The 46,629-nt window shown below is 51.0% G+C and carries 35 protein-coding genes, 1 other RNA gene and 2 pseudogenes (1 of these 38 cut by a window edge); 23 read left to right on the forward strand and 15 right to left on the reverse strand.

Annotation, left to right across the window (positions count from 1 at the left end; genetic code table 11):
* Positions 1 to 3,431, reverse strand: partial view of a hypothetical protein gene (locus ACO6UY_RS07555; RefSeq protein WP_422489511.1) — the 5' portion only. 2,014 nt of this gene lie to the left of the window's left edge; only the first 3,431 of its 5,445 coding nucleotides appear in the window; the start codon lies at positions 3,429 to 3,431; the stop codon falls past the left edge of the window.
* Positions 3,432 to 3,599: 168 nt separating this feature from the next.
* Between ACO6UY_RS07555 and ACO6UY_RS07560 the strand changes: the two genes are divergently transcribed.
* The 3 genes from ACO6UY_RS07560 to ACO6UY_RS07570 all read left to right on the forward strand — a co-directional run bounded on the left by ACO6UY_RS07560 (position 3,600) and on the right by ACO6UY_RS07570 (position 7,302).
* A complete protein-coding gene (locus ACO6UY_RS07560) occupies positions 3,600 to 4,202 on the forward strand; it encodes an NADPH-dependent FMN reductase (RefSeq protein WP_422450900.1) in 603 nt (200 codons plus the stop codon).
* A 259-nt stretch (positions 4,203 to 4,461) separates the two neighbouring features.
* A complete protein-coding gene (locus tag ACO6UY_RS07565; protein WP_422450902.1) occupies positions 4,462 to 5,856 on the forward strand; it encodes a hypothetical protein in 1,395 nt (464 codons plus the stop codon).
* A gap of 384 nt (positions 5,857 to 6,240) precedes the next feature.
* Complete coding sequence (locus ACO6UY_RS07570) at positions 6,241 to 7,302, forward strand: ankyrin repeat domain-containing protein (protein WP_422467103.1); 1,062 nt, start codon at positions 6,241 to 6,243, stop codon at positions 7,300 to 7,302.
* 247 nt (positions 7,303 to 7,549) lie between these two features.
* Here the strand turns inward: ACO6UY_RS07570 and ACO6UY_RS07575 are convergent, their stop codons facing one another.
* From ACO6UY_RS07575 to ACO6UY_RS07595, 5 genes and pseudogenes are all read right to left on the reverse strand, one after another.
* Positions 7,550 to 8,134 carry a BON domain-containing protein gene (locus ACO6UY_RS07575; RefSeq protein ID WP_422450905.1) on the reverse strand — a complete coding sequence of 195 codons (585 nt, stop codon included), beginning with the start codon at positions 8,132 to 8,134 and terminating at the stop codon, positions 7,550 to 7,552.
* A 40-nt stretch (positions 8,135 to 8,174) separates the two neighbouring features.
* Positions 8,175 to 8,759 (reverse strand): phosphoheptose isomerase, encoded by a 585-nt coding sequence (locus tag ACO6UY_RS07580; protein ID WP_422450907.1) that lies wholly within the window; start codon positions 8,757 to 8,759, stop codon positions 8,175 to 8,177.
* A gap of 98 nt (positions 8,760 to 8,857) precedes the next feature.
* Positions 8,858 to 9,232 carry a YraN family protein gene (locus ACO6UY_RS07585; RefSeq protein WP_209201170.1) on the reverse strand — a complete coding sequence of 125 codons (375 nt, stop codon included), beginning with the start codon at positions 9,230 to 9,232 and terminating at the stop codon, positions 8,858 to 8,860.
* Positions 9,210 to 11,189: a penicillin-binding protein activator gene (locus ACO6UY_RS07590; protein ID WP_422450909.1), complete on the reverse strand. Its 1,980-nt coding sequence runs from the start codon at positions 11,187 to 11,189 to the stop codon at positions 9,210 to 9,212. The genes ACO6UY_RS07585 and ACO6UY_RS07590 overlap by 23 nt, the downstream gene beginning before the upstream one ends.
* Before the next feature lie 166 nt (positions 11,190 to 11,355).
* Positions 11,356 to 11,544 (reverse strand): annotated as a pseudogene (locus tag ACO6UY_RS07595) (transposase); the annotation flags it as partial.
* A 278-nt stretch (positions 11,545 to 11,822) separates the two neighbouring features.
* On the opposite strand from ACO6UY_RS07595, the gene ACO6UY_RS07600 reads away from it, so the two are divergent.
* The 3 genes from ACO6UY_RS07600 (at position 11,823) to ACO6UY_RS07610 (ending at position 14,960) form a co-directional block, all read left to right on the forward strand.
* Positions 11,823 to 12,473 carry a hypothetical protein gene (locus ACO6UY_RS07600; RefSeq protein WP_422450911.1) on the forward strand — a complete coding sequence of 217 codons (651 nt, stop codon included), beginning with the start codon at positions 11,823 to 11,825 and terminating at the stop codon, positions 12,471 to 12,473.
* 38 nt (positions 12,474 to 12,511) lie between these two features.
* Positions 12,512 to 13,468 (forward strand): hypothetical protein, encoded by a 957-nt coding sequence (locus ACO6UY_RS07605; protein WP_422450912.1) that lies wholly within the window; start codon positions 12,512 to 12,514, stop codon positions 13,466 to 13,468.
* 553 nt (positions 13,469 to 14,021) lie between these two features.
* The gene (locus ACO6UY_RS07610; protein ID WP_422489513.1) at positions 14,022 to 14,960 is read left to right on the forward strand and encodes a hypothetical protein; all 939 of its coding nucleotides are present in this window, start codon (positions 14,022 to 14,024) and stop codon (positions 14,958 to 14,960) included.
* Between the two features lie 12 nt (positions 14,961 to 14,972).
* Here the strand turns inward: ACO6UY_RS07610 and ACO6UY_RS07615 are convergent, their stop codons facing one another.
* The 8 genes from ACO6UY_RS07615 to ACO6UY_RS07650 all read right to left on the reverse strand — a co-directional run bounded on the left by ACO6UY_RS07615 (position 14,973) and on the right by ACO6UY_RS07650 (position 26,400).
* Positions 14,973 to 15,998 (reverse strand): hypothetical protein, encoded by a 1,026-nt coding sequence (locus tag ACO6UY_RS07615; protein ID WP_422450915.1) that lies wholly within the window; start codon positions 15,996 to 15,998, stop codon positions 14,973 to 14,975.
* Between the two features lie 184 nt (positions 15,999 to 16,182).
* Entirely contained in the window at positions 16,183 to 18,549 is a 2,367-nt protein-coding gene (locus ACO6UY_RS07620) for a hypothetical protein (protein WP_422461195.1), read from the reverse strand.
* Between the two features lie 65 nt (positions 18,550 to 18,614).
* Complete coding sequence (locus ACO6UY_RS07625) at positions 18,615 to 18,749, reverse strand: hypothetical protein (protein WP_422489515.1); 135 nt, start codon at positions 18,747 to 18,749, stop codon at positions 18,615 to 18,617.
* 88 nt (positions 18,750 to 18,837) lie between these two features.
* Positions 18,838 to 20,103 carry a histidine kinase dimerization/phospho-acceptor domain-containing protein gene (locus ACO6UY_RS07630; RefSeq protein ID WP_422489517.1) on the reverse strand — a complete coding sequence of 422 codons (1,266 nt, stop codon included), beginning with the start codon at positions 20,101 to 20,103 and terminating at the stop codon, positions 18,838 to 18,840.
* Positions 20,103 to 20,780: a response regulator transcription factor gene (locus tag ACO6UY_RS07635; protein ID WP_422489519.1), complete on the reverse strand. Its 678-nt coding sequence runs from the start codon at positions 20,778 to 20,780 to the stop codon at positions 20,103 to 20,105. The genes ACO6UY_RS07630 and ACO6UY_RS07635 overlap by 1 nt, the downstream gene beginning before the upstream one ends.
* Before the next feature lie 72 nt (positions 20,781 to 20,852).
* Positions 20,853 to 23,873, reverse strand: a complete 3,021-nt coding sequence (locus ACO6UY_RS07640) for an efflux RND transporter permease subunit (RefSeq protein ID WP_422463957.1) — start codon at positions 23,871 to 23,873, stop codon at positions 20,853 to 20,855.
* On the reverse strand, positions 23,870 to 24,625 hold the full coding sequence (locus tag ACO6UY_RS07645; protein ID WP_422463955.1) for an efflux RND transporter periplasmic adaptor subunit: 756 nt from the start codon (positions 24,623 to 24,625) through the stop codon (positions 23,870 to 23,872). The genes ACO6UY_RS07640 and ACO6UY_RS07645 overlap by 4 nt, the downstream gene beginning before the upstream one ends.
* 563 nt (positions 24,626 to 25,188) lie before the next feature.
* Complete coding sequence (locus ACO6UY_RS07650) at positions 25,189 to 26,400, reverse strand: hypothetical protein (RefSeq protein ID WP_422489521.1); 1,212 nt, start codon at positions 26,398 to 26,400, stop codon at positions 25,189 to 25,191.
* Positions 26,401 to 26,679: 279 nt separating this feature from the next.
* On the opposite strand from ACO6UY_RS07650, the gene rsmI reads away from it, so the two are divergent.
* Complete coding sequence (gene rsmI, locus ACO6UY_RS07655) at positions 26,680 to 27,525, forward strand: 16S rRNA (cytidine(1402)-2'-O)-methyltransferase (protein ID WP_422489522.1); 846 nt, start codon at positions 26,680 to 26,682, stop codon at positions 27,523 to 27,525.
* A 150-nt stretch (positions 27,526 to 27,675) separates the two neighbouring features.
* Here rsmI and ACO6UY_RS07660 read toward each other — a convergent pair whose 3' ends face one another.
* Entirely contained in the window at positions 27,676 to 28,965 is a 1,290-nt protein-coding gene (locus ACO6UY_RS07660) for an ankyrin repeat domain-containing protein (protein ID WP_422489524.1), read from the reverse strand.
* A gap of 344 nt (positions 28,966 to 29,309) precedes the next feature.
* On the opposite strand from ACO6UY_RS07660, the gene rnpB reads away from it, so the two are divergent.
* The 16 genes and pseudogenes from rnpB to ACO6UY_RS07740 all read left to right on the forward strand — a co-directional run.
* An RNA gene (rnpB, locus tag ACO6UY_RS07665) (RNase P RNA component class A) lies at positions 29,310 to 29,718 on the forward strand.
* A 485-nt stretch (positions 29,719 to 30,203) separates the two neighbouring features.
* Positions 30,204 to 30,659 carry a division/cell wall cluster transcriptional repressor MraZ gene (gene mraZ / locus ACO6UY_RS07670; protein WP_101746672.1) on the forward strand — a complete coding sequence of 152 codons (456 nt, stop codon included), beginning with the start codon at positions 30,204 to 30,206 and terminating at the stop codon, positions 30,657 to 30,659.
* A gap of 105 nt (positions 30,660 to 30,764) precedes the next feature.
* A complete protein-coding gene (gene rsmH / locus ACO6UY_RS07675; RefSeq protein WP_422451123.1) occupies positions 30,765 to 31,706 on the forward strand; it encodes a 16S rRNA (cytosine(1402)-N(4))-methyltransferase RsmH in 942 nt (313 codons plus the stop codon).
* Positions 31,707 to 31,708: 2 nt separating this feature from the next.
* A complete protein-coding gene (gene ftsL, locus ACO6UY_RS07680) occupies positions 31,709 to 32,020 on the forward strand; it encodes a cell division protein FtsL (protein WP_101746671.1) in 312 nt (103 codons plus the stop codon).
* Positions 32,017 to 33,852 (forward strand): peptidoglycan D,D-transpeptidase FtsI family protein, encoded by a 1,836-nt coding sequence (locus ACO6UY_RS07685; RefSeq protein ID WP_422450935.1) that lies wholly within the window; start codon positions 32,017 to 32,019, stop codon positions 33,850 to 33,852. Before ftsL ends, ACO6UY_RS07685 begins: the two co-directional genes overlap by 4 nt.
* Positions 33,853 to 33,863: 11 nt before the next feature.
* Positions 33,864 to 35,447, forward strand: a complete 1,584-nt coding sequence (locus tag ACO6UY_RS07690; RefSeq protein ID WP_422489526.1) for a UDP-N-acetylmuramoyl-L-alanyl-D-glutamate--2,6-diaminopimelate ligase — start codon at positions 33,864 to 33,866, stop codon at positions 35,445 to 35,447.
* Positions 35,444 to 36,859: a UDP-N-acetylmuramoyl-tripeptide--D-alanyl-D-alanine ligase gene (locus tag ACO6UY_RS07695; protein WP_422489528.1), complete on the forward strand. Its 1,416-nt coding sequence runs from the start codon at positions 35,444 to 35,446 to the stop codon at positions 36,857 to 36,859. The genes ACO6UY_RS07690 and ACO6UY_RS07695 overlap by 4 nt, the downstream gene beginning before the upstream one ends.
* The gene (gene mraY / locus ACO6UY_RS07700; RefSeq protein WP_422450940.1) at positions 36,859 to 37,941 is read left to right on the forward strand and encodes a phospho-N-acetylmuramoyl-pentapeptide-transferase; all 1,083 of its coding nucleotides are present in this window, start codon (positions 36,859 to 36,861) and stop codon (positions 37,939 to 37,941) included. Before ACO6UY_RS07695 ends, mraY begins: the two co-directional genes overlap by 1 nt.
* Before the next feature lie 22 nt (positions 37,942 to 37,963).
* Complete coding sequence (gene murD, locus ACO6UY_RS07705; protein WP_422450941.1) at positions 37,964 to 39,394, forward strand: UDP-N-acetylmuramoyl-L-alanine--D-glutamate ligase; 1,431 nt, start codon at positions 37,964 to 37,966, stop codon at positions 39,392 to 39,394.
* Positions 39,388 to 40,632, forward strand: a complete 1,245-nt coding sequence (ftsW, locus tag ACO6UY_RS07710; protein WP_422461843.1) for a putative lipid II flippase FtsW — start codon at positions 39,388 to 39,390, stop codon at positions 40,630 to 40,632. The genes murD and ftsW overlap by 7 nt, the downstream gene beginning before the upstream one ends.
* Positions 40,625 to 41,746, forward strand: a complete 1,122-nt coding sequence (gene murG, locus ACO6UY_RS07715) for an undecaprenyldiphospho-muramoylpentapeptide beta-N-acetylglucosaminyltransferase (RefSeq protein WP_422489530.1) — start codon at positions 40,625 to 40,627, stop codon at positions 41,744 to 41,746. The genes ftsW and murG overlap by 8 nt, the downstream gene beginning before the upstream one ends.
* Positions 41,739 to 43,196 carry a UDP-N-acetylmuramate--L-alanine ligase gene (gene murC / locus ACO6UY_RS07720; RefSeq protein ID WP_422468635.1) on the forward strand — a complete coding sequence of 486 codons (1,458 nt, stop codon included), beginning with the start codon at positions 41,739 to 41,741 and terminating at the stop codon, positions 43,194 to 43,196. Before murG ends, murC begins: the two co-directional genes overlap by 8 nt.
* Positions 43,197 to 43,229: 33 nt before the next feature.
* The gene (locus ACO6UY_RS07725; protein WP_422489532.1) at positions 43,230 to 44,165 is read left to right on the forward strand and encodes a D-alanine--D-alanine ligase; all 936 of its coding nucleotides are present in this window, start codon (positions 43,230 to 43,232) and stop codon (positions 44,163 to 44,165) included.
* Positions 44,158 to 44,973: a cell division protein FtsQ/DivIB gene (locus tag ACO6UY_RS07730; protein ID WP_422489534.1), complete on the forward strand. Its 816-nt coding sequence runs from the start codon at positions 44,158 to 44,160 to the stop codon at positions 44,971 to 44,973. The genes ACO6UY_RS07725 and ACO6UY_RS07730 overlap by 8 nt, the downstream gene beginning before the upstream one ends.
* Before the next feature lie 53 nt (positions 44,974 to 45,026).
* A complete protein-coding gene (gene ftsA, locus ACO6UY_RS07735) occupies positions 45,027 to 46,262 on the forward strand; it encodes a cell division protein FtsA (protein WP_101746660.1) in 1,236 nt (411 codons plus the stop codon).
* Between the two features lie 77 nt (positions 46,263 to 46,339).
* Positions 46,340 to 46,629 (forward strand): annotated as a pseudogene (locus ACO6UY_RS07740) (cell division protein FtsZ); the annotation flags it as partial.

Genomic DNA, 46,629 nt, shown 5'->3' on the forward strand with positions numbered 1-46,629 from the left:
TTTGCTTCCAGTTTCTCGCTGATTTTGTACTTTGCCTGCAATACCGGGTCTGCACACTGGGTTTTATTACCACTGGCGCTGGCCAGTCTGTATTCCTTACTGTTTCTGGCGACGAGAGAGGTTGTGTCTGTCGTATCGGGTTTTTGCCTGGCATTGTGGGTCGGGAGTTCCTGAATGGGCCTGCCATGATCAAACAGGCATTTTGTCTGGTGATCCATTAACGACTTAAACGTCTCAAAAGACTCAGGCAGTGTCTGCCCCATCAGTGTGGCTGTTTTGCTGTAGGCGTAGGTAAACCAGCTGTGAGTCCATAGTGATTCGGTAGCTCGTTGAGCCTTGATGGCATAGAGCAATGTTTTCAGGCTGGCAGTCTCAAGGCGGTATCGGATAAGATCAAAATGAGGCATCCAGCTATGGAGAAAAGGCGCTTCTGTCTGCAGGTTGCACTGCGGATCAATACGGGAAATCAGGCGAATGGTCATATAAATAGCCGATAGTCCCGCCGCCTCTTCATAATGACTGATATCAGCCCCGTTATCAGTGGCCATTATGTAGGCAATGGCTGATTTTAAAAAGAACGTCAGGGACCGTGGAGTGTCACCTCGGTGGAGGGATATATGGCCCTTGAATGCACAGTTCAGCATTGCCGAGCGTATTGTGGTGATGTCGGTTTTAGCTGATTCAGGGGAATCACTGATTAACTGTGTCGGGGTTAATAAGCTATTGATCTCTTCATTTACCGGAAAATGCAGATCAATCTCTTGCCAGTCAGCGGCAGAAAAATTCTTTTTTTCTATATAATGCCCAGCATTGTGAATATGTTGGGGAATAATGGTCCTGTAATCAGGGTAGATCTCGTCGAACTCGGCAGGAAGAGTGAAGCGCAGCTTATGATATGTCTGGTTGCAGAAAGTCGGGTAGAGTGGCTGCATGGCAAGATTGAATGCTTCAGGAGATCCGGTCCGGGCCGCCAGAATCGCCAGTACAACGGGGGCTTGTATGTGCCATGCACGGTTGACGGTATGCAGGTCCCTGAGTATTTCAGTCATGAATATCGGGTTGTTCGCGTCACAGTGATGAATGATCTTATGCAGTGCCAGAAACAGTATGGATTCTATGTGATTTAACCGCTTTCCTGTTTCCAGTGCTAACAGTGTCGTATCCGAAAAGGCTCTCATGTCAACGGTTATCGGATTCGTCTGGTCGGGTTCCTGAATAACCTTTAACACCTCATCAAATAAACTGTCGCCCAGGTTGTCCAGTTTTTTCTTACTCAGGCTATTACTGGTTTTCGGGTTGGATATTATGGTTAACACGATCTGAATTTTTTTCTTGATGCGTTCCTCCCGGTCTGACGCTGTGGTCTCTGCCGGATTCGCTGGTCCGGCTGCTGTTTCTTTTGATGGCGTTTCTATTTCTGCAACACTGCTTACTGGTCTTTCCGGGGGTAGGCTTTCGGTTTCCTGTTCGACAACATCTAAGCTTGGGTGTATGAAGCCCAATGTCTCTTCAGTGATAGCTTGCTGATGAGCCGGTGGTTGACTGGCGTGATGTGGTGGCTGTTTACACTCAGTTTCTTCAACCCGGAACGGCATAATAAGATAATGTTCAGCCAGCATATAGGGTCTGAAAACGTTAATCAGCCCTGGCGATGGTGAGGCTGAATAATAATGGTCTCCTCCGGAGTGAGCAATAAATAATAAACTGGTTATTCGTGCATCATTCGCGTCGCTATTAAACAGTGCTGGCTGTTTAGCCCTTAGTGTTTTAATCAGATTTGGCGTTAATTGACTGGCTTCATGAATACTGTGCTTATGTTTCTCAATATTTTGTTTTTTGGGATTGACTTTCAGCAAGATAATGGTTGTCCCGGTGACAATAGCCATTATGTGCAATAGAGAACTCCATCCGTAGTGGGCGGTATCATTGGGATTAGCTGCCGGATCGGCAATGAGTCGGCTCTTCAGCAGGTCATGGATGGATTTGCCCGGCTCCGGAAGGATCAGAGTATTCAGTTCCTCGTACTCAGGGGCGCTCAATCCGGCGTTGAGTGCACAGCCTATCCAGCAGTGGATTATATGCCTTACCATGTCAGGACGGATAACAACCTGCTCATGCGCAGTATTGTGGAGCGAGGTGCCCAGCAGAACATTATAGGTTTTCAGGAAGTTGGTTGCTGCTGCTCTGTTTTTATTCAGTCCACTGGCCAGGGACGCGTAAAAACAATTGCCATCTTTTGCCGTATTTTCCAGATCAAAATCATTTCTCAGTAAAATCATCAGTTCATTGAATGAGTAGGCCGTTTCATGCCTGCATTTATCGGAAGAAAGAATATTGATCAACGCCCTTTTTTCCTGGGATCTGGAATGTTTTAGCTGATAGGGTGAATCAAAAAAGCTGTGATATAGCTGATCAGCAGAGTAGATGTTCCTGATTAAAGTAATTGCTTCAACAAACCCACTATTCAGTGCCTTAAAGGGTTCTGACTTATGTAAACCCGGATTTTTTGGGTGATAGTAAAGGGTGAAAACGTGCTTCTCTATTTTTGAAAGAGTTATTGCGCTATTGAGTATGACTCTCAGTCTTTGATTGTCTTCTGTCGTTGTGATTAAATTGTCATGAAGTTTTGTCAACGACAAAAGGTCGAGAGCCAGATAACCCATTGTCGACAAAACAGGAATAGTACCTTTGTACTCTGTGCTTATATGGGTGGGGATTTTGATGACATAATCATCCCGGGTGAGGTCCAGTTGTTTCATCCATGTGGTTTTAACCGAGCATTCAATTTTGATCCAGGGTTTTCCGGTATGAAACAGGGTTAACTGCCCTGATAAAGGTGATAGCTCAGCATTATACGGTTGGTTACCAACAAGACGGAGGTTCGGGCTACAGTCTTTCCAGGGGAAATCTTCGCTAAACACAATTTGTTGCAGTCTTCGATTGAGTTGAATAAGCAGATTGTTGGTGGTTTTTTCATCATTCAACAGTATATCAATATCATTCACATTTTCATTGATACAAGTGTGTAGCAGGTCAATACCACAGGAACCAAAAATAACCAGTTGCTCCGGATGATCACAGTGAAAGTACATGATTTCCGTCAGCACTTCAAAGAAGATAGTCCGCTTGGTTGCTGCCAGAGAGGGTTGTGTTATTTTTGCCGCACTGGCTAACGGCAGGTCTTTTTGCGCGATTTCCGGGGGAGGGCTCGATGCTGCTCCATGCTCAGAAGTTGCTTGAACGGGTGAAGCAGGGTTTATTTCTTCGATTTTATAGCCGGTTAGCGGTTTTTCCAGCGAAGTATTTAACGGTGGCGTCTGATGATTTAATTGTGTCTCAACAGTATCGGTGCGAGCAGTACCGCTGGTGTTGACCCCGGTTAATAACGTTGCTGTTGACGCTGCATTATTTGACCCATTTGATACCTGCATTGTGAGACCTTGCCAACTTTACTTATTTAAAATACCTGAAAGGTCTAATCATAGCAGTGCAGGAAGGGGTAGTGACGAACTGGCAAGATTGGTAAAAAATAAACCCGGATGTTGAAACTCTCTGTTAAAGTTCTCAGTGCAATTGTCCAAAGCAGAATAGGAAGAAAAATGAAGCTTGCAATTATCAGTGGCAGTCATCGATTGGAATCCCAGAGTGAGCGGATCAGTCAGGTTTTGGCGAACCGTGTGCTTGAGCTTTCTCTGTTTGACTCGGTTGAGATTTTATCGCTGGCGGGCAACCCGCTTCCCCATTGGGATGAGTCTATCTGGCGTGGTGATGAGCAGTGGCAGGCCAGACTGGCACCCTGGAAACAAAAATTGCAAGAGGCGGATGCGCTGATTGTCGTGGCACCGGAGTGGAGCGGCATGGTACCGGCCGGGTTGAAGAACTTTTTTCTTCTCTTTGGTACCGCTGAGCTGGGCCATAAACCCGCATTGATTACTGCGGTTTCTGCCGGGCAGGGTGGGGCCTATCCTGTGGTGGAACTTCGTACCAGTAGTTACAAAAATTGCCGTATCTGTTATCTGCCTGATCATGTGATTGTCCGTCATGTCGGGCAGGTGTTCACTGGAGAGGATCCTGAAGGGGACAAACATTTGCAGGATCGGGTGGATTACTGCCTTAAACTGTTGAAGGCGTATTCAGCAGGGTTACAGCACGTCAGAGACAGTGGGGTTGTTGATCACAAGACATTCCGCAATGGCATGTAGCTGTGATGATATGCGGGAGACTGTTTTCGACAGCCTCCCGGTTCCCGCATTGCCTCACCATAGAATTCAATGGTTATCTCCCGCCTTGTTCAATTTCCTTTTGTTATAGAACTATTTAAGTCAACTTGTAGTCCATCATCGGGTCTGGGGTTGATCGGTGGTTGCTGTTTTTCATTTTTCTACAAAGGCATCTAAAGCCGATTATCAGGCCCTTTACCAGTCCGCCACATATCAATTCATCAGTTGAAGAGGTGCTCAAATGTCTGTTGGCAATGCTTCCCTGGCTCCCTTGCCCAATGTCTCATTTCCTGTCAGTGCTGAGGTACCGGGATCACCGGACGTTGGAACATTTCAATCCAAGTCTGTCGATTCAATCGACTCGAACTTGCCTCTGACCGAAGGGGATGTGGGTAAGGCAAGGATTTTATCTGAGATAGAAAAAGACGGCGGTAAATCAATACACGACAGATTACTGAAAAAGCTCCACCTGGATGCCACAGGCCCTGACAGTGACACCGTGGGTGAGCATGTTCGGGAGCGGCGCAGTGCTGATACCGGGCAACAGGATGTCTCACGCAGGTTGACTTCGGTTCCTGTCATTATTGATCCGCAAAGACCGCTGGGGCCTGAAGATCTTACGGCGGATGATTCGTACATGCGGGTAGGTGGCAGCAGGAAGCCGGATAGCTTAGAGGTCAAGATTGATCGGGATAACGAGGTTGTATTTCGAATGAAGCATCATGACTCTCACGGTAATGCCACGGTATCAGCAGATAACGATATTGGTGTCAGTCCCTGCTTTGTGCCCCGGGGGGAGGACGTCACTAATCCTGATCTGGGCAGGGCCATGGGGGTATTCCATGATCAGTATCAGTGCAGTAATCATTTGTCCTCATACGGTGAGCTGTCCCTTAAACTGCAAACCGGTGACGAACCCGTTGAGGGAACGCTGTTTTCGCTGGAGGAGACCGTTGATTCCAGGCTTTATAAGAGCGCTGATGGCTATCTGTCACACCTGACACCGGATGCGTCGGTGGCAACCTATGAAGCATTGAAAACAGAAGGGGTGACATGGGAAACAGGCAGTGTATCTCCCATTGCCCTGAGGGTCATGAGTCATGACGGTAAAAACTACCTGACGCTGCAGGCCAGCGCCTACTATGAGCAGTTTAATACCGGGAATCAGGAGTGCATGCCCTCATTTGCAGGGGCGGCCACCTCGCTCAATCAGGCGAAATGTTGTGATGGCGTTCAGGATGGTAAGTATCTTGCCGTGATGCCTCTGCCTGAAGGCTGGTTTGAAATTAAGTATCAGGTTCAAAAGAGTGTGTTTTCAACCACCGGGGGGGCATCTGGCGGGGAGGTGAAACTGTGGGTGGACGGTGAGTTAAAAGCAAGCGCCTTTTGTCGTAACGGTAATAATAACCAGTTGGTTTTTGGGGGGGGGGATCTGCGCCCCAAATTTGGCTTGTTTGATGTGTCGGCCAAAGAGCTGACGGCCAAATTCAAAAAAACCTCGTTTTCTGACTCCTTCCAGAGTAAGAGTGCTTATGAAGATAAATGGGCAAATTATGCAGGTCATCCACATGTCAAAGGCCAGTGTGACAGACCGGTTGGAGGGGCCGATGATGATTCAAGAAACCCATACTGCTAGTTGGAGGTTGGCTTAACCTGAACAACATTCGGGTTGTTGGCCGGGGGCTACCACCCATGGCCCTTGCCGATTGGTCTAAAAATTTCCGATTTTTTATCCTCAATTTTCTGCCATCCCCGCTAAGGGCGCTTTTCTACACCAGACCAGACAATGAGGTGATCTATGGAATCAATTAGCAGGTTTTTTGGATTGTCCTCCTATCAGCGATTTGATCAACCCGGTTCTGCCAATTCCAGAGCAAGCTTTGCCAATCCCTACAATGAGCCCGAACCACTGGCGGCCTGCAGGGTCGGTGATCTCGGCCGTCTGGATAGGGAACTGCAAAAGCACAGATCTATTGTTTACCAGGATTACCGATCCAAAAAATCCGGGGATATCGTTTCCTTGCTGGTTATTGCAGTTGCTGGAAGTCATGTTGAGCTGGCTCGACTACTGATCGGTCAAGGGGCTTATGTTGACTATGTCACTAAAGATGGGTTCACGCCGCTCAGATATGCTGTGCAAGCAGGTCATGTTGAGCTGGCCCAGCTGCTGATCGGCAAAGGGGCTTGTGTTAACCAGGCTGGTAACAAAGGGTACACGCCGCTCTATGATGCTGCGACAAAAGGGTATGTTGAGCTGTCCCGTCTGCTGATCCACGAAGGGGCTGATGTTAACCTGAAAACTAAAAAGGGGTACACACCACTCTCTACTGCTACGGAAAAAGGGCATGTTGAGCTGATCCGGCTGCTGATCGACAAAGGGGCTGATGTTAACGTGGCTACTTATAAGGGGACTACGCCGCTCTATTTTGCAGTTAAGGAGGATAATGATGAGGTGGCCCGGCTACTGATTAGCAAGGGGGCTAATGTTAACCTGAAAACTAAAAAGGGGTTCACACCACTCTCTCATGCTGCGGAAAAAGGGTATGTTGGGCTGATCCGGCTGCTGATCGACGAAGGGGCTGAAGTTAACGTGGCTACTTATAAGGAGACTACGCCGCTCTATTTTGCAGTTCAGGAGGATAATGATGAGGTGGCCCGGCTACTGATTAGCAAGGGGGCTAAAGTTAACCTGGCTACTGAAGACGGGTCCACGCCGCTCTCTTATGCTGCGGAAAAAGGGTATGTTGGGCTGACCCGGTTGCTGATCAACAAAGGGGCTGATGTTAACCTGGCTACTAAAAAGGGGGCCACGCCGCTCTTTTATGCAGCTCAGAATGGTAATAATGAGATTGTCAGACTCTTATTAGCTAATGGAGCAGACCCAGAGAAAAAATTGAAAATATTGAACTTGGGGCGTTATTCTTTCACCAAGGCACCTCTTAGTGCCGCCCTGGTCAATCGCGGAGACAAAGAAACTGTGAAAATGATAAAAAAAGCCATAAGAGAAAGAAAAATCCATTCATCCAGTGAATGCTCATCATTGCGTGCTGGTCAAAATGCTTCTTACGGTGCAATTCGATAAGCGGGTATCAGTTGTGTTGACCGGCTTCCAGCTCATCAAAAAAACCTAAGTAGCTAACCATATGAAATCATATATTTCTGACTCCTTGTTCAGGCACTCTGCTTCGTTACAACTGCGGTCACATAGCTATGGCTATGCTCCCTCCGTTGTGCCTCGCATAGCACCTGCCCAAGTAGCCAGAAATATATGATTTCATATGGCCAGCTACTTACCAATCGAAAGTTCGATGGGTATTTCTCTATGCTGATTATTGAACGTACTCAAACACCTTTACGACTCGTGAGACTCCGTAGGTATTGGCGGCAATCGATACGGCCTCCTGTGCCATTTTGGGAGTAATGAGTCCCATCAGATAAACCGTTCCCTGTTCTGTATTGATTTTGATTCTGTCAGCGACAACGGCTTCATTGGTCACCATTGAGGTTTTGATTTTGGTGGTTAACCAGCTGTCGTTACTTTGCACCAGGATATCGGCGTTCGGGCCAATTTCCAGCTCATTGTAGACTTGACGGACCTTTTCCACCCTCTGTGCAGTCTGACCAGCCAGCCTTTTCAGGTTTGCGTTGGGAACCTGGCCAATAAGCAAGACAGTACCGTTAAAGCTGATCACCTTGACTCTTGACCCTCTCAGGGCCGGATCTGCCTTGTTAATGTTCACAGCGGTGACGGTTTCAATGGTCTGGTCATCTACCCAGGACCCCCAGGTCCGTTTGCTGTTATCAATGTTGACAGGCTCTTCGTTAACGGAGTCAATCAGCGCGGCGCAACCACTTAACAAGGTCAGTAATCCGGTGAGCAGACAGGTGGAGAGCGCAATGCCGATAGGTTTCATGATGACCCTCATGCATAGTGAAAAATTAAGGTTTGCCAGGTTATTCAGCGGAAAACAGGAACTCATCAATCAGATCGCACAGGCAATGAATAACCAGGGTATGCACTTCCTGTATGCGCTGTGGGCTTATGTCGGGCACCCTGATTTCCACCTCTTCCGGGTGGAGCAGGCGCGCCATGTCGCCACCGTCTTTGCCGGTCAGGGCGATCACCTGAATGTTCCTGTCATGGGCGGCCTGTATGGCCTGAACCATATTGGGGCAGTTGCCGTGGGCTGAGATGGCCAGCAGTATGTCACCTTCATGACCCAGTGCCCGTATCTGTTTAGAGAACACTTCGTTGTAACTGGAATCGTTAGCGATGGAGCTCATGGTCAGGCTGTCTGCGCAAAGTGACAGGGCTGGCAGGGCAGGGCGTTCACGATCAAACCGGTTAAGCAGCTCAGAAACAAAGTGCTGGGCATCGCCGGCTGCGCCGCCATTGCCACAGGCCATGATTTTTCCCTCGTTCAGCAGAGATTGAACCATCAGCTCTGCGGCGTCGGCAATGAGCGGAGGGAGCGTATCGGCCGAGCGGATTTTGGCGTCGATGCTGTCGGAAAAGTGTTGCGTTATACGTTCATGCATGCCTGAAACCTTGAAATGAAAACCATCCGGTTTTCTTTCTTCTGAAGTCGCTCTTCTGAACAGCGATCAGAAGATTTCTCTGCTTCTAAGATCATTTCTTAAAAAGCACTTTTAATCCATTTTAAGCTGTTTTGCCCTGTGCCGTCATGATTGTCAATGGATATTGCATCAAATCGACAGATCCTGTGGCTGTGCTGGCGGTATTTTTGCAAATAAACGGCGGCGGTCTTGCGAATTTTCTGTTGCTTGGTTCGGTCAATTGAGCTGGCGGCATTACCGAATTGGACATGGCTTCGGGAGCGAACTTCGACAAAAACCAGGGTGGCATGGTCCAGCATAATCAAATCCACTTCACCGGCTTTGCAGGCAAAATTTCTATGCAAAAGGGTCAGTCCCTGCTGCTGCAAAAACAACAGGGCGCTTTTTTCTGCCTCGGCACCCTTTCTGCTACTAAGGTTGAGCTTCCAGGGCATAGAGGGCGGAAGTAGTGGTGGTTGCTGGTTTGGTCACTCTGTTTTTCACAGAGGTGACACGTTCCGGGGTTTTGGGCTTCACGATAGGGAGTGGCGTGAGTCGGCCATTCCTGAATATTTGCCACGAGAGTTCACGACGGACTTTTCCACTCGGAGCAATACTCAATGATCCGGTCATTCCCGGCAGTTGGCTGCCTTGCAGGTTTGCCAGTTGCTGGAGTCTTGGGTAGAGCCTGTAGGCATCGGCACCCAGCGCGTAAAGTGTGCCCAGTTGGCCTTTGGATTGTTGCCACAGGGTATTGATCTGTTGTTCCAGCGGGTCTGGTGTTCCGGGAATTAACCACGGCATGACAGGAACCCGAATCCCGTCCATATCCTGATCCTGACTGGTATTGGTAATGCCTGAAAATGCGCTGGATGTTGCATAGACCGGAACATTGCGCGCGTATTGATAGGCCAGGGCAGGTTTGATCTGTCTTGCTTCCTGGGGGCTGGCACCAATAAAGACCATGTCCACGTCCTGGCGTCGACGAGCCTGGAATCCCAGCTCTTCACCCAGAACACGGTTCAGCTGTCTGGCTCTCGCTTCGCTTTGATCGGTGTGCAACAGGCTGCCAGCCAGGGTACTGAACTGGGTTTGCGGGTCAAATTCGCCGGAGCCGACAACTTTACCGCCGAGCTCTGCCCATCGGGCCGTAAAAGTGGCGTTGATTTTCTTGCCCCACTCGGTGTTCGGCGTAATGATAATGGCCGTCATGTGTCCATCCAGTTTGCCTCGTTCAGCGGCCATAATGGCTTCATCTTCTGCCGAGAGCCCGAATTGGTAGAGACCCGCACGATACCCGGCCGGTGTTGCCGAGGTGCCATCAACGGACAGCGGGTCGGCTGCGTCCTCAATATAGTTCAGCGCCAGAACCGGGATACGGTTGGTAACATCACTGTTGATCGCTTTTACCCGGCTTTTACTCAGAGGGCCAATAATCAGCTGTGCTCCCTCCTCAATGGCCCGGGTGGCGAGATCGTTGATATCGGTGTCCTGGGTATTATAAAACTGAAGTTCCGGGAGAGGTTCTCCGGACCCCATGGCTTTATAGTGAGAGGCCAGCAGGCCGTCTCTAAGGGCTTCACCGACCTTGCTCAGCCTTCCGGACAGGGGCAATAGAAGAGCGATTTTGTCAGGACGCCTGGTTGAGCTGCTCTTCAGGGTTTCAAAGTCCCCGGGCAGATACTTGTGCGCCGGATGGGATGACCAGTCCCGCTTCCACTGTTCAAGTCCGGCCAGTTGCTGATCCAGGCTGCGACCGGTTTGATAGATTATGGCCAGGGCCAACCAACCTTTCAGTTTTTGTGACTTTTCCTGTTGATACAGGCTGTCGAGCCGCTCTGCCGGGACATGCAGGAGTGTCTGCCAGAAACTGTCGTAATGGGGTTCACGTTCTGCTTCTGTCAGGTAGGGGCCAGCCAGCAGCCACTCATCCAGGGAAGCCTGATATTCACCAAACCTGGCATAGGCCAGTGCTTTCAGAGTATGCGCCCGGGCATTAATGGCAGTGCTGTTACTGACAATAACCGCCTCGCGATCAAGCCACTCAAACACCGCCCAGTCCTGACTGTTGATCTGGGCAATTTGAGCCTGCTGAACCGCCAGTTCCGCCTGGATTGGCTTGGGCAGTTGCTGGTACGGCATTTGATCCAGAATCTGCTGTGTGCGGGTCGGTTCCTTACTCATAAGCTCTCTGGTGATGGCAAGCGTCCGGGTAGCTCGCTCCGGGTAACTGAGTCGCGCTGCCTCGGCCAGCTGCTGGTCGATGCTTTTGATCGATTTTGCGATTGGCACAAGTGGGCTTTTGGGCTGTGATGAGCAGGCAGTCATCAGTGCAGGAATCAGCGCAGCGATAGCAATGGCTGCCAGCTTTCGGGGCAGGCTGTTACTCAGAGCGGTTGTATAAGTCATCATTTGCAGTCGTGGGCCAGGGGGGCTTTATTAGTAGCTTCGATTGTACACAGGCCATGGAATCGACACTATAGGTTATGGCTATTGTTGGTTCGAATTTATTTAACGTGAGTTCGACGCTCAGAAAGCCATCGGTACACGTTCTGTTAGTGTAGAAACATCAATATGATGCTGTCAGCCCCTTTGGCTTCATGTTCTTTCTCACTTTCGTTACCAGATTTAAGCCTTTCTCTTTCAACCAAGCCACTAACTTTTCTGAAATATAATCCTTATACCCATAGAGCCAGCCGGTTAAATCTTCAATGAGATCTGGTACTGGCTTTCGGTTGTCTGTGTTAGCCGTAGTCAAACAGAAAGTGGGATATGGAACTCGAATTACCGGATGGCGTGATCCTCCACATGCGACGCTGATCATGTTTTTCCCGGAATCACAGGTACTGCATCTGGAGTAAGCGCCTGGAGCAAGGGCAGTTCCATTCTCATCCTGATCATGTCGCCAGGCAGTTACTCGCATTAACGGATCTTAAAATGATTATTGATGGCATTGATACCCGCTCAGTCCGTTACCACAAGCGTTATGTAAAATCTGATATATCGGCCAGCAAACATTCTGAATAGTGTCTACAGTCAAACGCTATGACTCTTTTGGAAAAAGCACCTGTGCCTGCCACTCAGCTTTCTCACCTGCAACAGCTCCAGGCGTTGTTGCATGAACAGAGATCTGTCGCTGAGTTCCTGAAACAGGAAAACGCATCTCTCAAACATCAGCTGGACTGGTTTAAACAACAGTTGTTTGATGAAAAGTCTGAAAAACGGTTGATCGACAATCCGAATCAATTTGCATTTGGCGAGATCCTCCAGGGCGTTGGATCTGAGCAGCCACCAGAAATGGAAACCATTACCTGCGAGCGCAGAAAAAAATATCGACCTGATGGCTGTGTCACTGACCAGGGGTTACGCTTCACAGAAGGCGTACCGGTTGAACTGATTCATATCCCTGCACCTGAAATGCAGGGTAAAAATGCTGACCAGTATGAAACCATTGATTACAAATACACTCACCGTCTGGCGCAGAGGCCAGGCAGTTACGTCATCCTGAAATACCAGCGAGATGTCGTTCGCCACAAGGCAGACCAAACCCTGAGCACGGCAGCAGCACCCTCCGGCCTGTTTGATCGTAGCTTTGCCGATGTAAGTTTTATTGCTGGCACGCTGGTTGAGAAATATCGTTACCATCTGCCTCACCTAAAAGAAATTGAAGGTGTGTTACTTACCAACTGCTTATGAGAGATAACATGGATATTCTTCGGACAGGTTTGAATACAATGTCAATGGGCGATCATATGCCTGTAAACTCTCCCCAAAGTGATAAGGGCTCAAATGCAGGCGAGGGTATATCTATTCCAGAGATGCAACAAAATGCGGAGTCGTCTTTTCTGAAGTCTCGCACAATTGTTAGCGTAAATTGTGAAAATAAAGTTGAACAGCCATTAAAAACGATGGCTGAAGGCAGCCGCAAAGAGGAAGATACTCTAGAGAGGGTACACTCACCCGCTTCATATTATTCGTTAGCCTCCTGCCCTTATCCATTTATCAAGGAGAATGCCATATCTGGATATTGTTTTGACATAGATGGTGTTCAGTATGAAAGCTTAGAGCAAGAAAAAGCTTTTCCCCTTTTAACTGAATCAGCGATCATTGGCGACATTCCTGAAAAGAATAAGACTTTGTATCAACAATGTTTTGAGTCCAGGATTGTACAAATATTGCAAAAAGGTGTTGCAGGTTGTATCTCATACAGGCAAACGGACAAAATACGTAATTGGTGGGGATCTGGTGAGGTAACTCTTGGAGCGAGTTGTCATATGCTAGCTAATTATTTGGCATTCGGGATAAATTATTACGACGATATCGATCGTACCCATGCACAATGGGAGGACTGGTATATGTCTTTGCCAGAGGCAAAAACACTCCCCTTCGACCCGGCAAGCCCCCTAAAGGGCGATATTGTCCAGTTTTGTGAAACCTCTGTTGATGGCGTTGTTAAACCAATACACTCTCAATTTTATCTCGGGAACTCGTTGTATATATCTGCATTTGGTTGTCTGTCAAATATAGCGATTCATAAGCTCGAGGAAAGTATCAGTAGATATAGTGAACAATTCAACACGATTCGCATTGTCAGAAGAGATAAAACAGAGATCGATCCAGTCCCTGAGTGGATTAACTGTCCTCAATCTGACTCATTTTTTCCTTTGATAGCCAGGTTTGTCGAAAGATAGAGTCATATATGGTCTGCCACGCATTGCAAGGAAATGTTTCACATATTCCCTGATCTGTCGTTCACTCAGGTTGTTATGCAGTGGTAGCAATTCCTCACGGGCCAGATAAATTTTACCCAGTTCCGTACGAAGTTCCGGGTAATCTACCCACCCTGTGGTTAAAGTCCTGTTCAAGCTGGAGCCTCTGTTGGCGTCTCGCAATAAGCCTCTATATCGTTCCAGTATTGCTTTTCTATCCAGTCACGGGCGGCTCGCTCCCTGTTATTGGCAGGAATCAGTTTTGCCTGAGGCCGACAGGCATGGAACCAGCACAGAGAGTGTTCAAATAGCGTGTCGAACTGACGGTTATTAATCTGTGATCACAATGCATACCCAGCGGGGCCGGTGGTTAATCATGTCCCGGATGGCTCCCGGAGGGGGATCGATCAGGTTAAGTGGTATCAATTGTCAGGTTTGCTTACTTCTTCGTCACTCAAGTTTTGGTAATGACAAAGTAAGATACTCCAAATGCCCAACCATTGTTGGGTTGTGACAGCTATTCAGGGAAGACAATATGGGTGTTGCTATCAGTGAAGGTTATGTGCAGTTTTCCGGTCGTGATGCTGCATCCTGTATCTACAATACCGGCAAGGGATTGGGCAGGCTTAAAGGATTTGCCTATTGGCTGTTTCGCTGGAAAGTGACGGTGCCGGAATCCGATTTGGTCCAGCAAATCTGGGATTTGCGTGATGCCAGATTTATCAAGTCTTACCTGGACAGCAGGCGCGTAACATTGGTGGGTGAAAACCACTTCAATACCTTGCCAAAGCAACAGTATCACAATAGCTGTGCGGCAAGGTGCCTGCAGCAAGCAGCTTATGAGCTTGGTATAAATCAAATACCCAACAATAGACTCTATCAATTTAATGGTCAGTCCATTCTGGACAGAAGTGCTGAGGCGGCGATTTATGCAATTACCGGCAGGCTTGTCAGTGGTAATGGGGAGTTGCAGCCTGATCTTCTTGGAGACCTGAATAACGGCCCTGCTTCTGGTCCGGTGGGTATCAGGAATGCTACCAGACTGCTTGGGCTTGATAGTCGCTTATATTGCTCATCATGGCTTACCGAGTGGTATTTCGGGCAGAGAGATCCTGTATGCTGGAGAGAAATTAAAAAATATTGTCCGGTGCATCGCACTTCACCGCCGAGGTTGTGCCGGAATGAGCGGCTGCTTGTACATGTTTGCAATTACTCAATGCTCGGTCTGGATGATCATGGTCTCAAAGTCAGGCGGGATCACTATATTATGCAGCGGCCAGATGGCAGTTGTTATAATCCGGACACAGGAATCAACTACCCTTCCGTGAAAGCCTACGCCAGGCGAACGGGAATAAGGCCCAGTGGTGTTTATATGCTGGTCAGCGATAAAGATTCCTATGCAACACTGCCTACCCTTAAAAGCAGGGCAGGTAATGTTGGAACAGGCAGGGGGACTTTTGCTGCTGGTGGTTAAAACTAAACGCTTCTAATACCTCCTTGTTATCCGGGCAGGAATTTTCGACTCTCCTGCACTCAATCCCAGCTGAGAACAAAAAATATTTCTTTCGCGCCACCAGCCTCCCCGTTCATATTCCCTGACCACCGCATCCGGAGTGACCGGCTGGCCATTCAACAGCAGATTTCTCAGGCAACATGCCTCTTTGAAGCGTGCCAGTTCCAGTGTTGCCCCGACTGACTGATAATTCTTAACCACTTCATCCGGAGTGATCGTCTGGCCATTCAAGGGCAGATGTCTCAGGCAACATTCTGCCTTGAAGCGTGCCTCCTCCAATGTGGCCCTGACGGCCCGGAAACCCTTAACCACCGCATCCGGAGTGACCGGCTGGCCATTCAGCGGCAGCCTCCTCAGGCAACATTCTGCTTTGAAGCGCGCTATCCCCAGGGGTGCCTTGGCGGCTTGAAAACACTTAACCACCAAATCCGGAGTGACAGGCTGGCCATACATTGTCATCCTCCGCAGGCAGCATTCCGCTATGAAGCGCGCCAGCGGCAGTGCTGCCCCGGTTGCCTGATAACCCTTAACCACCGCATCCGGTGTGACCTGTTGACCATGCAACGGCAGTCTTCTGAGGCAACATTGATCCAGAAAGCGCGCTATCGCTAATTTGTACTTATGATTTCGGTCTGGCATCCGGGTGAATTCCTGAATGACCTGATCCGGAGTAATCTTTCTTCTGTTACATCGCATGTTCCGTAAGCAGAGCTTTTGCAGGAAGAAGCCGCTTCTAAGAGAACTGGTGTCCATTCCATAAACGGTAAGTACATCAGCCGGGGTTATTTTACGTTTTTGTAATGGTTTTTTTTCCCAAAAGGCATCCTCAACATCTTTGCCATCCGGGGGAACGGTGGCACCTCCATAATACTGATGGCTGGTGACTCTTTTACCGTTAAAGGTACTTTCGAAGCGGTCAGGAAACCGGCTTGAACCGGCTTGTTGATCAACCCGGCTGGCAGGCCCCGGGTGATAGTAAGCTGAGGCTGTTGCTTGCAAAATAATCCCCTGACTACAAATAACGACATTTGACCTCAATATAACTGTCAGGTTCCATTTATTTTGTGCTGGGGAAGGGCATCAAACATACCACTCTTTGCTACAACAAAAAGTGGTTAATGAGCGGTAGTCTATTTCTTTAAGTATCATTATCGATATTTTAACTGGCGTTACTTTCATGAAATCATGAAATACTTAATGTTAACTGAGATTTTGCAGACAATGGCAGATGAGAATAAAAAAAATCTCGATCGTGCAACCAGCCTCCCCGTTCATATTCCTTAACCACCTCATTCGGTGTGACCAGCTGGCCATTCAACGGCAGACCCCTCAGACAAAATTCCGCCTTGAAGTGTGCCAGCTCCCGGGTTGCCCTGACGGCCCGGTAACCCTTTACCACCTCATCCGGTGTGACCAGTTGGCCATTCAACGGGAGTTGCCTCAGGAAACAGGCCGTTTTGAAGCGCGCTATCCCCAGTTTACCTTCCAGACTATTCGGGAATTGCTTGTCCAGCTCATTCGGTGTGAACTGCTGGCCACTCAACGGCAGGCCTTTCAGGTAACATGCCGCTCTGAAGTACGATAACTCCAATTTGGCCTGAAGTGCCTGATAGTGCTTAATCACTGTATCCGGTGCAACCTGCTGGCCACCCAACGGTAAGCCCCTCAGGCAGCATTCCGCTTTGAAATACGCCATTCTCAGTTTGCCATCCGGACTCACCGGGAAACCCTTGACCACCTCATCCGGTGTGACCTCCTGGCCATTCAACAACAGCCCCCTCAGGCAACATTCCGCTTTGAAACGTGCCAGCTCCAGTGTCGACCTGGCGGTCTGAAAATCCTTAACCACCTCATCCGGCATGACCTGCTGGCCATTCAACGCCAGGCCATTCAGGCAACATTGCTCTTTAAAGTGCATCGCCCCCAGTTTGCCTTCCGGACATTCCGGGAAATCCTTCATCACCTCATCCGGTGCAACTTTATGGCCATTCAACAGCTGGCCCCTCAGGCAACACTCTGCTTTGAAGCGTGCCAGTTCCAGTGGGGCCCTGGCGGACTGATAATCCTTAACCACTGAATCCGGTTTGACCTGCTGACCATTCAACGCGAGGCCCAAAAGGCAACATTGCCCCTTAAAGCTGGCCAGTTCCAGTATTAATTTGGCGGCCTGAAAGTCCTTAACCACCGCATCCGGTGTGACTGGCTGGCCATTCAATGGCAGGTTTTTCAGGCAACATTCGGCTTTGAAGCGCACTAATTCCAGTGTTGCCCTGATTTCCTGAAAGTCCCTGGCCACCTCATCCGGTGTGACCTGCTGGCCATGCAACAGCACCCCCCTCAGGCAACATGTCTCTTTGAAGCGTGCTTTGCCCAGTTTGCCTGCCGGGCTGTCCGGGAACTCCTTATCCACCTCATCCGGGGTGACATGATGGCCATGCAACGGCAGACCTTTCAGACAACATTCTGCTTTGAAGCGCACCAGCTCCAGAGTTGCCCTGGCTGCCCGAAAATCCTTAACCACCGCATCCGGTGTGACATGCTGACCATTCAACGTCAGGCCCCTGAAACAACAATCCTCTTTGAAGCGTGCCTGGTCCAGTGTCGTATTGGCTTCCTGAAAATCCCTGGCTATTGCCCCCGATGCAAGCTGCTGGCCATTTAAAGACAAGCCCTTCAGGTAACATTCAGCTTTGAAACGTGCCAGCTCCAGTACTGCCCCGGCGGTCTCATAATCCGTAATCACCTCGTCCGGTGTGACCTGCTGGCCATTCAACGGCAGGCCTTTCAGGTAACATGTCTCTTTGAAGCGCGCCAGCTCCAGTGTCGCATTGATGGCCAGATAACCCCTGGCCACTGTATCCGGCGTGACTTGCTGGTCATCCAACGCCAGCCCTCTCAGGTAATATTTCTCGTTGAAGCGCGCTACCCCCAGTCTGCCTTCCGGACTATTCGGGAAACCCTTAACCACCTCATCCGGTGTGACTTCCCTGCCATTTAACGGCAGGTGGTTCAGGCAACATTCCTGCTTGAAACGGGCTAACTCCAGTGTGGCATTGGCCGCCTGATAACCTTCAACCACCGCTTCCGGTGTGACCTTCTGGTTATTCAACAACAGACCTCTATGGCAGCATTCCGCTTTGAAGCGTGCTATCGCCAATGCCTGCTTGTTGCTTTGAACTGGTTCCCGGTTGAGTTCTTGCATGACCTGGTCTGCGGTAATCTTTTTATTGCCATGTAGAATGTTCTTCAAGCAAAGTTTTTGCAGGAAGAGGCCAGGCCTTAGAGAGCTCTTGTCATATTTATAATAAGCTTGAAGCACCACCGCCGAGGTCACATGACGCCCGTTTAATGGTTTTCTTTTCCAAAAGGCGTCCTCAATCCATTTGCCTTCATCCGGGGCAGTGGTTTTCCCTCTGTTAGACTGAAGATTTGATATTCTTTTACCGATAAATGTGCTGCCGGAGGGGGCAGGAATCCCGTTGGAACCGGTTTGTCGACCAACCCGTAAAACAGGCTTTGGGTGAGAGTAGGTTAATGCTGTCGCTTTCAAGATAAACCCTGCACACTTGGCTATAAACACCGCCTTTCGACCTTAATATGATTATTTGGTTCCATTTATGGTGTTGTGGGGGGAGGGGTAAACATCCCTCTATATCCAAAAAGTTGCTGCTGAAGATCATCAAGCAAGCGGCCAATATTCTTTTCTTCGTTCAGCGTAATGATAACAACGCTCATCGGCATATCAGTCATGTGAATGTCCTGTTCACTCATGTGTTTATCGATATGCGTAGATTACCCATGGACGTGTAAAAAAAGGGTGAAAGGAATTGGAAAATATTCAAGAAAAACCGATTTCGGCCAGACAGCCGCGTCCCGCATGGTTGGCAAGGGTAAACGTCCAGCCATAACGACGGGCCAGATCATCGACAATCAACAGGCCAAGCCCGTGCCCGTTTTTACGAGGAATGTCGCCCAGTCCGGGGCCGTCATCTATCACCTGTACACCCTCCCTGCTGACCTGAATGGTGATTTCCCCATCAGGTGTTATGGCTACCGCGTTACGAATCAGATTACCCAGCACCATATTCAAGACAGCAGGTGTCGCGCGAATTTCCGGTTCGTCAGTAAAGGTAAGGACAGTACGCAGCTGTTTACCTCTGGCAGCCGAAGCATTGACTGCGATAATGGCCTCTATCTCCGTTTTGGTCACTGTACGCAACGGCGCATCATCCATATTGCGCTCGTAACGCACCATAGCCAGCAGCGCATCAACCATGGTACCCATCTGCTCGATAGCATCGGTGATGCGCGTTACCTGTCGTTCCTGAAATGCTGTTTTCTCGCCACGGGACAGCAGTTTCGCTGCCCCCTTGGCAACAGTCAGCGGTGTCCGCAGTTCATGGCTGGCATAGCGGGCAAAGGCCTGCTCCCGCTTCAGGGTCTGGTGCAGATCAAGACGGTACTGATTCAGATGGCGCGTTAACGTTTTGAACTCATCAGCAGCCAGGCGGGAGACGGTAAACTCGGCGTTGGAATCACCGGTCTGCCTTTCCAGCTGTTCGGCAATGGCATTCAGTGGCGCGATCAGGTTTTTGGAGAGCCGGTAGAGCAAAATACCAAACAGAGCCATTAGCAAAAAGACCAGACAGATAACGATCGAACTGATAGAGATGATTTCCCACTTGCCCAACTCAACGCTGTCAACTTTTGATACCAGCACCAGATCGTGCTTGCCGTCTTGATCGGAGTAACTGCCTTTGTAAAGCAGATCGCCGCCAGCACCATTAAGCGCAGCGACCTCTCTCAAGTGATGCCTTTCGTTACGAAGTACTACCTGATAAACCTGCGGCAACAGAGACATATCGTTGTATGCCACGGTCTGGACATCGAGCGTGATTTTGCCACTTTCCCCCGTCTGAAAGCGTGCAATCGCTTCATCACGATCAATCAGCATGCGCCGTTCACTCACCCGATCCTCCGACCAGCGCAACGCCCAGTGCACCATGCTGAAAGTGCCGATACCGACAAAAATCGAGATGGCAGCAAAAAAAGCGGCCAGACGACCGGTCATGGTTTTGGTGCTGACCAGATAACGAATGGGCATCACACTTCCTCTAACCGGTAGCCGACCTTGGGAATGGTCACTAACATCGGCGTGGCAAAGGGTTTGTCCAACTGGCTGCGCAGTTGATAGATATGGCTTCTCATAACATCACTGCCGGGTTCGTCATCATCGTCCCAGAGTTTTCGGGCTATCTCCTGGCGGGTAACAACTTCTGGTGCCTGCTGGCAGAGAAGCTCCAGTATTGTGTAGGTGGTCGGGTTCAACGTCAGTAACTGACCATTGCGATAGGCCTGCCGCGTCTTCTGATCGATATCCAACGATTTGAAGGTAATCGTGGAGGGCGCGGTTTTACCGTGGTAACGGCGGATCAGCGCATTCATGCGCGCCTCCAGAATCTCAAGATCAAAGGGCTTGGTCAGGTAATCATCCGCCCCGTGCCTGAAGCCGTTTAGCATATCCTCCCGATTATCCAGCGCGGTCAGCATCAATACCGGCGTACTGTTGCCCGCATCGCGCAGTTTGTTGCAGACAGTAAGGCCATCCATCCGGGGCAACATAAGATCAAGCAGGATCAGATCAAACTTCTCGGCCATCGCCAGCTGCAAACCCTGCTCGCCATTATCGGCATAGTCCAGCTCAACACCCAGGCTCTCAAAGTAATCAAAAATAACACCTGCCACTTCACGGTTATCTTCAATCAGCAGTATTCTTTCCACTGGCCGCTCCACAATAAAAACCAGAATAAAAAAAGGGACTCAACTATTGAGTCCCCGCATAAAGATCAACGATCAGGCCTTACCAAACTGCCGCTGTTTAACCAGCAGGTAGAGGGAAGGAATCACAGTCAATGTTACCATCATCGAGATCACGCAGCCCCAGCCAACGACCAGCGCCATGGGCGACATGTAGTTATCGTAGCCGCCGAGGCCATAGGCCAGGGGGGTCAGACCGGCAACAGTGGTCACCGTTGTCAGCAAAATAGGACGTACACGGCTCTGGGTACCCTTGATGACAAACTCCACCATATTCGCCCTGGTGCACGCCTGCTCGGTCTCCATCAGGTGCCATACCAGCACCAGGCTGTTGTTTACCATAATACCGATCAGGGCGATCATACCGATAATGGCGAAGAAGCTCAGTACCTGACCATGGATGAACAGGATAAACAGCGCACCGCAGATACCCAAAGGAATAACAGACAGTACGATCAATGTTTCGAAGACACGGTCAAACAGCAGCAACAGCAGTAGCAGGATGCCAAACAGGGCAAAACCGATAGCAACAGAAAATCCTCGCTCCGCCTCCAGAGTTTCCAGAATCTGGCCGGTAACGATAATACTCGCACCCTGATAATCGGTGCTCATGTTAGCGGTAGCGAACCGGGTCTGCACCTGATCAAAGACCGCCACCGGATCGGTTATGGTGGTATCCAGACCCGCCGAAACCCGAATTACCCGCTTGCCGTTGTAATGGTCGATACCAGCCAGAGCATCGGTAAATTCCCAGCGTACCAGCTTGCGCAAAGGTATCAGCTGGTTATTCTTGCCGCGCACCAGCAATTCATCCAGCTCGGTCAACAGTCGATCATTGTCGTCAAGCGCCACACGAAAGTGAACCTCTTCCTCACCGTTGAAGACCCGCGTCACGCGCTGGCCATCAATAGCGTACTTGATAATATCTCCGACCTGCGTAGCGCTGATACCGTAATAGTTGAGCCAGTCGTACTGCAACACTGCCTGCGCCTGTGGTGATGGTGCATTGAGATCTCGCCGTACCCGATGACTGCCGGGTATCTCCTGCAAAAATGCCACCAGGCCATTGGCCAGCTTCTCGCGGCCTTCGTCACTGCCGCCGACAACCCGCAGGTCTACCGGACGACCAGCTGGCGGACCACCGCCATCGACATCAAACTCGATCTGGGCAAGGCCGGTAATACTCTCGGCCTGCTTCTCCCAGTCGGCAACGATCTGCTCGGCACTGCGATCGCGCTGGTTGGCCGGTACCAGGGAGACACCCCAGGTGCTGGCCGGTGTTCCGACCTGACCGTACCAGGCCGCCACTTCCGGGGTATTCTTGATAATCTTTTCCAGTGCCCGGGTCTCTTTCCAGACTTCATCCAGGGAAAGTTCAGTATCCGCTTCCGCTTCCATCTCGATAATGTAAGCACCATCGACCGGGAAGAACAGATAGGTCAGACTCTGGTACGAAACCACCCCCAGACCAATAATGGTGGCCACCATAACCGGCAGGAAAACAGCACGCTTGCGAATCAGGCTGGCAACGATGGTATTCAGCCACTTAAGCTGTCTGGATCCCTCTTTGGCAACCGCCTCTCCCTGCTTGAACACGCCTTTCAGGTGTGCCGGAATAAACAACAGTGCATCAATAAACGAGAAACAGAGGGCGATAATGACGGTGAGCGGAATCACATACATCATCTTGCCACTGTTACCGGGCAGGAACAGCAGCGGCACAAAGGCAATCATGGTGGAAAGCACGCTGGCCAGCACCGCTGGAAAAACGCTTTTTATACCTTCGGTGACGGCACGTTCCAGCTCGTAGCCCTCTTCCACCAGTGCCACTATACGATCACTGACCACGACCGCGTCATCGACAATAATGCCGATAATCAGGATCAGTGCAGACAGGGTAAAGACATCGAGAATCTGACCAAAGGCCGGCAACACTGCCAGGGTACCGAAAATACAGACCGGGATAGATATTGCCACCCACAGGGCGATCCGCTTTCTCAGGAACAGTGCCAGAGTTACCAGCACCAGACCGAGGCCAATCAGACCATTACTCTGTACAATCGAGGCTTTCTCCTGAATCTCGTTAGAGAGATCAAAGCCGACACCCAGCGTATAGTTCTTGCCCAGCAGCTCCTGCTCTTTCGCCAGCAGATTGCGGACGTTTTCAGCCGTACTCAGTACATCGCCACTCTCATTGGTGCGCAGGTCGAAAACAATACTCTTGTTGCCATTGATCGAACCGTAGACCTCGCCCTTGGCAAAACTCTCCCGAATATCTCCGGCCACATCCTTGAGCTTCAGACGAGGGGCAAAACCGATCATCATCTCCCGCAACTGTTCGACACTTTTCAGCTCGGCAGCGGTAATCAGCTCAGGGCTGTTTTTCAGCTGATCCAGACGACCACCGCTGATCAGTGCATTACGCTGGGCAACCAGTGCGGCCACTTCATCGACGGTCAGACCGTAGCGCTTCAGGGATATGGGTTCCAGGGCGATCAGAAACTCGGGATCACGAAGGTCTGTGGTATGAATATCACCGATACCTTCAATTTGCCGTATTTTTAGCTCCAGATCCCTGGCCTGCTTTCGCAACTCACTGTACGACACCGCATCGGAACCGGCGATACCGACCACCATAAAGTCCAGGCTATAGGACTTTGTCGCAGAAAAGGTCGGCCCATCGGTGACACCGGCGGGCAGCCCAGAGACCTTGGTCAGTGCATCACGAATATCCTGATAGGTCGCATTTGGATCGGAGACATCGCTCTCCAGAGTCACCCGGATACTGGAGCTACCGTTCTCAGACGTGGAGGTAAATTCCTTGATGCTGGATATCGACAGTAACTCTTTCTCGATCTTGCTGGTGATATTGCTCTCGATATCCAGTGCCGTGGCACCGGGATAACTTGTGGTGATATTGCCGCTCATCATGTCGTAACGGGGCTTTTCTGCCATCGGCAGGCCAATGGCGATAAACACCCCGGTAGCGATGATCAGAAAGGTCAGCGCCTTGGCAGCAAACTTGCGCAGTGATAACAGTTCCAGCAATGTGTTCATCGTGCTTCCCCAGTGGTTGTGCGACCAGTGACGTCCAGATAAACACGTGACTCCATACCGGCACTCAGTTTGCCGGCACCGTTATTGACGGTGACCTCCACCAGAAATCCGGGGGCATCTGTCTGAATAGCAGGAGAGAGTACAGTCACATGACCGGTCAATGACTGCCCGATGGATGGCACAACCACCTTCAGCTGGTCGCCTTTTTTCAGGCGAGTAAAGTCCGCTTCCAGAAGATGAAAACGTGCTTTGAGCTGCTGGGTATCAACGATGGTATAGAGAGGGTCACCGACAGAGATAAACTGCCCAAGCTCGACAGTACGCTCAACAATCACTCCGGAAAACGGTGCCTTGGGAGCAGACTTGTTGAGGGTTTCCCGGGCAATGTCGTATCGGACATTGCTGGCATTACGCTGTGCCTGGCTGATATTAGTCAACCGTGTCTGGTTATCCAGATCACTGGCGGAGATACCTTTGGTCTTGTACATGGACTGAAAACGTGCCAACTGTTTCTGCTGGGTTGCCAGCTCACTTTTGCTCACATCCAGCTCATATCTGGCCAGATTGAGATTGAGTGTGTAATCTCTGGCGGAGATGGCTAACAGAGCGTTGCCCTTTTTGACCGGATCCCCATTTTCAAAGTTGTAGGCATCGACAACACCGGACACCTGGCTACGGACCACAACCAACTTTTCGGGCAACAGTGGTGCAACGCTGTACTGACCGGGATCGAATTCATTTGCGCGTAGCAATGACGAAAATAAAAGACATGTAAGTAATACAATTTTTCTCATGATAGTGATCAGACTCCAAATTTTACATCTCGTTAAAGCAGTGTCTCTTTTTTCCGTTTTGACCCGGTTGGTGATCGTATGCCAGGTAGCGTGAAAAAAATGTTGGTTATGTGAAAATCGTCTATATTCAATCTGCATTGCTGACCGGTAAAAGACTGGAAAGATAATATAAAAGCGCACGTTGCCCTTGAGCTGGATAAGAAAGAGCTGAGCCAAGGGGAGTAATACGGGCAAGGGGGGGGTACTGTTTCATATAGTTGTGGCAGAAGCAACCCAAAACAGTGTGCTGCTTAATTTGGTCCAGCAACTCAGATAAACGAACAAACAACCCGGCTATCAAAGTTTCCAACTCCAGCCAAGGCTGCAATCATTGAGAGGATAAAATCCAGAGGCGGAATATTTCCTGTCGTATAGTAAAACCAGGCTGCTCAGCGATATTGGGCAACTGAGAGTGATGTACGTCAGCAGTTTTTTAACTCAACTGAAGTACCCATCCTGTTCAGCCTTGGTAATCTGAATTTTTAAGACTTGATGCCCAGTGAATAAATCTTATTAATGGTTTTTTGAGTTAAACAGCCTGACTTAATCAAACCAGTGATGATGTTAGTTATTGGTTGACAGATGCCTTTACAAAACATGAACGCTGACTTAAGCAAATCTTCACTGTGGGGTACTTTTTTTCCAGGGTTGAAGTTTAAATCAAGGATATCCGGGTTTGACCTAAAAACAGTGTACAGCATGTCAGGGTTGAGGTTACTTTTTAATAATATACCTTCAATCTTTTCAATAGTTTTTTCGTTCCGTGGTACCCAGGTATTGTTTTTTTTGATTTCTTTATAAACGGCCTTTTGCCAGCTTGACCAATCTGACTTAATCACTTTGTTCGGATTCTTGCCGAACTGCCCCGGATTAATGCCTATGACACTGACACCACACCTGTGAGTTTCATTCAGAATGGAAGTAAACTGATGCATTAGTTCAATTTTATCGGCATCAGTATCTCTCCCGCTGGTAATAGCGGTTGTTATGAATTCTCCAGCCAGATCACAGGCTGAGACGACCTCAAGTTGGTTGCATGCAGTATTGTAATCCGGCAGCTGGCTATCGGGTGTTTCGTCGTTTACTGAACTGGCTTGATCCTCAGAACCCCGAGCGTATATCTTGTTCACCAGTTCTTCGTCCACGAGTCCCATTGAGATGGCTTTCGTAATAAAGTCTTTTGCGGGTATACATCGGCCTCGCATCAGCCCGGCCACCTGCTGAAAAGGCTTCTCTTTGTTTAAAATAGAAGTTATGGAAAAAAAGTCATAATACTCCGGGTCCAATGGTGGTAAAAATGCAAACAGCAGTTTTTCTGTGTCCTCTGATCCGATCCTGTCTCCTATTTCCTTGATGGCACCATATCCCTTATCAAAATCCTTCTGGTCGACGTTGTCTTGCCACTTTTTCCAATCGCAATGGCTAAAATTCTTTGGGTTGGTTAGTGCGCTCAGTTCAGTCGGGAGTATAAAAGGTCTGGGGATGCGCTCATTTAATTGCTTGATCATTCTGGCAAACAGTGATTTTTTGCATTGATTAATGTCCCCTTGGTTGGATTTACGGATTGCTTCGGCGTTGACAATAAATTTTCTTGCCAGCTGTTCAATGGAATAAAGACTGTCATCGATGGCTTCCTGGTAAGTGGGGGGAGCATCAGTATTTAAACAGGTGGAAGTAGAAATGCCCGTGATCATGGATTATCTCTGTAATTGCAGGAAAAACACATTGTGTGGAAAAAAGCATTCACCACTCATTGACCTATTGATTAAAAAAAAGTTCAGTACACTAACCTGGGGTCGTGAGTTCACAATGGCTTCTGGTGACTTATTGCGGGTGTTCATGTTCCTCGCTGGGGCTAAAGTCTTCTGCCACGATGGCAGTCAGGGTTTTGATTCTGTCTGGATTTTTTTCGGATGTGAAGTGGTCAAAATGGTAAGCTATTGCCTGAAAATTCATATCGGTTCTTTATTGTCATGTCTGACCCGCTTCTTTATATAGTTTCTACGCCAATGGGTAATCTGGGTGATATGACGCCCAGGGCCATAGAGGTGCTTCGTCAGGTTGACGTTATTGCCGCAGAGGATACCCGGCACAGTAAGCGTTTGATGAATCACTTTGGTATTGATACTCCGCTGATTCCCTGCCATGACCACAATGAACGACATCAGGCCGGGATGATTGTGCGACGTATGCAGGCGGGGGAGACCATTGCCCTGATCAGTGATGCCGGTACGCCGTTAATTTCTGACCCGGGCTTTTACCTGGTCCGGTCGGTGAGAGAGGCCGGGTTTCGGGTGGTTCCCATTCCCGGGGCCTGTGCATTTATCGCCGCGCTGTCAGTCAGTGGTTTGCCTACGGATCGTTTTTATTTTGAAGGTTTTCTGCCCGCTAAAGGGGCGGGGCGTCGTAAGCGAATAGAATCGTTGGCGGCTTTTTCCAGTACCTGGGGGGTTTATGAGTCGCCACACCGGATTATGGAACTTCTGGAAGATCTGGCAACGGTGCTCGGTGGTGACCGGTACATTGCTCTTGCCCGGGAAATCACCAAAACCTTTGAAACCGTGATGACCGGTACGGTGTCGGAGATTCAGGCCGTTTTGCAATCCGATGCCAATCAGCAGCGTGGCGAGTTTGTGGTGCTGATCGAGGGCTTTAAGGAGGAAGAAGATTCTGAAATCAGCCCCGATATTGCAAAAATGCTGCAACGTCTGTTACTGGATTTGCCCATTAAAAAAGCGGCTGCAGTGGTTGCTGATCTGACCGGGTTGAGAAAGAAAGACCTCTATGAATTGGGTTTGGACATGAAGAAGGGGGAGTAGCTGCTGTTCCCGGGAATTGTCCCTGAATATCTTCCTCTGTTTGTTAAAAACTGAGAGTCTGACCAAAGTCGCAGAACCCGGGGCAGACTCTACCGGCCATTGATCAATTATGTTCCGCTATTTTATTGCTCACTGCACAAAGCAGGACGATTAATGGGCCCAATTTTCAATAAGGAGTTCCTGGCACGGGGTGTGACCTTTCCGGGTAGCCAGGTCCAGAGCCGTCTGGTCAGGGTTTGTCTTCACATTGACTTTGATGCCGGGAATGGCCAGCAATACCCGGAGGGTCTCTGTGTGACCATTAAGGGCGGCCAGGTGGTGAGCCGTACAGCCCTTGTTGTCTTTATCTTTAACCAGGTAGGGGGCAATGGCCAGCAATGCCCGGGTGGCCTCTGTGTGGCCTTGATGAGCAGCCAAGTGGAGAGCCGTGTTGCCATAGTTATTCTTGGCGTTGGCCAGGGAGGGGGCAAAGGCCAGCAATACCTGGATGGCCTCTGTGTGGCCTTCAAGAGCAGCCAGGTGGAGAGCCGTGTTGCCATAGTTATTCTTGGCATTGGCCAGGGAGGGGTCAGTGGCCAGCAATATTTGGATGGCCTCAGTGTTGCCTTCAAGAGCAGCCAGGTGGAGAGCCGTTCTGCCATTGTTACTCTTGGCTTTGGCCAGAGAGGGGTTAGTGACCAGCAACATCTTGACTATCTTTGTGTTGCCATTGCGGATAGCAAAGTGGAGATCATCAAAGTCAAGGGACTGGTCCCTGTCCGACCATACCTTGACCGTGACGGTGTCTGTGCGGTTATAGAAGGCAGCACCGTGGAGAGGCGTGAAGCAATCGTTAGCCTTATCTTCTTCAATAATATTCGCCCCGGCCCGGTTCAGCATTTGCGAGCAATCGGTGCGGTCCGACCGGGCCGCAAGGTGCAGGGGTGTCTGATCATCGTGATCGTCAGTGTTGACAACAGCACCGCTTTCGACCAGGGCCCGGACGCAATCATGGTGGCAGTATTGGATGGCGACAGCTAACGGGGACTCAGGTTGACCAGTGAGCGCCGAACGATAAGTCCGATTTGCCAGAGTCTCGTCTTCGGCCAGCAGCCAGTTCAGCGTTGTCAGATTACCGGTACGGCAGGCATGAAGCATCAGGGATTCACAATAAGGTGATTCCTCGTCAAGGACGTGACTCCCACCCAGAGGAATCAATGGCAGTAACGGTTGCTTGCATTGACTGCATTCGCGCAGGTTAAGACTTTTTTCGGCCTGCTGTTCACTGTCAAGCCATTTGGTGATGCATTCCAGATGGAAAACGTGTGATGACGGGCAAGAAGTTTTGACCAGTCGCCCACCCTGTTGTCCGATACGATCGTCGCTACTTTCACAGAGAGAACAATTAAAAGATAAATCTGACGCACTTTCCCTGACACTGATCATTGCTTTACCGAACACCACGACCCAATTCCTTGACTTGGACAAAAATGAGCAGAGAGAGTTTCATAATAAATAGAATTCTAACAAGACGATTGTCGTTAAAATTCAAGACCCGACACCGGTTTGCTGCCCGTTTCCCGCTGCCCGAAAAGCCGCAACCACTTGTGCTTTTGCGGGCAGCGGGAAACGGGCGGCGGCTTTTTACCAGACTAAGTAAAATGATGAAGTTTATTCCGGGACAACTCCTAAAGGTGGTTTCGCCGGAAGAGGGTATATGGATAACGGTTTTTGCCAACCCGGAAACCGAGTAGATTGTTATTACGGTTGATTATTGATGATTTCACAAGTAATATTCGCCGCCGCGAGCTGGCCGGGCAGTCGCTGTTTATTCTGGTTGTTTGATCAGAGTGAAGGGAGGAAAGTCCGGGCTCCAGAGGGTAGGGTGCCAGGTAATGCCTGGGGGGCGAAAGCCTACGGAAAGTGCAGCAGAGAGTAGACCGCCTAAGCCAGTGTTCTTTTCAACGCTTGTTGTAAAGAAGTTGGCCGGTAAGGGTGAAAGGGTGCGGTAAGAGCGCACCGCATGGCTGGTAACAGTCCATGGCACGGTAAACCCCGCCTGGAGCAAGACCAAATAGGAATCCTATAGGTGTGACCCGCACTGGATTCGGGTAGGTTGCTTGAGGTGTCTGGTGACAGACATCCCAGATGAATGACTGCCCAGGCCTGCTTTGGCAGGCTGGACAGAACCCGGCTTACAGGCCGGCTCGCGACTCTTTTTTCCGCTTCAAGTTTGCTTTTCCTGATCGTTTCCAGGGTGTCTGTTGCCCCCGACGCGATTCTGTCTTTGTCTCACTGTCTTTAAATCCAAAGTCTTTATCGCAATAAAAGTGTTTTGTACCCGCTGTTGCTGCCTTTAAAAAAATAGAACCATAGTTCTTTAATTCCTCCATAGATTCTGTTTTGCCCTTTGTTTAAAGGCTTTCGCTATTCATTTTTCAAACTGTTCTTTTATTGGGTTGTCCAATAATGACGGGGAAGAGGTAGAACCCCTGCTTGACGTGGGTTTTTCAGATTCCTATAGTGTGCTTTAGTGGTGTAAAGTGGATTATTGTGGGGCGAATTGGCGGGGCCAATTGATGGAACGAAACAGGTGGAGCGAAATGGGTGGTCGAATGGAGTTGGCTCTCATTAGTGCTTTTTATAAGTGATGGTCACTTTAAGGTTTTCAGGGGTTCGGGGACCAGGGAGAAGGTAATGTGTTTCGCGGTGTAAATGCCATTAATCTGGATGCCAAAGGGCGTCTTGCCATACCAGCCCGTTATCGGCAGGTGTTGCGGGATCGCTGCGGTGGTGCCCTGGTGGCAACGATTGACACCGACGAACCTTGCTTGCTGATTTATCCATTGGATGAGTGGGAGCTTATTCAGCAGAAAATTGAAGCACTTCCCAGTTTTCATCCAATGACCCGCCGGATTCAGAGGCTCTTGATTGGGCACGCCACCGATGTAGAGCTGGACGGCAATGGGCGTATTCTTATCCCTCCACTGTTGCGTGACTACGCAGGTCTTGAAAAGCGCAGTATTTTGCTGGGTCAGGGCAAGAAATTCGAGCTTTGGGATGAACGTTGCTGGAATGAGCGCCGCGACCAATACCTGAAAGAAGCCAGTGAATCAGAAGAGATTCCGATGGAATTGCAGTCGCTCTCTTTGTAAATCACTTTTTTTGCTGTTTTTGAGTTAAGAAAGCTTTGTGAAAAGTTTATGAAATCGTTAAATCGTGTTGGTAGTCAGGCAGATGTCAGCAAAGGTGGCAAGGAAATGGTAGCGACCCAAAATGAGGTGGCTGACCATGTGCATAAAACAGTGCTGCTGAATGAGGCTGTCGATGCGTTGCTGACGGATCCAGCCGGAATCTATGTCGACGGTACTTTTGGCCGAGGCGGGCACAGTCGTTTGATTTTGAACACCCTGTCAGAGCAGGGACGGCTGGTGGGTATTGATAAAGACCCATTGGCCATTGCCACCGGTGTCCAGCTGGCCAGTGAGGATCCACGCTTTGCCATTCATCACGGTTCTTTTACCGATGTGGATTCCGTGCACAGTGACCAGTTGGTGGATGGGATTTTGCTGGATCTTGGGGTTTCTTCGCCCCAGCTGGATGATCCGGAAAGAGGTTTCAGCTTTATGCAGGAGGGACCTCTGGATATGCGGATGAATCACCAGGATGGCGAGACTGCCGCTGGCTGGCTGGCGCGGGCAGAAGAACAGGAGATCAGCCGGGTAATCTGGGAATATGGCGAAGACCGTTTTTCCCGCAGGATGGCCAGGGCCATTGTCAGGGAAAGGGATATTGAACCGATTCTGACCACACGACGGCTTGCCGATATTATTGCAGCGGCCTGCCCCACCAGGGAGAAGGGTAAGCACCCGGCGACCCGTGCGTTTCAGGCGATCAGAATCCATATCAACCGGGAGCTGGAGGATCTGGTGCTTTGTCTGGATCGGGCTCTGGAAAAATTGAAGCCCGGTGGCCGACTGGTGGTTATCAGCTTTCACTCATTGGAAGACAGGATTGTCAAACGCTTTATCCGCAAGCATCAAAAGGGGGATGAGCTGCCAAGCTGGCTGCCGGTGACAGAAGATCAGTTGAATCGGCGGATGAAAAGTCTGGGCAAGGCGATCAAACCTTCCCGGCAGGAAGTGCAGGAAAATCCCCGGGCACGAAGTGCAGTTATGCGTGTGGCAGAAAAGCTGGTTTGATCATGGGCCTGATGATGGATAGTGGTCTTCTGGCGTGTCTGCATCTTCTTCGATCTTATGGTGCTGCGCTTTTGCTGTTGTTACTGGTGATATTGTCGGGATTGTCTGTGGGTTACGTTTCCTACGAGAACCGTCTTCTGAATAACCGGATTCAGCAGGAGCTTGAGAACCGGAACAGTGCACAGGTTGAGTGGGGTAAGTTGTTGCTGGAACACAGCACACTGACATCACCGGGAAAAATTGAACAGGTTGCCAGGGAGAAACTGGACATGGATGTGCCAAAGAGCAGCCAGATAGAGATGGTTCTGCCATGACTCAGGGGCGAACTCAGGGACAGAAAGTATCACCGCGAAACCGGTCAGCGGCCGAGAGCAAGGCTGGCAAGGGGACTGTCTGGATTGGCCGTATGGTGAATAGCCTGACCCGGAAGTGGCGGCTGAAAATGCTGCAGTCGGTCCTGCTGGTGGCAGGGCTGGCCATTGGTTACCGAATTGTCGATTTGCAATTGCTGGATCGGCACTTTCTGCAAAATGAAGGTGATAAGCGTTCTGTTCGCTATGAGTCAGTGGCTGCGCACAGAGGCGTAATTTTTGACCGCAATGGTGACCCGCTGGCGGTCAGCACGCCGGTTGTCACGATCTGGGCTGACCCTGAAGTACTGTATCAGGCCAGTGACCGCTGGCAGGACCTGGCAAAGGCGTTGGGCGTTTCCCATAAGTGGCTATCGGATCGTGTGCAGGCGGCCAAAACCCGGGATTTTATCTACCTAAAACGGCAGCTGACACCGGAGAAGGGGGCAACGGTCATGGCCTTGAGAGTGCCGGGTGTCCGGGCGATCAATGAGCACCGGCGCTACTACCCGGCTGCCGAGGTGACCGCCCATCTGGTGGGTTTTACCAATATCGATGAGTCTGGTCAGGAAGGTCTGGAGTTAGCCTACAATGATTGGCTGTCCGGTGAGCCAGGTCAGCGAAGGGTGCTGAAAGACCGTAAAGGCCAGCTTGCCCGACAGGCTGAGCTGATGAAAAGTGCCAGCCCCGGCAAGGAACTGATGCTCAGTATTGATCTGAGGCTTCAGTATATGGCCTACCGGGAGTTGAAAAAGGCGGTTGAGCAGCACAAGGCCAAGGCCGGTTCTTTGATTATGCTGGATGTCAAAACCGGGGAAGTGCTGGCAATGGTCAATCAGCCTGCCTACAACCCGAATAACCGGGCGGATATGCAGGCCCATAAGATGCGCAACCGGGTGGTGACCGATATGGTCGAGCCGGGGTCAACAATGAAACCTTTTGCGGTAGCGGCTGCCCTGGAGTCTGGTCAGTTTCACAAAGACTCAGTGATTAATACCGCACCCGGTTACCTGCGACTTGGCAGGGATCAGGTAAAGGATAACCGGAATCACGGTGCTATTGATGTGACCACTGTGCTGAGACAGTCCAGTAACGTCGGGGTGTCAAAAATGGTGCTGGCCATTGGTCCGGATAAGATGCTGGATTTGCTGCAGAGGGTTGGCCTTGGTCAAAGCACCGGCACCGGTTTTCCCGGAGAAAATCCGGGCTATTTGCCCTATCGGGATCGCTGGAGTGATATCGAGATTGCCACCTTATCCTTTGGCTACGGTTTGACCGTGACACCGTTGCAACTGGCTCAGGCCTATACCGTACTTGGCTCCGGTGGCATGATGCGCCCTGTCTCGCTGATCAAGAGAGATGTGGTGCCCGACGGTGTTCGGGTAATGGATCAGCAGGTGGCGGATGATCTGAGGAAAATGCTTCGTGAGGTGGTTCATGGCGGAACCGGTGGCCGGGCGATGATCGATGCCTTTGAGGTTGGCGGGAAAACCGGAACGGCCAGAAAGGTGGGGCCAAACGGTTATATCAAGGATCGCTACATAGGTATGTTTGCCGGTTTGGCACCTATTGATAATCCACGGTTTGCCATGGTGGTCATTATTGATGATCCCTCTGGCAAGAACTATTACGGTGGCCTGATTGCCGCGCCGGTATTCTCCAAGGTGGCAGCCGGGGCGCTGCGAATGCTGGGGGTTGAGCCCGGTGAGTTGGGTAATCCGGGGGCAGATCGGCGTATGGCATTTAATCCCCATGATCGGGATGAGCAAATTTCTACACCATTGGAAGAAGGTTAAAGCGAAAAGCAATGACAGCTGAGCAAGAGAATACTCTCAATGGCGTGCTTGCCGAACTGCAGCTACCGGTGGTAGCGGTAGACAGGAAGCTGTATCATATGACCCTCGATAGTCGCAAGATTACCGGGGGTGAGTTGTTTATTGCGATTCCCGGTATTCAGTCCGATGGCCGCAACTACATTGCTGATGCCCTGGAGAAAGGTGCCGCAGCGGTGCTGGTGGATGATAGCGAAGGGTTTGATCTGTCTGCTGCGGCAGGCAATGAGTCCGTTTTTTTTGTTCCGGGCCTCAGTGGCAAGGTTGGGTCCCTGGCTGATCGTTTTTATCGGCAACCTTCTGAACAGTTGAGCGTTATTGGTGTTACCGGCACCAATGGCAAAACCTCCTGTTGCTGGTTTATCTCTGAAATCCTCGGGCAGCTGGGCAAGCCCTGTGCATTAATGGGCACCGTGGGGCGCGGGTTGCCGGGGCAGATGGAGGCTTCCTTAAATACCACCAGTGATGTGATTTCCCTGCAGCAGTACCTGGGGCAACTGGTAGCGGATGGCGTAGAGGCGCTGGCTATGGAGGTGTCCTCCCACGGGCTTGATCAGGGACGGGTGTCCGGGGTCTCTTTTGAGGTGGCGCTGTTTACCCATATCAGTCGTGATCATCTGGATTATCACGGTTCCCTGGAGAACTACGCAGCGGCCAAGGCCCGGCTGTTTTCCGAGTGTACATACCGGTATGCGGTTATTGGCAAGGACGATGAGTTTGCACCGCTGATGCTTTCCTCCTGCCCACAGAATGCCAATATCACCACCTGGTCCCTGGAAGATGCTTCGGCAGATGTGTATCTCAGTAACATTGAAACGTTACCGCAAGGTTTCAGGGCAACCCTTCATACGCCCTGGTGTGTGGGTACATTGGCGACTTCATTACTGGGACGTTTTAACCTGGAAAATCTGTTGGCGGTTATTGCTGCGTTGGGTGTTCAGGGGTATGCACTTGATCGCATTCTGGCGGCTATTCCGGCGATTTCTGCCCCTCCCGGCAGGATGCAGCAGTTTGGTGGTGGCACTCAGCCGCTGGTGCTGGTTGATTATGCCCATACGCCGGATGCCATTGACAGTGTGCTTTCTTCATTGCGTGAGCACCGTGCGCAAATAAAGAGAATGACCCCTTCCGAAAAAGATTGCGAACAAGAAGCCGGGAAAATTGTCTGTATATATGGGTGTGGTGGTGACCGGGACAGAGGTAAGCGACCTTTGATGACGTTCGCCGCTTTGAACGGTGCGGATAAAGCAGTGCTGACCAGTGATAATCCCAGAACTGAAGATCCCCGCCAGATCATCACTGATGCGCTGGACGGTATTACAGAGAATGACCGTCAGCGCATTCAGGTGATTGCTGATCGCTCTGAAGCCATCCGTTCCACAATTACTTCCGCCAGTGCCGGTGACATTATCGTGATCGCGGGCAAGGGGCATGAAACCTATCAGGAAATTGATGGTGTTCGACATCACTTCGATGATGCAGAACAGGTGCAGCGGGTATTGCAATCGCAATGCACAGGCGCTCGGTTGCAAAATGTTCAAGAGGATGTGCAGGCATGATTGAATCGATGCGCCTTGCCGAAGTTGCCGGGATTGTTAACGGTCAGTTGCATGATCTGCCAAATGATGAGCTGTCAGTTACCGGTGTCAGTATTGATACCCGAACATTGCAACCGGGTGATCTTTTTATTGCTATTAAAGGTCCCCGCTTTGATGGGCACGATTACCTGGGCCAGGCGCAGGCGGCAGGTGCTGTTGCTGCCCTGACCGAACACTATGTTACTGGTGCTGCTTTGCCGCAGATTGTGGTGGCAAATTCCGAACAGGCACTTGGGCTGTTGGGTGCTGCCAATCGCAATCGCTTTGCCGGGTGTCTGATTGGTGTTACCGGTTCCTGCGGCAAAACATCGGTCAAAGAGATGTTGCTGGCCATGTTCTCCGAAGCTGGCCCAACGCTGGCAACGCAGGGCAACCTCAATAATGCGCTGGGCACACCCTTAACGTTGTTAAGAATCAACGAAGCCCATCAGTTTGCCGTGGTTGAGATGGGCACCAGTGCTCCTGGCGAAATTGAATACATTGCCAATATGGGCAGCCCTGACGTATCCGTGATCGTCAATGCCGCTGAAACCCATCTGGCGGATTTGAAGAGTGTTGAAGGGGTTGCCTGGGAAAAAGGGTTTATTCTGGATGCTCTGCCGGATGATGGTACAGCAGTTCTGAATATGGATGACCGGTTCTACGGTCAGTGGTGTGACCGGGTTCTGCAAAAGCCGGGTCGACACATTATCAGTTTCAGTGCCCGGAGTCCTGAGGCGAACTGTTTTGCCAGTGATATCACGCCCAATCAGGAAGGCACCCGATTCACGTTGCATATTCGCAGAGAGGGGCAGCAGCCAGAGCAACAAACGCTGCAGCTTTCCTTCTGGGGGCGCTACCAGGTGACCAATGCCTGTTGCGCGGCGGCGGTTGCACTCGCCTGTGGGTTGTCGCTGGACATTATTGCCCGTGGACTGGAAAATGCCCGACCTTATCAGCGGCGTGGACAACGCTTTGTTCATTCGTCCGGTGCAGTCCTGATTGATGAAACTTACAATGCCAACCCGAAAGCGACGCTGGCGGCACTGGAGCAGCTGGCGGACTGTGGCGGCCGGACCATTATGGTTCTGGGTGACATGCTGGACCTGGGTGAGATATCCGATGAACGTCATAGGGACATTGGCCGCTATGCGCAAGAACTGGGTATTCAGCAGTTTTTGAGTTTCGGGCCTTCTGCACGCCTGGCCAGTGAAGCCTTTGGCAGCGGACAGCACTTCGACGATAAAAACGAGTTGATTGCCTTTCTGAAAGCACAGCTTCAGAGCATTACTAACAGCGACAGTATGGCTGTCATGGTGAAAGGATCAAAAGGGATGAAGATGTTGGACATTATCCAGGCTCTGATTGGGTCTGATTACAAGGGAGATGCCTGATGCTGGTCTGGCTGGCAGATTATTTAGCCCAGTATTACCATGGATTTCTGGTGTTCAAGTACCTCACGTTGCGAGGTATTTTCGGGGTCCTCACGGCTCTGGCCATGAGCTTATGGCTTGGGCCTCACTTTATTCGCAAACTGAGTTTTTACCAGATTGGCCAGGCGGTCCGTGATGATGGTCCGCAAAGCCATTTAAGCAAGGCTGGCACCCCGACCATGGGTGGTGCCCTGATTCTTATCTGCATTGCCATCAGCACCTTGCTATGGGCCGATCTGAGTAACCGCTACGTCTGGGTTGTGCTGTTTGTTACCGGTATTTTCGGTGCGGTTGGCTGGGTGGATGATTACCGCAAAGTGGTTGAAAAGAACTCCCGTGGTCTGCCCGCTCGATGGAAGATGTTCTGGCAATCGGTTGCTGGCCTGGGTGCCGCTTTTTTCCTGTTTTTTACCGCGCCATCCGCGACAGAAACAACCCTGATTATTCCCTTTTTCAAAAATGCCACGTTGCAGCTGGGGCCATTTTTTGTGGTGCTGGCCTACCTGACCATTGTCGGTTCCAGTAATGCCGTCAACCTGACGGATGGCCTGGATGGTCTGGCTATTTTGCCCACTGTGATGGTGGCTTCAGCCCTGGCGGTATTTGCCTATCTGAGTGGACATGCAACCTTTGCCCAGTACCTGCTGATTCCTGCGGTGCCGGGAGCCGGAGAGCTGATGGTATTTTGTGCTGCCATCGCCGGGGCAGGCCTTGGTTTTCTCTGGTTTAACACCTACCCGGCCCAGGTCTTTATGGGCGATGTGGGTGCTCTTGCGCTGGGTGCTGCCCTCGGGGTTGTTGCGGTTATCGTCCGCCAGGAAATCGTGCTGATTATTATGGGCGGTGTTTTTGTTATGGAGACGGTCTCTGTCATTTTGCAGGTGGGCTCCTACAAGTTAACCGGTCGTCGTATATTTCGCATGGCACCGCTGCACCACCACTTTGAGTTGAAAGGGTGGCCTGAACCCCGGGTCATCGTGCGCTTCTGGATTATTACTATTGTGCTGGTTCTGATTGGACTGGCATCGTTGAAAATTCGCTAACGGGTTTAAGGGTAACGGGATTGTGACAAGAAGCACTCTTGTTAAGAAAACAGCTGCAGCAGATAACGAGCCATCAGGGCTGATTGGCTCGAGTTGTCATCGTGTGATTATCGGTCTTGGCAAGACCGGGTTGTCCTGTGCCCGTTATCTTCATAGCCAGGGGTTGCCGTTCAAAATTATTGATACCCGGGAAACGCCTCCGGGGGAAGCGGAATGTCGTCAGCTATTTCCTGATGTACCTCTGCATACCGGTGGTTTCAACGAGCAATGGTTAATGGCTGCTGATGAGTTGGTGGTTAGTCCGGGTATTGCTCTGTCGGAACCGGCGATTGCCAGGGCGATGGACAATGGCGCTATTGCCATTGGTGATATTGAGCTGTTTTGTCGAGCGGTCAATGCTGCTTCGGCTGTTTCAACAAAGAAGCCGCTCGTCGCCATTACCGGCTCCAACGGCAAAAGCACGGTGACCACACTGGTTGGCGAAATGGTCAGCTGTTCAGGGCTTAAGCCCGGCGTAGGGGGTAATATCGGAACCCCGGTGCTTGATTTGCTGGATGATGACAGTATTGATGTTTACGTTCTGGAGCTTTCCAGTTTCCAGTTGGAAACCACCCATAGCCTCCGTGCAACGGCAGCGACGGTTCTGAACATCAGCCCGGACCACATGGATCGTTACCCGACGCTGGTTGAATACCACCAGGCCAAGCAGCGCATTTACAAAGGGTGCGGAACCGCCGTATTTAACCGGGATGATCCTCTTACTTCCCCGTTGCTTCCAGTGACTGCGGGAGCTGTGACCTTTACCAGTGGGTCTCCGGATCTTGGTCAGATGGGGCTTCTTGCTGACGATGACGGCATCTGGCTGAGCAAGGGGCTGGAAAAGCAGATCAATACCCGCCAGATGAAACTCAAAGGCCGTCACAATTATTTGAATGCCCTTGCTGCTCTGGCCCTGGGCGAGGCGATAGGTCTTGATGCCAATGCCATGTTCGAAGCGCTGATGGCCTTTCCCGGGTTGAAGCACCGTTGCCAATGGTTGGGTGAGCAGGATGGCGTTGCCTGGTTTAACGACTCCAAAGCCACCAATGTCGGTGCCTCCGTTGCGGCTATTGAAGGCCTGGGCGATGGGCTGGCAGGCAAGATTATTCTGATTGCCGGTGGTGATGGCAAAGGTGCGGATTTCTCGGATTTGCAGCCAGCGGTCGCGCGTTATGTCAGTCATCTGATCCTGATTGGGCGTGACGGGCCCGCCATTGAGCAGGCCGTGAAGGGCAGTGCAGAGATTCATAAGGTTGCCAGTCTGGATGATGCCGTCAGTCTTGCTGCACAGTTGGCCGAGCCCGGTGATGCCGTGCTGTTGGCACCGGCATGCGCCAGTTTTGATATGTTCAACAGCTTTGAGCATCGGGGTGACCGATTTGCAGAGCTGGTCAATGGTTTGATTGTATGCTGAAACGGGTTCGACACAGCTTTCTCACGGAGAAAGAGTCCATAGAACAGGAAGGGTCAAGGTCCACGAATGTTGACATGGTCCTGTTCGGGGCTGTGCTTGCCTTGCTGGCCATTGGTCTGGTGATGGTGGGTTCAGCCTCCATGGATGTTTCCAGTGCTACCTTTGGTGATCCATTCAGAGTCGTCTTTAAGCAGTTTCTGTTTATGGTGGTGGGGCTGGGTGCCATGGGTGTCATGATGCTGGTGCCTGTCAGCCGGATTCAGCAGTTGAGCTGGGTTGGCTTGCTGGTTGCGTTCTTTCTGCTGGTGCTGGTGCTGATTGTGGGTCGGGAAATTAATGGCAGTGTGCGTTGGATTCCCCTTGGCTTTTTTAACCTGCAAGCCTCAGAGGTTGCCAAGCTGTGTGTGGTGATTTATCTGGCAGGCTACCTGGTGCGACATCTTGATGAAGTGCGTACGCGCTGGAGTGGCTTTATCAAACCCATGCTGGTGCTCACCGGGTTGGCTTTGCTGCTGCTTGCGGAGCCGGACCTTGGTGCGCTGGTGGTGCTGACCGTGGCGGTGATGGGGATGATCTTTATGGCGGGCGCACGGTTCCACCAGTTTCTGGTCATGATTGCCGGCGTAATTATCCTGATTGTTCTGTTGATCTGGATGGAGCCTTATCGTATGGCTCGTATCACCTCCTACATGGATCCCTGGGCCCATGCTTTTGGCAGTGGCTATCAGTTAACCCAGGCTCTGATCGCGTTTGGTCGGGGAGCCTGGCTGGGTGAAGGGCTGGGAAATAGCATCCAGAAGCTGTTTTACCTGCCGGAGGCGCACACGGATTTTGTTTTTGCCGTATTGGCAGAAGAGTTTGGCCTGATTGGTTCGTTGCTGTTGCTTGGGCTGTTTCTGTTTGTTGCCTGGCGGTCATTGCAGTTGGGCTCAAGAGCGGAAACCAGGGGGATGTTATTCCATGGCTTCGTCGCTTATGGTATTGCCCTGCTTTTTGCCTGTCAGGCGTTGATTAACATTTCTGTGAATACCGGACTGCTGCCCACTAAAGGGCTGGCCTTACCCATGATCAGCTATGGAGGCAGCAGTTTAATTGTCAACTGTCTGGCATTTGGTATTTTGTTGCGCATTGATTTTGAACGTCGTCTGACTAAAGCCACAGAGGTTAAGCCGGTTGCGGGGCGTAAGGCTCAGGAGCGAAAGACGAGTGAAGCCGCTGGAGGTAATACAAATGGCTGAGCAGGCAGTTTCTCAAACGCCTCCGGAGGCACCCAAAGTGATTATCATGGCAGGGGGCACCGGAGGACATATTTTCCCGGGGCTGGCTACAGCCAGGGAACTCATTAAGCAGGGGTACCGGGTGCATTGGCTGGGTACTCCCGGAAGTATGGAAGCAGAGCTTGTGCCCGGGCATGGCATTGATATCAGCTTTATTCCGGTCACCGGCCTGCGGGGCAAAGGGTTGAGTTTTCTGTTGAAAGCTCCCTGGCGTCTGGCTGTTTCATTATTTAAGGCCGTTCGGGTTCTGAGAGAACACCGGCCGGTTTGTGTTGTTGGTATGGGGGGCTATGTCACAGGGCCCGGTGGTGTGGCTGCGCGGTTGTTGGGAATTCCCCTGGTGGTTCATGAACAAAATGCCGTGGCAGGTCTGACCAATAAACTGCTGGCCAGGATTGCTACCCGGGTGCTTGAAGCGTTTCCGGGAACCTTTGCTGGGCTCTCTTCACGCATTGCCCGAAAAGTAATGCTGACCGGGAATCCGGTGCGTCCGGAGATTGTCGCCGTTCCTGCCCATTTACCACGCACTCCCTTAAGGCTGCTGGTCGTTGGGGGGAGCCGCGGAGCCCTGGCAATCAACCAGATGATTCCCCGGGTTTTACAAAACTGTGGTGCTCAGATTGACGTCTGGCACCAGACCGGTAAGGGAACCTTTGAGCAGTGCCTGGCAGATTATCAGCAGCTCGGCGTTTCCGGTCGGGTAGAGCCGTTTATTGATGATATGGCTCAGGCTTATGAGTGGGCGGATCTGGTCATCTGCCGCTCTGGCGCATTAACCATTGCAGAACTGGCAGCGGCAGGAAAACCCGGAATTCTGGTGCCTTTCCCGTTTGCGGTGGATGATCATCAGACAGTGAATGGGCGTTACCTGGTCGATCGAGGTGCAGCCCTGATGGTTCAGCAAAAAGATTTGAATGTGGACAGTTTGACAAACATGATTTTGAAGCTGGCAGATAATCCTGAACAGCTTGAACGAATGGCCTCATCAGCAAGAACGGCCAGTTTGCCACAGGCGACTGATGACGTGGTCAGGCTCTGTCTTGAAGCGGCTGGTAAGGAGGTCTCTTATGCCTGATGTAAAAAGTCGGATTCCCGTTGTGGCGGTGCCAGAGATGAGGCGTATCCGTAAAATCCATTTTGTCGGTATTGGTGGTTCCGGCATGTGTGGCATTGCCGAGGTCCTGCTGAATCAGGGGTATGAAATCTCTGGCTCGGATATTCGTGCATCTTCAGTGACTGAGCGTCTTGAAGGGCTCGGGATTGAGGTGTTTATTGGCCACCGTGCCGACAATGTGATCAACGCAGATGTGATTGTCACCTCAACCGCGGTTGCCGGAGATAATCCGGAAGTGGTTGAGGGGGAAAGACGTCGGCTGCCCATTGTTCCCCGGGCCCAGATGCTGGCGGAATTAATGCGTTATCGCCACGGCATTGCGGTGGCGGGTACCCATGGCAAGACCACCACCACCAGTCTGCTGGCTTCGGTTCTCGGGTTCAGTGGTATGGACCCGACTTTTGTGATTGGGGGCAGGCTCAACTCGGCCGGTACCAATGCAAAACTGGGTGGCAGCCGTTACCTGGTGGCCGAGGCGGATGAGTCTGATGCCTCTTTCCTGCATTTGCAGCCGATGGTGTCCATTATCACCAATATTGATGCTGACCATATGTCTACCTACGACGGAGACTTTGGCAAGCTGAAAAAGGCATTTATTGATTTCTTGCACAATCTGCCTTTTTACGGTGTGGCGATTGTCTGTATCGACTGTCCGGTTGTTCGGGAACTGTTGCCGGAAATCAAACGACAGGTGATTACCTACGGTTTCAGTGAAGACGCGGATTACCGGGCAGTGAATGTTCGTCAGCAGGGCATGAGAACCTCGTTTGACCTGGTTCGTCGCACTGATGTCGAAGAAGCCCCTGTGACCATTGAACTGGGTATTCCCGGACGCCATAACGTGTTGAATGCTCTGGCCGCGTTTGCCACGGCGGCTGATGAAGGCATTCCGGATCAGGTGATTGCTGAAGGGCTGAGTCGTTTTGATGGTGTTGGTCGACGTTTCCAGGTGCTGGGAGAGTTTACTACCCGGGTTGGCGACGTGATGCTGGTGGATGATTATGGTCACCACCCAACGGAAGTGGATGCGACCATTAAAGCGGTTCGTGATGGCTGGGATGATAAACGACTGGTGATGATTTACCAGCCTCATCGTTTCTCTCGCACCCGTGACCTGTATGAGGATTTTGTCGATGTGCTGTCCAGGGTTGATGTTCTTCTGTTAATGGAAGTGTACCCTGCCGGAGAAGAACCGATTGCAGGGGCGGACAGTCGCTCACTATGCCGGAGTATTCGCCAGCGTGGACTGGTTGATCCGATATTTATTGCCCGTCCTGAAGACGTTGAGTCAGTATTGGCGGATGTGCTTCAGGATGGTGACTTGCTGTTGGCTCAGGGAGCCGGGGATATTGGCGCACTGGCTCTCAGGCTGGCCAGTGCTGAGTTGGCTCTGCCGAAGACAGAACAGTAAAGCTACGAATTGAATAGTAAAGGAAAACAGTGCATGAAGTACGACCGGAGTTGTGATCACTTCGATCCAAAAGCTTTTGGCAAGGTTGCTGTACTTTTCGGTGGAAACTCCGCAGAAAGGGACGTGAGCCTGACCAGTGGTGAGCGTATTTATGCCGCGTTGCATCGCCAGGGTGTGACATGCCAGCTGATTGATACCTGTGAGAATGTTGTTGAGCAGCTTCAGCAATATGCACCTGACTACGCCTTCATTGCCTTGCATGGCGGTGGGGGCGAAGATGGAACGATACAGGGAATGCTGGAAACCATGGGTATTCCCTATCCCGGCAGTGGTGTCATGGCATCGGCCCTGGCGATGGATAAATACCGCTGCAAGCTGCTCTGGCAATCCATTGGGCTGCCAACACCGGAATTTGCCCTGGTTATGGGAGTTGACAATCTTGGCCATGCCGAGTCGCTATTGCCTGCCTTTGTCAAACCCAGCATGGAGGGCTCCAGTGTTGGTGTGGCACGGGTTGATCGAAGGAAAGACCTTGAGGCTGCCTGCGAGCGTGCAGCGGAGCACAAGGGGGCTGTTCTGGTGGAGTCGTTTATCGATGGGCCTGAGTTTACGGTGGGTATTCTTAATGGTCAGCCACTGCCTGTTATCAGAATTGAGGCAGAGGGTGAATTTTATGATTACCAGGCCAAGTATCTGTCGGATAATACCCGCTACTCCATTCCCTGTGGCCTGACTTCCGTTAAGGAGCAGGAACTGCAGGCGGTTGCCTTGACGGCATTTGAAGCCCTTGGGTGTTCAGGCTGGGGGCGTGTTGACTTTATGCAGGATCAGCAGGGACGATTCTGGTTGCTTGAGGTCAATACTATTCCGGGGATGACAGATCATAGTCTGCTGCCGATGGCCGCAGCGGATGCCGGTTTATCTTTCGATGAACTGGTGATTGAAATATTGAAAACAGCGGATGTCTGATCGAGCAGGTTGGTCTGTTTCAGCCGACTGGTCGGGGGAAGTACGGGGCGCATCCCGAAGGGACGGTCAACAGGTTGTTGGCAGAGGGAAAAAAACACTGCCGTGGAAAAGAGTGCTTCAGGCTCTGGTGTCTCTTGTTCTGCTGGCAGGCTTGCTGGGCTCAATGCCATGGTTGGTGAACTGGTTGAATCAGCCGATAGCACGGGTGGAAGTGCATGCAGGCTTTGAGTATTTATCCAGAGAGCAGGTCGAGGGTGTTTTGCAGCCTCACTTACAGGACCGTTTTTTTGCCCTGGATTTGCGCGAGATGCAGCAGGTTCTGATGGCAATGCCCTGGATTAAGACCGCCTCGGTTCGACGACAGTGGCCTGACAGTGTCCAGGTGAGCCTGACCGAACAGCAGCCGGTGGCGAGGTGGGGCAGCAGCGCCCTGATCAGCAATGAAGGTGAGGTGTTTGCACCAGAGGATATTGCCGGTTTTTCCGCCATGCCGGTTCTGGGTGGCCCGGAAGAGCTGGCGGTGGAGGTGATGCAGCAATATCTGGCCATCAGTCAGTTGCTCCGGCCTATGGGGCTCAGGCTGACCATGCTGAAACGTAGCAATAGTGGCTCATGGCGATTTACCATAGGACATGTTGAGGTCAATATTGGTCGTGACCGAAGGATGGAAAGACTGCAGCGTTTTGTCCGTCTTTATCATGCCAGGCTGGAGTCTCGCTGGGATCAGGTAAAGCGGGTAGATTTGCGATATTTGAACGGTGCTTCGGTTGCCTGGAGTGAGACGCTGGTTAACACGGGGTCAAAATAAGTCAGCCAGGCTCAGATTTATGATCGTTAGAGAAGTTTGGGAAGATTGATGCCATGACAGCGGCAGATAATGGAAGATTGATCGTTGGGTTGGATATAGGCACCTCGAAAGTCGTGGCTATTGTCGGAGAGCTCAACGCTGAGGGTGACATTGAAGTCATCGGCATCGGCTCGCATATTTCCCGCGGGCTTAAGCGTGGCGTTGTGGTTAATATTGACTCTACGGTCCATGCCATTAAGAGAGCCGTTGAAGAAGCTGAGCTGATGGCCGGGTGTCAGATACACTCGGTCTATGCCGGTATTGCCGGCAATCACATCAAGAGTCTTAACTCCCACGGTATCGTTGCGATACGTGAGCGTGAAGTGAATGGTGCCGATATTGACCGGGTGATTGACGCCGCCCAGGCGGTGGCGATCCCGGCGGATCAGCGGATTCTGCATATTCTTCCACAGGAGTATGCCATTGATAACCAGGAGGGGATCAAGGAGCCTCACGGGATGTCCGGTGTCCGGCTGGAAGCCAAGGTTCATCTGGTGACCTGCGCTGTTAATGCGGCCCAGAATATTGAGAACTGCATCCGTCGCTGTGGTCTGGAAGTGGACGATATTATTCTTGAGCAGCTGGCTTCAAGTTATTCGGTGCTTTCAGAAGATGAGAAAGAGCTGGGCGTCTGTATGGTGGATATCGGCGGTGGCACGACAGATATTGCCATCTTTACCGACGGTGCCATTCGGCATACGGCAGTGATTCCCATTGCCGGTGATCAGGTGACCAATGACATTGCCATGGCCTTGCGGACACCGACGCAAAATGCCGAAGACATAAAGATTAAATATGCCTGTGCCCTGGCCCAGCTGGCTGGAGCCGATGAAACCATTAAAGTTCCCAGTGTCGGTGAGCGACCCTCCAGGGAGCTTTCCCGGCAGGCACTGGCAGAGGTGGTAGAACCTCGTTATGACGAGCTGTTTACGTTAATTAATGCAGAGATCAGGCGCAGTGGTTTCGAAGACCTGATCCCCGCAGGTATCGTTCTGACCGGTGGTACTTCCAAGATTGAGGGAGCTATTGAGCTGGCAGAAGAGATTTTCCACATGCCGGTCAGGCTGGGTGTGCCGCAGTTAGTGAAAGGGCTGAGTGATGTGGTCAGTAATCCCATTTATTCAACGGGTGTCGGGCTTTTGCACTATGGCCAGAAAATGCAGAAAGATGGTTTGAAAAAGTCGATCGCCAGCAAACCTCAGGATGCTGGGCTGATGGACAAGATGAAGCGCTGGTTTCAGAACTTTTAAGTGTGTAGCAGCGCAGGTTTTCAGTAACGGTATTGGTAAGTATTTGTTAGATTAAGGGTGATAAAAAGGAGATGACCATGTTTGAATTGGTGGATAACGTACCGCAGGAAGCGGTCATAAAAGTTATCGGTGTCGGTGGTGGTGGTGGTAATGCAGTCTGCCACATGCTGAATAGTCAGCTCGAAGGTGTTGAGTTTGCCTGTGCAAACACTGACGCCCAGGCGCTGAAAAAGCAGCATTTGCAGGCCCATACTCACCTGCAGCTGGGAGCCTCGATCACGCGAGGGCTTGGTGCAGGCGCGAACCCGAATGTCGGTCGCGAGGCGGCGATGGAAGACCGGGAGCGTATCGCCGAGCTCCTCAAAGG

Source organism: Endozoicomonas sp. ALE010 (assembly GCF_049310165.1).
Lineage (GTDB): Bacteria > Pseudomonadota > Gammaproteobacteria > Pseudomonadales > Endozoicomonadaceae > Endozoicomonas.

Excerpts from the sequence above, each read along its gene's own strand:
- ACO6UY_RS07560 (WP_422450900.1), top strand. The coding sequence starts at position 3,600 with ATGAAGCTTGCAATTATCAGTGGCAGTCATCGATTGGAATCCCAGAGT.
- ACO6UY_RS07565 (WP_422450902.1), top strand. The coding sequence starts at position 4,462 with ATGTCTGTTGGCAATGCTTCCCTGGCTCCCTTGCCCAATGTCTCATTT.
- ACO6UY_RS07575 (WP_422450905.1), bottom strand. The coding sequence starts at position 8,134 with ATGAAACCTATCGGCATTGCGCTCTCCACCTGTCTGCTCACCGGATTA.
- ACO6UY_RS07580 (WP_422450907.1), bottom strand. The coding sequence starts at position 8,759 with ATGCATGAACGTATAACGCAACACTTTTCCGACAGCATCGACGCCAAA.
- ACO6UY_RS07585 (WP_209201170.1), bottom strand. The coding sequence starts at position 9,232 with ATGCCCTGGAAGCTCAACCTTAGTAGCAGAAAGGGTGCCGAGGCAGAA.
- ACO6UY_RS07590 (WP_422450909.1), bottom strand. The coding sequence starts at position 11,189 with ATGATGACTTATACAACCGCTCTGAGTAACAGCCTGCCCCGAAAGCTG.
- ACO6UY_RS07600 (WP_422450911.1), top strand. The coding sequence starts at position 11,823 with ATGACTCTTTTGGAAAAAGCACCTGTGCCTGCCACTCAGCTTTCTCAC.
- ACO6UY_RS07605 (WP_422450912.1), top strand. The coding sequence starts at position 12,512 with ATGTCAATGGGCGATCATATGCCTGTAAACTCTCCCCAAAGTGATAAG.
- ACO6UY_RS07610 (WP_422489513.1), top strand. The coding sequence starts at position 14,022 with ATGGGTGTTGCTATCAGTGAAGGTTATGTGCAGTTTTCCGGTCGTGAT.
- ACO6UY_RS07625 (WP_422489515.1), bottom strand. The coding sequence starts at position 18,749 with ATGACTGATATGCCGATGAGCGTTGTTATCATTACGCTGAACGAAGAA.
- ACO6UY_RS07630 (WP_422489517.1), bottom strand. The coding sequence starts at position 20,103 with ATGCCCATTCGTTATCTGGTCAGCACCAAAACCATGACCGGTCGTCTG.
- ACO6UY_RS07640 (WP_422463957.1), bottom strand. The coding sequence starts at position 23,873 with ATGAACACATTGCTGGAACTGTTATCACTGCGCAAGTTTGCTGCCAAG.
- ACO6UY_RS07650 (WP_422489521.1), bottom strand. The coding sequence starts at position 26,400 with ATGATCACGGGCATTTCTACTTCCACCTGTTTAAATACTGATGCTCCC.
- rsmI (WP_422489522.1), top strand. The coding sequence starts at position 26,680 with ATGTCTGACCCGCTTCTTTATATAGTTTCTACGCCAATGGGTAATCTG.
- rsmH (WP_422451123.1), top strand. The coding sequence starts at position 30,765 with ATGGTAGCGACCCAAAATGAGGTGGCTGACCATGTGCATAAAACAGTG.
- ftsL (WP_101746671.1), top strand. The coding sequence starts at position 31,709 with ATGGGCCTGATGATGGATAGTGGTCTTCTGGCGTGTCTGCATCTTCTT.
- ACO6UY_RS07685 (WP_422450935.1), top strand. The coding sequence starts at position 32,017 with ATGACTCAGGGGCGAACTCAGGGACAGAAAGTATCACCGCGAAACCGG.
- ACO6UY_RS07690 (WP_422489526.1), top strand. The coding sequence starts at position 33,864 with ATGACAGCTGAGCAAGAGAATACTCTCAATGGCGTGCTTGCCGAACTG.
- ACO6UY_RS07695 (WP_422489528.1), top strand. The coding sequence starts at position 35,444 with ATGATTGAATCGATGCGCCTTGCCGAAGTTGCCGGGATTGTTAACGGT.
- mraY (WP_422450940.1), top strand. The coding sequence starts at position 36,859 with ATGCTGGTCTGGCTGGCAGATTATTTAGCCCAGTATTACCATGGATTT.
- ftsW (WP_422461843.1), top strand. The coding sequence starts at position 39,388 with ATGCTGAAACGGGTTCGACACAGCTTTCTCACGGAGAAAGAGTCCATA.
- murG (WP_422489530.1), top strand. The coding sequence starts at position 40,625 with ATGGCTGAGCAGGCAGTTTCTCAAACGCCTCCGGAGGCACCCAAAGTG.
- murC (WP_422468635.1), top strand. The coding sequence starts at position 41,739 with ATGCCTGATGTAAAAAGTCGGATTCCCGTTGTGGCGGTGCCAGAGATG.
- ACO6UY_RS07725 (WP_422489532.1), top strand. The coding sequence starts at position 43,230 with ATGAAGTACGACCGGAGTTGTGATCACTTCGATCCAAAAGCTTTTGGC.
- ACO6UY_RS07730 (WP_422489534.1), top strand. The coding sequence starts at position 44,158 with ATGTCTGATCGAGCAGGTTGGTCTGTTTCAGCCGACTGGTCGGGGGAA.
- ftsA (WP_101746660.1), top strand. The coding sequence starts at position 45,027 with ATGACAGCGGCAGATAATGGAAGATTGATCGTTGGGTTGGATATAGGC.